At 66.3% G+C, this 54974-nt stretch carries 63 protein-coding genes and 1 riboswitch (2 of these 64 only partly in view); of the genes, 13 read left to right on the top strand and 50 right to left on the bottom strand.

Going from position 1 to position 54974, the window contains the following annotated elements:
• From TS85_RS15145 to TS85_RS15170, 6 genes are all read right to left on the bottom strand, one after another.
• Positions 1-118 carry the start of an O-antigen ligase family protein gene (locus tag TS85_RS15145; RefSeq protein ID WP_044333307.1) on the bottom strand. 1208 nt of this gene lie to the left of the window's left edge, so the window shows 118 of its 1326 coding nt (coding positions 1-118); the start codon lies at positions 116-118; its stop codon lies off the left edge, out of view.
• Complete coding sequence (locus TS85_RS25780; protein WP_162184731.1) at positions 115-1215, bottom strand: hypothetical protein; 1101 nt, start codon at positions 1213-1215, stop codon at positions 115-117. The genes TS85_RS15145 and TS85_RS25780 overlap by 4 nt, the downstream gene beginning before the upstream one ends.
• Positions 1212-3398 (bottom strand): GumC family protein, encoded by a 2187-nt coding sequence (locus TS85_RS15155; protein WP_044333310.1) that lies wholly within the window; start codon positions 3396-3398, stop codon positions 1212-1214. Before TS85_RS15155 ends, TS85_RS25780 begins: the two co-directional genes overlap by 4 nt.
• 28 nt (positions 3399-3426) lie before the next feature.
• Entirely contained in the window at positions 3427-4089 is a 663-nt protein-coding gene (locus tag TS85_RS15160) for a polysaccharide biosynthesis/export family protein (protein WP_052507952.1), read from the bottom strand.
• 119 nt (positions 4090-4208) lie between these two features.
• Complete coding sequence (locus tag TS85_RS15165) at positions 4209-5402, bottom strand: glycosyltransferase family 4 protein (protein ID WP_077228643.1); 1194 nt, start codon at positions 5400-5402, stop codon at positions 4209-4211.
• Positions 5392-6417: an EpsG family protein gene (locus TS85_RS15170; RefSeq protein WP_162184732.1), complete on the bottom strand. Its 1026-nt coding sequence runs from the start codon at positions 6415-6417 to the stop codon at positions 5392-5394. Before TS85_RS15170 ends, TS85_RS15165 begins: the two co-directional genes overlap by 11 nt.
• Positions 6418-6862: 445 nt before the next feature.
• Between TS85_RS15170 and TS85_RS15175 the strand changes: the two genes are divergently transcribed.
• Positions 6863-8155, top strand: a complete 1293-nt coding sequence (locus TS85_RS15175) for a sugar transferase (protein ID WP_044333313.1) — start codon at positions 6863-6865, stop codon at positions 8153-8155.
• On the opposite strand, the gene TS85_RS15180 is transcribed toward TS85_RS15175, so the two are convergent.
• From TS85_RS15180 to TS85_RS15195, 4 genes are read right to left on the bottom strand one after another with little or no spacing between them, the layout of a single operon-like run.
• Positions 8109-9455: a lipid II flippase MurJ gene (locus tag TS85_RS15180; RefSeq protein ID WP_077228644.1), complete on the bottom strand. Its 1347-nt coding sequence runs from the start codon at positions 9453-9455 to the stop codon at positions 8109-8111. The genes TS85_RS15175 and TS85_RS15180 overlap by 47 nt on opposite strands.
• The gene (gene asnB, locus TS85_RS15185) at positions 9445-11394 is read right to left on the bottom strand and encodes an asparagine synthase (glutamine-hydrolyzing) (protein WP_044333317.1); all 1950 of its coding nucleotides are present in this window, start codon (positions 11392-11394) and stop codon (positions 9445-9447) included. Before asnB ends, TS85_RS15180 begins: the two co-directional genes overlap by 11 nt.
• A 3-nt stretch (positions 11395-11397) precedes the next feature.
• A complete protein-coding gene (locus TS85_RS15190) occupies positions 11398-12498 on the bottom strand; it encodes a glycosyltransferase (RefSeq protein ID WP_044333319.1) in 1101 nt (366 codons plus the stop codon).
• Positions 12499-12504: 6 nt separating this feature from the next.
• A complete protein-coding gene (locus TS85_RS15195) occupies positions 12505-13374 on the bottom strand; it encodes a class I SAM-dependent methyltransferase (protein WP_227698512.1) in 870 nt (289 codons plus the stop codon).
• A 183-nt stretch (positions 13375-13557) separates the two neighbouring features.
• Between TS85_RS15195 and TS85_RS15200 the strand changes: the two genes are divergently transcribed.
• The 6 genes from TS85_RS15200 (at position 13558) to rffA (ending at position 19241) form a co-directional block, all read left to right on the top strand.
• The gene (locus TS85_RS15200; protein ID WP_044333325.1) at positions 13558-14784 is read left to right on the top strand and encodes a nucleotidyltransferase domain-containing protein; all 1227 of its coding nucleotides are present in this window, start codon (positions 13558-13560) and stop codon (positions 14782-14784) included.
• Positions 14774-15496, top strand: coding sequence for a hypothetical protein (locus TS85_RS15205; RefSeq protein ID WP_044333328.1), 723 nt, complete (start codon positions 14774-14776; stop codon positions 15494-15496). Before TS85_RS15200 ends, TS85_RS15205 begins: the two co-directional genes overlap by 11 nt.
• A 78-nt stretch (positions 15497-15574) precedes the next feature.
• Positions 15575-16045 carry a lasso peptide biosynthesis B2 protein gene (locus TS85_RS15210; RefSeq protein ID WP_162184733.1) on the top strand — a complete coding sequence of 157 codons (471 nt, stop codon included), beginning with the start codon at positions 15575-15577 and terminating at the stop codon, positions 16043-16045.
• Between the two features lie 44 nt (positions 16046-16089).
• Positions 16090-17280 (top strand): glycosyltransferase, encoded by a 1191-nt coding sequence (locus tag TS85_RS15215; protein WP_162184734.1) that lies wholly within the window; start codon positions 16090-16092, stop codon positions 17278-17280.
• A complete protein-coding gene (locus TS85_RS15220) occupies positions 17270-18004 on the top strand; it encodes a GNAT family N-acetyltransferase (protein ID WP_162184735.1) in 735 nt (244 codons plus the stop codon). The genes TS85_RS15215 and TS85_RS15220 overlap by 11 nt, the downstream gene beginning before the upstream one ends.
• Positions 18005-18107: 103 nt before the next feature.
• A complete protein-coding gene (rffA, locus tag TS85_RS15225; protein WP_044333332.1) occupies positions 18108-19241 on the top strand; it encodes a dTDP-4-amino-4,6-dideoxygalactose transaminase in 1134 nt (377 codons plus the stop codon).
• A gap of 47 nt (positions 19242-19288) precedes the next feature.
• Here rffA and TS85_RS15230 read toward each other — a convergent pair whose 3' ends face one another.
• From TS85_RS15230 to rplO, 13 genes are all read right to left on the bottom strand, one after another.
• The gene (locus tag TS85_RS15230; RefSeq protein ID WP_044333334.1) at positions 19289-21349 is read right to left on the bottom strand and encodes a TonB-dependent siderophore receptor; all 2061 of its coding nucleotides are present in this window, start codon (positions 21347-21349) and stop codon (positions 19289-19291) included.
• 217 nt (positions 21350-21566) lie between these two features.
• A complete protein-coding gene (gene guaA, locus TS85_RS15235) occupies positions 21567-23126 on the bottom strand; it encodes a glutamine-hydrolyzing GMP synthase (protein ID WP_044333335.1) in 1560 nt (519 codons plus the stop codon).
• Positions 23127-23163: 37 nt separating this feature from the next.
• Positions 23164-23772, bottom strand: a complete 609-nt coding sequence (locus TS85_RS15240; protein ID WP_155006438.1) for a hypothetical protein — start codon at positions 23770-23772, stop codon at positions 23164-23166.
• A 72-nt stretch (positions 23773-23844) separates the two neighbouring features.
• Entirely contained in the window at positions 23845-25989 is a 2145-nt protein-coding gene (locus TS85_RS15245) for a prolyl oligopeptidase family serine peptidase (RefSeq protein WP_044333337.1), read from the bottom strand.
• Between the two features lie 110 nt (positions 25990-26099).
• Positions 26100-26522, bottom strand: a complete 423-nt coding sequence (gene rplQ, locus TS85_RS15250) for a 50S ribosomal protein L17 (protein ID WP_044333338.1) — start codon at positions 26520-26522, stop codon at positions 26100-26102.
• Positions 26523-26705: 183 nt separating this feature from the next.
• Positions 26706-27776: a DNA-directed RNA polymerase subunit alpha gene (locus TS85_RS15255; RefSeq protein ID WP_044333339.1), complete on the bottom strand. Its 1071-nt coding sequence runs from the start codon at positions 27774-27776 to the stop codon at positions 26706-26708.
• A gap of 102 nt (positions 27777-27878) precedes the next feature.
• Positions 27879-28268, bottom strand: coding sequence for a 30S ribosomal protein S11 (gene rpsK, locus TS85_RS15260; RefSeq protein ID WP_025495450.1), 390 nt, complete (start codon positions 28266-28268; stop codon positions 27879-27881).
• Positions 28269-28282: 14 nt separating this feature from the next.
• Positions 28283-28651 carry a 30S ribosomal protein S13 gene (gene rpsM / locus TS85_RS15265; protein WP_044333352.1) on the bottom strand — a complete coding sequence of 123 codons (369 nt, stop codon included), beginning with the start codon at positions 28649-28651 and terminating at the stop codon, positions 28283-28285.
• A gap of 282 nt (positions 28652-28933) precedes the next feature.
• Positions 28934-30286, bottom strand: coding sequence for a sensor histidine kinase (locus TS85_RS15270; RefSeq protein ID WP_044333353.1), 1353 nt, complete (start codon positions 30284-30286; stop codon positions 28934-28936).
• Complete coding sequence (locus TS85_RS15275; RefSeq protein WP_044333355.1) at positions 30283-30975, bottom strand: response regulator transcription factor; 693 nt, start codon at positions 30973-30975, stop codon at positions 30283-30285. The genes TS85_RS15270 and TS85_RS15275 overlap by 4 nt, the downstream gene beginning before the upstream one ends.
• A gap of 362 nt (positions 30976-31337) precedes the next feature.
• Positions 31338-31991, bottom strand: coding sequence for an adenylate kinase (locus tag TS85_RS15280; protein WP_044333357.1), 654 nt, complete (start codon positions 31989-31991; stop codon positions 31338-31340).
• 27 nt (positions 31992-32018) lie between these two features.
• Entirely contained in the window at positions 32019-33380 is a 1362-nt protein-coding gene (gene secY, locus TS85_RS15285) for a preprotein translocase subunit SecY (RefSeq protein WP_044333359.1), read from the bottom strand.
• A gap of 101 nt (positions 33381-33481) precedes the next feature.
• Positions 33482-34036: a 50S ribosomal protein L15 gene (rplO, locus tag TS85_RS15290; protein ID WP_044333361.1), complete on the bottom strand. Its 555-nt coding sequence runs from the start codon at positions 34034-34036 to the stop codon at positions 33482-33484.
• A gap of 187 nt (positions 34037-34223) precedes the next feature.
• On the opposite strand from rplO, the gene TS85_RS24775 reads away from it, so the two are divergent.
• Positions 34224-35027: a DUF2971 domain-containing protein gene (locus TS85_RS24775; RefSeq protein ID WP_077228647.1), complete on the top strand. Its 804-nt coding sequence runs from the start codon at positions 34224-34226 to the stop codon at positions 35025-35027.
• A 192-nt stretch (positions 35028-35219) separates the two neighbouring features.
• Here TS85_RS24775 and rpmD read toward each other — a convergent pair whose 3' ends face one another.
• The 26 genes from rpmD to rpsL form a co-directional block, all read right to left on the bottom strand.
• Positions 35220-35399, bottom strand: a complete 180-nt coding sequence (gene rpmD / locus TS85_RS15295) for a 50S ribosomal protein L30 (protein WP_044333362.1) — start codon at positions 35397-35399, stop codon at positions 35220-35222.
• 5 nt (positions 35400-35404) lie between these two features.
• The gene (gene rpsE, locus TS85_RS15300; protein ID WP_044333363.1) at positions 35405-36133 is read right to left on the bottom strand and encodes a 30S ribosomal protein S5; all 729 of its coding nucleotides are present in this window, start codon (positions 36131-36133) and stop codon (positions 35405-35407) included.
• Positions 36134-36135: 2 nt separating this feature from the next.
• The gene (rplR, locus tag TS85_RS15305; RefSeq protein ID WP_173426279.1) at positions 36136-36495 is read right to left on the bottom strand and encodes a 50S ribosomal protein L18; all 360 of its coding nucleotides are present in this window, start codon (positions 36493-36495) and stop codon (positions 36136-36138) included.
• Positions 36495-37028 (bottom strand): 50S ribosomal protein L6, encoded by a 534-nt coding sequence (rplF, locus tag TS85_RS15310; RefSeq protein ID WP_044333366.1) that lies wholly within the window; start codon positions 37026-37028, stop codon positions 36495-36497. Before rplF ends, rplR begins: the two co-directional genes overlap by 1 nt.
• A 1-nt stretch (position 37029) precedes the next feature.
• Entirely contained in the window at positions 37030-37425 is a 396-nt protein-coding gene (gene rpsH / locus TS85_RS15315) for a 30S ribosomal protein S8 (RefSeq protein WP_044333367.1), read from the bottom strand.
• Between the two features lie 10 nt (positions 37426-37435).
• Positions 37436-37741: a 30S ribosomal protein S14 gene (gene rpsN / locus TS85_RS15320; protein WP_044333368.1), complete on the bottom strand. Its 306-nt coding sequence runs from the start codon at positions 37739-37741 to the stop codon at positions 37436-37438.
• Positions 37742-37760: 19 nt separating this feature from the next.
• On the bottom strand, positions 37761-38342 hold the full coding sequence (rplE, locus tag TS85_RS15325) for a 50S ribosomal protein L5 (protein WP_044333370.1): 582 nt from the start codon (positions 38340-38342) through the stop codon (positions 37761-37763).
• Positions 38335-38652, bottom strand: a complete 318-nt coding sequence (rplX, locus tag TS85_RS15330; protein ID WP_044333372.1) for a 50S ribosomal protein L24 — start codon at positions 38650-38652, stop codon at positions 38335-38337. The genes rplE and rplX overlap by 8 nt, the downstream gene beginning before the upstream one ends.
• Positions 38652-39020 (bottom strand): 50S ribosomal protein L14, encoded by a 369-nt coding sequence (rplN, locus tag TS85_RS15335; RefSeq protein WP_044333375.1) that lies wholly within the window; start codon positions 39018-39020, stop codon positions 38652-38654. The genes rplX and rplN overlap by 1 nt, the downstream gene beginning before the upstream one ends.
• A 75-nt stretch (positions 39021-39095) precedes the next feature.
• Positions 39096-39365 (bottom strand): 30S ribosomal protein S17, encoded by a 270-nt coding sequence (gene rpsQ, locus TS85_RS15340; RefSeq protein WP_044333377.1) that lies wholly within the window; start codon positions 39363-39365, stop codon positions 39096-39098.
• A gap of 11 nt (positions 39366-39376) precedes the next feature.
• Positions 39377-39580, bottom strand: coding sequence for a 50S ribosomal protein L29 (gene rpmC / locus TS85_RS15345; protein WP_044333379.1), 204 nt, complete (start codon positions 39578-39580; stop codon positions 39377-39379).
• Between the two features lie 4 nt (positions 39581-39584).
• Positions 39585-40016: a 50S ribosomal protein L16 gene (gene rplP, locus TS85_RS15350; protein ID WP_044333380.1), complete on the bottom strand. Its 432-nt coding sequence runs from the start codon at positions 40014-40016 to the stop codon at positions 39585-39587.
• A gap of 12 nt (positions 40017-40028) precedes the next feature.
• Positions 40029-40736 carry a 30S ribosomal protein S3 gene (gene rpsC / locus TS85_RS15355; protein ID WP_044333382.1) on the bottom strand — a complete coding sequence of 236 codons (708 nt, stop codon included), beginning with the start codon at positions 40734-40736 and terminating at the stop codon, positions 40029-40031.
• Entirely contained in the window at positions 40736-41113 is a 378-nt protein-coding gene (gene rplV / locus TS85_RS15360) for a 50S ribosomal protein L22 (protein ID WP_044333384.1), read from the bottom strand. Before rplV ends, rpsC begins: the two co-directional genes overlap by 1 nt.
• Positions 41113-41388 (bottom strand): 30S ribosomal protein S19, encoded by a 276-nt coding sequence (gene rpsS / locus TS85_RS15365; protein ID WP_029936458.1) that lies wholly within the window; start codon positions 41386-41388, stop codon positions 41113-41115. Before rpsS ends, rplV begins: the two co-directional genes overlap by 1 nt.
• A 6-nt stretch (positions 41389-41394) precedes the next feature.
• Positions 41395-42243 (bottom strand): 50S ribosomal protein L2, encoded by an 849-nt coding sequence (gene rplB, locus TS85_RS15370; protein WP_044333388.1) that lies wholly within the window; start codon positions 42241-42243, stop codon positions 41395-41397.
• A 4-nt stretch (positions 42244-42247) separates the two neighbouring features.
• Positions 42248-42559: a 50S ribosomal protein L23 gene (locus TS85_RS15375; protein ID WP_044333390.1), complete on the bottom strand. Its 312-nt coding sequence runs from the start codon at positions 42557-42559 to the stop codon at positions 42248-42250.
• Complete coding sequence (rplD, locus tag TS85_RS15380; RefSeq protein WP_044333393.1) at positions 42552-43172, bottom strand: 50S ribosomal protein L4; 621 nt, start codon at positions 43170-43172, stop codon at positions 42552-42554. The genes TS85_RS15375 and rplD overlap by 8 nt, the downstream gene beginning before the upstream one ends.
• Positions 43173-43174: 2 nt before the next feature.
• Entirely contained in the window at positions 43175-43927 is a 753-nt protein-coding gene (rplC, locus tag TS85_RS15385) for a 50S ribosomal protein L3 (RefSeq protein ID WP_044333395.1), read from the bottom strand.
• A gap of 362 nt (positions 43928-44289) precedes the next feature.
• Positions 44290-44601, bottom strand: coding sequence for a 30S ribosomal protein S10 (gene rpsJ / locus TS85_RS15390; RefSeq protein WP_029936463.1), 312 nt, complete (start codon positions 44599-44601; stop codon positions 44290-44292).
• Between the two features lie 540 nt (positions 44602-45141).
• Positions 45142-45486, bottom strand: a complete 345-nt coding sequence (locus TS85_RS15395) for an endonuclease domain-containing protein (protein WP_044333398.1) — start codon at positions 45484-45486, stop codon at positions 45142-45144.
• A 158-nt stretch (positions 45487-45644) separates the two neighbouring features.
• Positions 45645-46838, bottom strand: a complete 1194-nt coding sequence (tuf, locus tag TS85_RS15400; RefSeq protein WP_044333399.1) for an elongation factor Tu — start codon at positions 46836-46838, stop codon at positions 45645-45647.
• A gap of 90 nt (positions 46839-46928) precedes the next feature.
• The gene (fusA, locus tag TS85_RS15405; RefSeq protein ID WP_044333401.1) at positions 46929-49025 is read right to left on the bottom strand and encodes an elongation factor G; all 2097 of its coding nucleotides are present in this window, start codon (positions 49023-49025) and stop codon (positions 46929-46931) included.
• A gap of 47 nt (positions 49026-49072) precedes the next feature.
• The gene (locus TS85_RS15410) at positions 49073-49288 is read right to left on the bottom strand and encodes a hypothetical protein (protein WP_044333403.1); all 216 of its coding nucleotides are present in this window, start codon (positions 49286-49288) and stop codon (positions 49073-49075) included.
• Between the two features lie 29 nt (positions 49289-49317).
• Positions 49318-49788, bottom strand: a complete 471-nt coding sequence (rpsG, locus tag TS85_RS15415; protein WP_044333405.1) for a 30S ribosomal protein S7 — start codon at positions 49786-49788, stop codon at positions 49318-49320.
• A 133-nt stretch (positions 49789-49921) separates the two neighbouring features.
• On the bottom strand, positions 49922-50293 hold the full coding sequence (gene rpsL / locus TS85_RS15420; protein WP_019831557.1) for a 30S ribosomal protein S12: 372 nt from the start codon (positions 50291-50293) through the stop codon (positions 49922-49924).
• Between the two features lie 323 nt (positions 50294-50616).
• On the opposite strand from rpsL, the gene TS85_RS15425 reads away from it, so the two are divergent.
• Both TS85_RS15425 and TS85_RS15430 read left to right on the top strand, forming a co-directional pair.
• Positions 50617-51252: a hypothetical protein gene (locus tag TS85_RS15425; protein ID WP_044333407.1), complete on the top strand. Its 636-nt coding sequence runs from the start codon at positions 50617-50619 to the stop codon at positions 51250-51252.
• A 4-nt stretch (positions 51253-51256) separates the two neighbouring features.
• Positions 51257-51727 carry a bactofilin family protein gene (locus TS85_RS15430; RefSeq protein ID WP_044333409.1) on the top strand — a complete coding sequence of 157 codons (471 nt, stop codon included), beginning with the start codon at positions 51257-51259 and terminating at the stop codon, positions 51725-51727.
• A gap of 102 nt (positions 51728-51829) precedes the next feature.
• Here the strand turns inward: TS85_RS15430 and TS85_RS15435 are convergent, their stop codons facing one another.
• Positions 51830-52444: a DUF4142 domain-containing protein gene (locus TS85_RS15435; protein WP_044333411.1), complete on the bottom strand. Its 615-nt coding sequence runs from the start codon at positions 52442-52444 to the stop codon at positions 51830-51832.
• Positions 52445-52738: 294 nt separating this feature from the next.
• Positions 52739-52942, top strand: a riboswitch (cobalamin riboswitch).
• 114 nt (positions 52943-53056) lie between these two features.
• On the opposite strand from TS85_RS15435, the gene TS85_RS15440 reads away from it, so the two are divergent.
• The 3 genes in view from TS85_RS15440 to TS85_RS15450 are tightly spaced (each overlapping or abutting the next) and all read left to right on the top strand, a layout consistent with a single transcriptional unit that may run on beyond the window.
• On the top strand, positions 53057-53896 hold the full coding sequence (locus TS85_RS15440; RefSeq protein ID WP_044333414.1) for an ABC transporter substrate-binding protein: 840 nt from the start codon (positions 53057-53059) through the stop codon (positions 53894-53896).
• Positions 53893-54864, top strand: a complete 972-nt coding sequence (locus TS85_RS15445; RefSeq protein ID WP_044333416.1) for a FecCD family ABC transporter permease — start codon at positions 53893-53895, stop codon at positions 54862-54864. Before TS85_RS15440 ends, TS85_RS15445 begins: the two co-directional genes overlap by 4 nt.
• Positions 54855-54974 carry the beginning of an ABC transporter ATP-binding protein gene (locus tag TS85_RS15450; protein WP_044333418.1) on the top strand. Its footprint extends 660 nt past the window's final position, so 120 of the gene's 780 nt are visible here — the first part of the coding sequence; its start codon is at positions 54855-54857; the stop codon falls past the right edge of the window. The genes TS85_RS15445 and TS85_RS15450 overlap by 10 nt, the downstream gene beginning before the upstream one ends.

A 54974-nucleotide genomic window follows, 5' to 3' on the forward strand; every position in this document is an offset into this window, starting at 1 on the left:
TGGCCGCATGGCCCGCGGCACTTGCTCCGCCCAGGATCAGCACCATGCCGAGATAGAGCGCGACGGCGACCTGCCCCGCCCCCCGGCGCCGTCCGGCAGCAGCGGGCGGCGGGCTCATGCTCCCGCTCCTGCGACGGAGAGCCCGGTGATCCGCGCCGATTGCCCGCCGCCGCCGTCCAACGCCTTCGCCTCGACGGTCAGGGTTTGCGCGGCGCAACCCTGCGCGGGCACCGCCACCGCCGCGCCGTCGCGATGCGGGCCGGGGGATGCCGAAAGCGCGAAGCGGGCCAGCGCGGGGCCATCGACGCAGCGGACCGCGACCGCAAGGCCTCCCTCCGCGCCCCGCAGTGATGCGTAGCGCGCGTCGAGCCGATGCGCGCCGGGCGGCAATGTCAGCAATTGCGCCAGCAGGACGCCGTCTGACCGGCCATAGCCGATCACCGAAACCCCGCCTTCGGGCGCGCGCTCGGCCACGCCCGCGGGACTCGCCACCATTTGCCAGCCGAACGGCGGCGGCGCGGAGAGGTCGGCAAAATCGGGGCTGTACACCCCGGCGGCATCGCCCCCGCCGCCCCATAGGCGGCGCGCGCGCGCAAAGGCGCGCTGGCGCACCAGCACCGCGACTGCCCCGGCGCGCAACCCGGGCGCGCGCAGCCGCGCAGGGGACAGCGCGGCGAGCACGCGGTCGGCGGTCGCCGGGTCCATGCCCTCCTGGTCGAGCGCCTTGAGCAGCGCGGCGGCAAGCGCATCGTCGGCGGCGAAGGCGGACAGGATCGACTCGCCCTCACCGCTCTGGATCGCTGCGGCCGCGATCTGGCCGGCGAGCCGGTCTGCCGTCGCGGAATCGAGCCGGTGCAGAATCGCGAGGTGGTGCGCGAGCGTCGCGGCATCCTGCGCGCGCGCGGCCAGGGCGATCGCCGCCAGCCGCGGGGCGAGCGCACGAGGATCGCGGCGGATCGCAGCGGCGATCCGGGCCGGGTCCAGCACCTCTTCGCCGCTGGCCGAGATATAGGCGCCACTCGCCAGCAGCGGCGCCCAGCCGAGCGGCTCGATCCACAGCGCCTGCCGCAACGTCGCCTGGGGCACCGGGCGCCCCAGTTCAGCCGATTGCAGCCGCGCGGGACCCAGCAGCCGCGGCGCGACCGAGGCGAAACACGCGAGGACCACCAGCAGCACCGAGCAGGCAAGCGCACGCACCCGGTGCATCGGCATCACGTCCGCTGCACCCGCGCAACCGCCGGTGCCTTGGTCTCGGACGCATTGGGATCGAAGCGCGCGCTCTCCGATGCGGTGCTGCTTTGATATTCATAATAGCCATAGCCGCCCGAATCGGCGTTGCGCTGGGTGACCTTGGTCAGCACCACGCCGATGACCCGGCCCCCGGCCTCCCGGACGCGGCGCACGGCATTGGCGACGTTCGGGGTACGGATCTTGCCGCTTTCGATGACGATCATCGTCGCGTCGACCACGGAGGCGAGCAGCGGCGCGTCGGTGAGGCCCAATACCGGCGGACCATCCAGCACGATCAGGTCGAACCGATCGCGAACCTCGGCGACGATCGCCGGCAGCCGCGCCGAGCTGAGCAGTTCGGCGGCGGAATCGCTGACCTGCCCGGCGGGCATCAGGCTGAGATTGTCGATCTCCATCGATTCGATGAAGTCGGTCGCCGGCCGCTCGGACGCCAGCAGATTGGCGAGCCCCACGCCCCTGCCCTTGCCATGGAAGGTCGGGCGCCGCAGGTCGGCGTCGATCAGCAGCACCCGCCGCCCCAGTCGCGCGCTCAACGCCGCAATCGCAAAGGCAGTGGTCGATTTGCCCTCGCCGGGGAAGGAGGAGGTGATCGACAGCGTGCCCGGCATCCCTTCCGGCCGCGCGAACTTCAATCCGGTGAGCGTCGAATAATAGGCTTCCGCAATCGCCGACTTGCGATTGGCCAGCGCGACGTCGAGCTCCAGGCTGTTGCGGTCCAGCGGCACTGCCCCCAGCAGGCGCAGGCCCAGCTTGCGCCGCACGTCGGCGCCCACGACGATAGTGTCGAACAACAGGTTCGCGGTGAACGCCGCGACCACCCCGATCGCCAGTCCCGCGAACAACCCGAGCATCAGGTTGACCGGCCAGTTCGGGCGATAGGGCCGCTGGGGAACGCGCGGCGGATCGGCGAGCGAGATATTGCTCTGGCCGATGCCCCCGGCGACGGTCACGTCCTTGTAGCGCTGGAGCAGCGCTTCATATTGCGAGCGATTGGTGTCGGCCTCGCGCTGAAGGATGTTGTACTGGATCGACCGGCTGCGCTCACCGCGCATTTCGACCTTCGCCGCGTCGAAGCGCACGTCGAGCACCTGTTCGGCCCGCAGCGCCGCCTGATACGCCGCGCGCAGCGCGCGTCCGGTCTCGCCGGTGCCCTCCGCACGCTCCCGGGCGATCTGGTCGTCCAGCTTGGCGATCTGCGCCTGGATTTCGCGCATCGCCGGATAGTCGGGTTTGAACAGCTTGAGGTTGAGCGCATATTGCGCCTGCAATTGCGCGCGCTGCTGGATCAGCGGGGAGATCGCGGCTTCGTTGCTCGCCGGGCGCTCGCTGGCGCCCGCGCGCCATGCGGTTTCCGCCGCCACCCGCCGCACCCGCGCCTGGTTCAGCGCATCCTGCAGCGCCGCCAGGTCGACCGCGGACAGCGTCACGCCCTCGTCGCTGACCTTGCCGTCCGCCGCCTGCCCCGGACGGCGGAACAGCCGTGCCTGGATGGCATAGTCGTTGACGTTGCGCTCCGACTGTTCGAGCGCGAGCTTGGTCTTGGCGAGCTGGTCCGACAGGAATTTGCGGGCATAGGAGGACGAGCTGTAGCGCCGCTCCAGGCTGCTCGCGATGAACTCTTCGGCCAGCGCGTTGGTCAACTGGGTCGAAAGCTCGGCATTGCCGGCCGAGACGCTGACGCGCAGCAACAGGCTGCTCTTGATCGCCTCGACCTGGATCGCGCCCTTCAGCCGCGACGCGGCGCGTTGCAGCCGGTCCTCGCGCGAACCGATCGTGCCGCCATAGCCTGGCTGTCCCGCCAGGTTCAGCCGCTCGGCGACGCGCATCGCCAGCGCGTCGCTGCGCAACAGGCCGACCTGGGTCGCCACCATCTCCTGGTTCATCACCGCAGAACGGAGCATCATCGTCCGCGATTGCTCGATCGGTTCGGTCGCGCTCGGATCATATTGCAACAGCGCGCTCGACCGGTACAGCGGCGCCGACAGCAGCGACAGCGCCCCCGTGACCAGCAGCCCGCCGGCGATGCACGCCAGGATCGTGCGATACTGCTCGCGCAGGATCCGCAATATCTCCTGGATTTCCAGCGACGCCGCTTCGGTCTCGACGCCCGTTTCCTGGGGCTGGTTGCTCGTGGCGGCGTGGATCAAGCGCGTTGCCCCGTCTGGTCGGACACGATCACAGCGTCCTGAAGATGGTGAAGGCCGGAAGGCTCTGGACGAGGTCGCGATAGACTTTGCGCAGGTCGTTCGACTCGACGATCACGGTGTCGCCGGGATAGACCAGCGGGTCCGCCATCTCGCCGCGCTGGATCGCGATCAGGTCGAACGCCGCGGCGACGGTCTTGCCCTCCTGCTTGCGGAAGATCGCCGATCGCCGGGGATTGGCCGCATCCTCGTTCAAGCCCTTGGCCAGCGCGATCGCGCCGAGCAGCGTGGTGCGTCCCGGTAGCGGATAGACCCCCGATTGCGTCACGCCGCCTTCGATCGTGACGTTCATCGCATTGGTGCTGACCACGCGCACGCTGATGTCGGGATCGTTGAGATAGCGCGCGGCGTAGAGCCGTTGCAATTCACTGGCGAAGGCATCGGGCCGCATGTCGCGCACGCTGACCGGGCCGAGCAGCGGCATCGCAACGATCCCCTTTGCATCGACCTGATAGTCGCCGCTGAGATCGGGGACCCGGAACACGCGGACGTTCACCACATCCAGCGGCCCCAGCGGGATGTCATAGCCCGGCTCTTCGGGCGCGCGCAGATCGGGGGTCCCAAGCAGAGCCCCGTCATAGGGCAATGCGCCGCCGCGAGTCGAACACCCCGACACCGATGCCGACAGCGCCATCGCAGCAACGGTCGAGACAAGCCAATGATCAGAACGGCGGATTCCGGGCAGGAATAGTCCAAATCCTCTCAAGGGTCCCCGTCCTGTTCCGGCCGGCATCTCAGAATTCTGGCGCCGACTCATCTATGATCCTTCTCGAATATAGCAGTGACCGGGGAATGGGAAGCGCCGGTAACCGCCGCTGCTGCTGCCGCGACTACTGCGCGATAGGCGTCGATCACCGTCGCCACCGAAAATCGGCGCTCGGCGATCGCGCGGCTGGACCGCGCCATTGCCTGCCACTGCGCCGGATCGACTGTGCCGGCACGACGCAGCGCCGCCGTGAGCGAAGCCACGTCGCGGCATTCCGCGAGAAAGCCATTCTCCCCCTCGTCCACGACGTCGCGGCAGCCGGGGACGTTGGTCGTGACGATCGGCCGCCCCATCGCGAGCGCTTCGAGCAGCACCCGCGACATGCCCTCGCGGTAGGACGGCAGCACGATCCAGTCCGCCGCCGCCATCGCCGGGCGGACATCGGGCTCCGGCGCGCGCCATTCGATCGCGCCCTCGCCTTCCCAGCCGCGCACTTCATCGAGCGGGATCGCGGTACGGTTTTCGACGTCCGCCGCGCCCATCAGGATGAAGCGCGCATCCGGCCATTCGCTGCGCAGATCGCGCGCCGCCGCGACGAATTCGCGCACGCCCTTGTCCGCCAGCAACCGGGCGACCAGCAGGAAGCGACGCCCCGGCACGTGCACGGGCGGCGGCTGGAACCGGACCAAGTCGATGCCCGATCCCGCAAGCACCTGCGTCTGTTCCGCCCGGACGAGGCGCATCCGGACGAACAGCGCGCAATCGTCGCCATTCTGGAAGAACACGCGCGGACAGCGCAGGAAGGCGAGCCGGTAGAGCGTGCAGGCGAGCCGCGTCAGGATCGTCCGCCGGATGAACAGCGTGCCCAGCCCCGACACGTTGGGAAAGGCAGCGACTCCCGCCAGCCGCGCGGCGATCGCGCCATAGATGTTCGGCTTGATCGTCCAGCTCAGCCACGCCACCGGACGCTCGGCGCGCAGGATTCGGCGGAGCGCGAGGAAGGTCGCGAGATCGCGCAGCGGATGCGCACCCGCAGAGTCGAGAGCGACGGGGAAGAACACGCAGCCCATCGCGCGCAATGCCGCGCTCGACTCCCCGTCCTCGGGCGCCACCGCACCGACGCGATAGCCGTCAGCGAGCAGCGCCTCGACGAGCTCGCGCCGGAAATGCGCGAGATTCCACGCCGTGTTCGCCGAGACGAGCACCAGCGGCCGGGCGCGATCGTCGGGCTCAGAGCGCATCGAGCACCGAATGATAGGGGACCCAGGCAAAGGCATTGTCGGCGAGCAGCAGCCACGCCGTCTGGACGAGCGCAGCCGCGGCGATGACTGCCATGCGGATCGGATACGCCGCTGCCCTGCGCATCGGCAGGAGATCGCGGATCGTGCCGCAGGCGACGATCTGGATCGGCGCGAAATACAGCGATAGCCGGTCGACCGCGCTGGATGACGGGCTGAGCCAAAGCGCGATCAACGCCGCGATGTTGGCGAGCGCGAGCGCCAGCCACACGATGCGCGCCGGCCCCGTGATCGGGAATCGGCGCCAGCACGCCAGCAGCAGGATCGACGGCGCCACGTTCATCGCGACGCGCACCAGCGCGCCGCTCGAATCATATTCGCTCTGCAGATAGCCCGCCTGGAACTCCTCGATCCGCCACGACAGCACATAGGAGAACAACACCAGCCCCGCGCACCCCAGGATCAGCGCCACGACCCGCCTTCGCCCCGCCATCGCGAAGCCGAAGACGGGGAAGACGATTGCGCTGGTCGAGTGCAGCCCCGCCGCGAAGAGCAGCCGCACGGCGGTGGCGGCGATGCGGCGCCGGTCGAGCGACGCAATCGCCAGCATCAGGAACCCGATCGCCCCGGCCTGGCGGACATATCCCATGCCGACGACGATCAGCAGATAGGGCACGGCCATGACGATCGCCAGCCACGGATCGCGCGTCGTCAGCGCCACGCGGAGCACGCCCATGCCGATCAGCGCCGCGCAGATGCCGTTTACGGGATAGATGCCAAGCCGCAGCAGCGACGATAGCCACAGGATGAAGCCAAATATGGGGTCGGTCGTCTGGAGCGCGGAAACGAGGCTTTCGCCCCGCACTGCCTCATACATGCCCTTATACGCCTCCCAATCGCCCCCGATCTCGTTCCGGAATGTCGCCAGAAGGACATAGGCCGACAGGAACAGCAACATCGCCGCACCTTGGGTCGCGCCCAGTTTGGCATACCGCTCGACAGGGAATACCAGAGCCATTGCCGCGGCATAACAAAACAGTACCCAATATACCGCCATAGCTGCGGCCACCCCCTTTTTTCGGGCCGCGATAGCTACGATAGTCTCGGATAATGCCAGGCTGCAATGGCTATGATTGTCGACGATACGAAGAAATTTGTTATCCAGATAATCGGGAATAATAACTCTCGACTCTCGGAATTCCGACGTAATACTATCGCTTGTCGACCGACCTTAGCGGTACGACGGACGGACAAGGGATCCCGGGCGGCGCGGCGGACAAGGGCTGGCAGGATGACGGCGCGTGCGGCGCCCTCCCTGCAACCGTTGTGGCGATGACCGAACCGGGGCGGACCGGCGGAGGATTGGATGGGGCAGCGCGATATCGTGATCGCCGGGCAGCCGCTGCTGCCGAGCAGGGGCGGTGCAGTTCGGCCCCGGCGCGCGCGGTAGGGCGCCCCGGCGGATGCGAATCGCACTCGAACGGAAATCCTCCGCCGCCGGTGCGTTGTGGCGCGATCCGCTGTTTCAGCTTTGCGGGGCGGCGCTGCTCGCATGCGTCCTGCCGATCGGCCTCGCGATCGTGCTCGAGCCGTTGCTCGCGACGGACCCCGTGACCTTGATGTCGCTGCTCGGCAGCGTCGTGGCACTCTTCATCGGGACCTGGCTGTTTCGCAACATGATGGCGTTTCCCGGCATCAGAGCGGAAAACTACATCCTGCCGACCTTCATGATGACGTTCGGGCTGGTGTTCGTCGGCATGTTCCTGCTGCGGCTGCAATATAGCCGACCGCTGCTGCTTGCCGGGTTCGTGCTCGCAGTGGGCTGGTTCCAGTTCGTCTACTGGATGCTCCAGCGATACCAGCGTCCGTCGATTGCGATCGTGCCGTTCGGCGACGCGCATCGGCTGTGCCGACTCACGGATGTCGACTGGCAAAGAATGGAGCCGAACGCCCCCACGCTCCCCGAACATTGCACGACGCTCGCCGCCGATTTCGGGCACGACCTTCCCGACGAATGGCAGAAGTTCATCGTCGAATGCACGCTCTCCGGAGTCACGGTGCTCCACCATCGCCACCTGATGCAGTCGCTCACCGGGCGGATCACGATGGAGCACCTGTCCGAAAATCCTTCAGGGACGCTAAACCCCCAGCCGCCCTATCAGGCGACAAAGCGCGTTCTCGACCTTATCGCCGCGCTCATCGCGCTGCCCGCCGCGTTATGCATCATGCTGGTCCTCGCGGTGCTGATCCGGCTCGATTCGCCGGGGCCCGCGCTGCTCCGCCAGGAACGGATCGGGCTGCGCGGCAAGCCGTTCCGGATGTGGAAATTCCGCACGATGTGGGTTTCCGAACAGCCTCAGCATCCCGACACCGCGCTGGACTTCGCAATGACTCGCCCCAACGATCCGCGCGTGACGCGGCTGGGGCGCACGCTGCGCCGCACGCGGCTCGACGAACTGCCGCAGATATTCAACATCCTCGCCGGTCAGATGAGCTGGATCGGCCCGCGCCCCGAGGCTGCGCATCTGTCGCAATGGTACGAGGAGAAGATCCCCTTCTACCGCTATCGCCACGTCGTGCGCCCCGGCGTGTCGGGCTGGGCGCAGGTCAATCAGGGGCATGTGACCTCGGTCGAGGACGTGATGACCAAGCTGAGCTATGATTTCTACTACATCAACCGGTTCAACATCTGGATCGACGCGCTGATCGTCATTCGGACGATCCGGACCGTGCTGACGGGCTTCGGCTCGCAGTAGGTCCGCCGAAACGGCGCGACAGCGCGATCCAATAGACGGCTAGGATCACCACATACCATGCCGTCGACGCGAACGGGATCGCGTTGAGCGCCAGCGGGCGGAGGAGGGCGGCCATGACGCTGTATTTGACGACGAACGCCAGCGCCGCCGCCGCGAACAGCACGCGATAGCGCGACGCGGCGTTGGCAAGCTGGAGCAGCACCAGCGCGGCCAGGCACGGCGCGAACAGCCCCGCCGCGTGCCGCAGGATGTCCGCCACCGCCTGCGCATCCGCGGCGGAGAAGCTCGCGCGGAAGAAGACGAGCGCGGTGATGCGGTCGGCCAGCGTCGCGACCACGACTCCCACCGCCAGCCCCACGGCTGCGCCGAGCACCATGAACTGGCGCGCGAGCCGCCATGCCACGCGATCCTCGCCATCGGCCAGAAGCAGCGCGAAGCGGGCAAAGAGGACCCGCGCGATCACCGTCAGCGCCAGCGTGATTCCCATGTTCACGATGCGATAGCCATAAGCGAACCGCGACACCGCGCCTTCGCCGAACAGCGTGGCGATATAGGGATCGAGCACCAGTTGCAGCGACACGATCCCCTGCCCGAGCAACAGCCAGCCCAGCCCGGGCGGAAATGCGCGCAGCCGGATCGGCGCCCACGCCAGGCGCAGCCCCGCGCGCTCGCCCCGCGCGCGCAGCAGCGCGACGAGCACCGCGACCTGCCCGCAAGTGCCGAGCAGGATCGCGATGCAAAAGGCGTCGAGCCGGAACGCGGGCAGCGCGTAGAGCACGGCAATCGCCGTCGCGGCGGGCACGATCTCGGCCAGCACATAACGCGTGTCGCCCGCAAGCTGGAGCCGCGCCATGAACGCGCCGGACACGAGCAGCGCGGGGATCGTCAGGCACATCGCCGCGGCGGCGACCAGCGGCACCGTCATCGCCGCGCCGGGCGGGACCTGTCCGAACACCCGCGTCGCCGCCGCCGCCATCCAGAGCGCGACGCAGATCGCCAGCCCCCCCAGCGCCAGCGCGCCCTCCGCCCGCGCCGCGATCCGCGCGCGCGGCCCGGGCGCCAGTCCCGCGAGCAACGGCACCAGCAGCATCCCCGCCACCGACCCCAGTCCGGCATGGACAAAGGCGGTGACCGCGAACAGCAGCTGGAACAGGTCCACCGCCGGCGCCACGCCCGCAACCTGCGCCAGCGCGATGTCGCGCAGCGCCAATGCCAGCTTGGCAACGATCACCAGCATCGCAATGACCCAGGTCGTGCGCAATGTGATGCCGAGCAGCGAGGGCGGCGGTCTATCCGCCATCCGCACCTTCTCGCCACGACTGGAACATCAGTACCGCCCACAGCGCAGGGGCAAGGTTCCGGCGCCCGGACAAATGCCGGGCCCAGGCCGCCTGGACATGCCCGACGTCCCACAGCCCCTCGCGCCGCAGCCGGTCGGGCGCCAGCAAATCCTCCGCCCAGCCGCGCAACGGGCCGCGAAGCCATGCCGCCACCGGGACGCCGAACCCCATTTTGGGCCGATCGATCAACGCGCGCGGCACATAGCGGTCCAATATCTGGCGCAGCGGCCATTTCGACACGCCCTGGCGGAGCTTGAAGTCGAGCGGGAGCGACCAGGCAAAGGCGACCAGGTCCGGATCGAGCATCGGCACGCGCGCTTCCAGTCCGACCGACATGCCCGCGCGATCGACCTTCACCAATATGTCGTCGGGCAGATAGGTCTGGCCGTCGATCGCCATCATCCGCGCGATCGGATCGAGATCGCCCAGCGCGCCCGCCAGCGCGGACACGCGCGACGGCGCCTCGCGCCCGTCACGCACCCAGGCGGCGGGATCGGGATCGGCGGAGATCATCCGCCAGTAGAGATCGTCGACAGAACGCGCATCCAGCAGCGCCGCTGCCTTGTGCGCGCGGTCGCCCACGCCGTCGCGGCGCCCGACCAGCCGCCCGGCCGCGTCCAGCACGCCGGTGGGCACCGCGCCCCCAACCGCGCCCATCGCCGCGCGGACGCCGACCGGCAGCCGCGACAAATGCCGCCACACCCGATCGGTCGCGACATAGCGCCGATACCCAGCGAACACTTCGTCGCCGCCATCGCCGCTCAGCGCCACCGTCACGCTCTGGCGCGCCATCCGGTTGACCAACAATGTCGGCAATTGCGAGCTGTCGGCGAACGGCTCGCACCAGATGCGCGCCAGCTCGGGGAGCACGCCCAGCGCAGTCTCGCCGGTGACGCGCAATTCGTGATGCTCGGTCCCCAGATGCGCGGCGACCGCGCGCGCGTGCGGCGATTCGTCGAAGCCGACGTCCTCGAAACCGATGGTGAAGGTCTTGACCGGGCGGCTGCTCGACGCCTGGAGCAGCGCGACGATCGTCGAGGAATCGACGCCGCCCGACAGGAACGCGCCAAGCGGCACGTCGCTCACCGCCTGGCGCCGGACCGCCTGGTGCAGCAAGCGGTGGGTTTCCTCGACTGCCTCCGTCGCAGAGCCGGCAAAGGGCGTTGCCTGCCCGTCCGCCACGACGTCGTTGAGCTGCCAATAGGCTTGGATGCGCGGCTCGGGCTGTGCCGCCGATACGGTCAGCACATGCCCCGGCAACAGCTTGCTGATGCCGGGATGGATGCTGTTCGGCGCGGGGACATAGCCGTGGCGCACGAATTGCGTCAGCGCGCCGCGATCGACTCCGCCTTCGAAGCTGGGGTTGCACCGCAACGCCTTGAGTTCGGACCCGAACAGGAACGCCGGGCGGCCCTGCGCGCCCTGCCAGCCATAATAGAGCGGCTTCTCGCCAAAGCGGTCTCGGGCGAGGTGCAGCGACCGTTCGGCACGGTCCCACAGCGCCAGCGCGAACATCCCCCTGGCCCGCCGCAGCGCGTCGACCAGCCCCCAGCGAACGATCGCGGCGAGCAGCACTTCGGTATCGCTCCGCCCGCGCCATGCGCCTTGCCCGGCAGCCTCGAGTTCGCTGCGCATCGCGACGAAATTGTAGATCTCGCCATTATAGGCGAGCACGAACCGCCCGCATGCCGACACCATCGGCTGATGCCCCGCCGGCGACAGGTCGATGATCGCGAGCCGCCGATGCCCGACGGCATAGCCCGCCGTCGCATCGGCCCATTCGCCGCGATCGTCGGGGCCGCGATGGCGGATCGCATCGCCCATCGCCCGCGCCACTGCCACGCAGTCCTCCTGCGACCGGTCCGGTTGCCGTTCAAGGAATCCTGCCAGTCCGCACATGCCTCAACGCCCCCCGTCGCGCAGCAGCGCATCGTAGAAGCCGGCATAGCGCTCCGCCACCGCCCCGATTTCGAAATGCGCCACGATCCGCTGCCGCGCCGCAGCCGCCATCGCGGCGCGATCGCGCGCGACGTCGCGCGACAGCGCCAGCATCGCCTCGGCAAAGGTCGCCGCCCCGGCTTCGCGCACGATCCGCCCGGTGTCTCCAACGATCAGCGCCGAATCGCCCGCATCGGTCGCGACGCAGGGTACCCCCATCAGCATCGCCTCGCACAGCACGTTGGGGAACCCCTCATGCCGCGACGTCGAGCAAAAGATGTCCGCCTCCGCCAGCGGCTGCCGCACATCGTCGACCTGATCGCCCAGCGTGAACCGATCGACGAGGCCCAGCGCCGCGATCCGCCGCCGATAGTCCGGATTGTCCGCCACTCCGCGCCCCAGCAGCACGAAGCGCGCCGCCGGATCGCGCGCCGCCACGATACCCGCCGCCTCAACGAACAGCGCAAAATTCTTGAGCGGATCGTCGCGACCGATCGCGACGAAGCGGTGCCCGCCCGAATGCCGTCCGCTGACCGGCTGGAAATGGCCGACTTCGAAGCCGTTGGGCAACACCGTCATGCGGCGCGGATCATAGCCGAGCGCGACATGCGCCCGCCGCGCCTCCTCGCCGCAGCACAGGATCGCGTCGGGCAGCGCGCGGCTCAGCACGGCGTTGACGCGCACCAGCGCGCGCGTCCGGGGGTTCGCCCCCGGATCGGAGCAGCGCAGGTTCCACACGAGCTTCCCCCTGCCCGACAGCCGCGCGGCGATCCCGCCGATCAGGTCGGCGTGGTAGAGCCAGGTCTGGACGATGTCGGGCCGCAGCCGCCGGAGCAGCGGCACCAGCCGCGCCAGCGCGACCAGCGCTGCCGCCGGGCCCTCCGCGCCCAGTGCATGCGTCTCGATCCCCTGCGCCCGCAACCGTACGCCGATCGGCCCCGCATCGGTTAGCGACACGACGCACGGGTCGCTCCGTCCGTCCTGGCGATGCCGCACGCACAGCCGCTCGAGCATCCGCTCCGCCCCGCCCACGCCCAGGCTGCCGATGACATGGACGACGCGCACCGTTCGTCAGCCCTCCCGGCGCCGGCCGAGCGCGACCCAATAGGGCACGGCATCGGAAAAGACGATGTCCTCCAGCCCGGCATCGGCCATCATCCGCCCGATCTGCGCGCGGGTGAAGCGCTGTTCGAGCCGCGTGCCGAACCGGTCGAGCGCGTCGGTGCGCATCGTGTAGAAGCTGAGGTGGCGATAGGAGGCCAGCGGAAGCTGGTCGACGCGCAGCCCTGCGCGTTCCAGCGCCGCGCACCCGCGCGCAAGCGGCCAGTAGATCGCCACCGCCAGCCCGTCGGTCACGCCTTTGCGCAGGCGGAACGGCAATCGGCTGACTCCGCGCCGCACGGCGTCGGTCCCGCGCCACAACAGCCGATACCAGGCCGGGCGATTGTCGAACGCATAATAGAGATAGAGCAGGAACGGCGCGCCCGGCTTGAGCTTCGCGACGCAATCGCGCAGCGCGGCGCGGGTGTCGGGGACATGGTGGAGCACGCCCAGCGAATAGCCGAAATCCTGGCTGGCATCGGCGAGCGGAATGGCGTCGACGCTCGCCGCATGGAAGCGGACATTGTCGCGCCCGCGCAGCCGCCGCCGCGCGACGTCCAGCGCGGCATCGGCAGGATCGATGCAATGGAGCAGCCCCACGCGCGCCACCGCCCCCGCCGCCCAGCGCCCCGATCCGCACCCCAGGTCGAAACCCTCGGCATCCGGCGGCAATCCGTCCCAGGGAAAGATCGCGAAATAGCGGTCGAACATCGCGCGCCATTCGTCGGGGGCGAGCGACGCCTGGTCGAACGCCGCCCATTCGTCCCCGAACCCCGCGACCGTGTTTGCGTCGGCATTTGCGGACGCCATGGCGCCGGAGGGTGCGGGAGATTCATGCATAGCCGGCGCTCCCCCAAAACAATCTCCGAGTCGTCGATAATAGCCCGCCCGACGCGCGTAAAGGACGCGCCGAAATCGGCGACGATCTCCCCTAGCAAATCCGATCGCTTTGCGCGCTCTTCAAGAAACCGCTCGCTTCCGGTATCGTATCGACGCGGCATCTGGTCGCCGGAGATCGCGGGCATGTCGACAGCGCTGAAGCTCGCCTTGCTCGGTCTGCTTTGGCCGCACACTTCGGCTTCGGGCGACCGGCCCTCGGATTTCTCGGATGACGACTGGGCCATATTGGACGCGATGGCGCGCCAGCACCGGCTGCAGCCGCTGCTGCACGCGGCGGAGGCCGCGGCCGGCGGCGCATGGCGCGCGCCGGGGGCGCTGCGGGCGCGGTGGCAGGCGGTGCACCGCAACGCCGCGATGGCAAGCCTGCGCCAGGCCGCGACGCTGGTGGAGATCGAGGGCGTGCTCGCTCGGCACGCGATTCGCGCCACGCTGTTGAAAGGGGGCGCCTTTTTGTGGCGCGGTTGGGACGGCCCGGCGCTGCGCCCGATGCGCGACATCGACCTGTTGGTGGACGAGGCCGACGCGCACCGCGTGCAGGCGATGCTGCGCGAAGCGGGGCTGGTCCCGGCGGTGCTGCCCGTGGCGGACCATGGCAAGCACCTTCCCCCGCTCGTCAGCCGCTCGGGGACCTGTATCGAATTGCATCTGCACGTGCTCGACATGGGCGATGCCGACCAGCGTGGTCGCGAACAACGGTTTCGCGCGGCGCTGGTCGCCGGGGCGGAACCGGCGGGCCTTCCTTTCCTTAAGGCGGACGCGATCGACGCGACGGCGCCCACCGACACGCTGCTGCACATCGTGGCGCACAGCGTGCTCGACCATCAGTTCAACAACGGCCCGCTGCTCCTCTACGACATTGCGCTGCTCGTTCGAAACGGAGCGATCGACTGGGCACGCTTCTGGCACGTCGCCGGGGCGTGCGACATGCTGCGCGCCGCGCAACTGGGGCTGGCATTGGCGCAATATTGGAGTCCCGACCTGGACATTGAATGGGACGCCGCAGCGCCGGAGTCGCTTGCCGATCCGCTGCTTCGGGGCGCATCGCTGATGATGCTGGTCGATAGCGAACGGCGCTCCGAACTGGGCTGGCTGGGGCGCGCGATCCGCCCATCGCTGGCCAAGACGCTGGTGCAGGTCCGCAGGGCATTTGCGCGGGGGCAGGCGCACGATCCTGCGGCCCCGCCCCGAACGGGGGCGCCCACCGCGGCGTGGAGCAAGGTCCTCCGCCATCTGGCGGTAGCGACGCGCGCCGAGGACCGCGCCCATGTCGCCCATTGCGTCCGCGTCGGCGCATGGCTGCAAACCCCGATGCACCGCAACGCCCCCGGAAAGGACCGAGATGCCGAGTGACTCGCTGACCCTGTTCGCCACCGACCTGTTCGTCCCGCGCTATCGCCCGATGCGCTCGGGCGACTGGGAATTGCGGTGCGGCGCCAATGTGCTGTGTCCCGGCTATTGGGGCGACGTCAGCCTCGTCCTCGACATTGCGGCGCTGACCCGCGGGCACGAGACCTGGATGTCGATGACGCCGATGGAGATCGAAAGCCAGGAGATCGGCTGCCGGCTGGCGCGGGGCTATACGGTCGTGATGGGGATGGGCATGGGGTGGGCGGCGGCGAACGCCGCGCTGATGCCCGAGGTCAGCCGCGTCACCGTGGTCGAATATGATCCCGACGTTCTCGCGTTTCACGCCGAATGCGATGTCTTCGCGCAATTGCCGCCTGAGGCCGCGGCAAAGGTCGAGATTATGCAGGGCGACGCGCTGCACTGGCTGCCCGACGCGCCCGTCGATACGCTGCTCGCGGACATCTGGCTTCCGCTGAACGGCGATGACCGCGTCGACGAGGTGCGGCGGATGCAGGCCAATACGGGCGCCGACCACGTCTATTTCTGGGGCCAGGAGATGGTCATCGCCCGCCGTGCGCGTGCGCTGGGCGGGGCGCTGGATGCGGATACCGTCGCGGCGATCGTGCGCGAGCTGGAGTTACCGCTGCTCGGCCCGTCGCTGCCCGACTATCCGAACCGCATCGCCCGCGCCGCCGCCGCCCATCTGCGCGACTGACGGCCCGGTCGCGGGGTGTGCCGTTGCCTTGCGCATCCGCCACCCGTCGCATAGCAAATGGCGGGGAGCCTGCATCCGGTGAAGCGCGCGCAGTCGATCATTGGCCGCAAGATGCGGACGCTGCGCCGCATCCCGCCGCGCACTCTGGCGCTATTGCCCTGCGCGTGGGTCCTGCTCGGCCTCGCCCGGATCGCGATATTGACGGTGCAGTTTCGGCGGATCGCCCCGCTGCTCGGCACGCGCGCGGACCTCGACTATCGTCCCCCCCGCCTCGCCGACGCGCTCGACCAACGCGCGCTGCGCATCGGACAGGTCGTCCGGCTGGCGGCGCGCTATAGTGTGTGGAACGCGAACTGCTTCCCACAGGCTTTGTGCGCCGCGCTGCTCCTTCGATGCGCGCGCGTTCCGCACATCGTCTATTTCGGAGTGCGCAAGGGGAGCGAGGGGCAGATCGAAGCGCATGCCTGGGTCGTCGCAGGGCTGCGCGCGGTCACCGGCGGCGGCGGCCATGCGCGCTTCGCCGTGGTCGGGGCCTTTGCGCGGCCATGACCGAGGCGGCATCCACGGAGACCGGCACAGGCGCTCGATTGCGCGTGTTGTTCGTCATCGGGCAGGGCCAGTTGGGCGGGATCGAAACCTATTGCCTGCGCATGTGCCGCGAACTGCACCGGCGCGGGCACATGCTCGAAATCTGGTTCGTCAAATCGCACGCCGACGCAGCGATAGTGCGCGAGTTTCGCAGCGTCGCGCGGGTCCGCTTCCTGTCGCGCCTCGCCGCGGTGCCGCTGCTGCCGATCGCGCCGCGCGTGCCGCCGGGGTGCGATCTGGTGTTCACCACCGGGCGGCTCTCGCTGATCTTCGGCGCCTTCGCGCTGCGTCGGGGCGCCTGTCCGCCGCTGGTGGCGGGGGTGTTCTCGCAGTGGGAATATGCGCGCCGCCCGTCGGACTATAAATCGCGGATCAGCCACGCGGTGCTCGACAAGATCGGCTGGCGCAACCTCGTCTTCTGCACCGAAGGGTGCCGCACCGCGCATCTGGAGGCGCGGGGCGAGGAAATCGGCGCGGCATATATTTCGCCGCTATTGGTGCGGCTGCCCGAACGCGCCGGGGCACGCGAGCAAGCACCCGGCGCTCCGCTAAAGATCGTGTCGGTCGGCAGTTTCACGCCGTTCAAAACCTATAATTTCACGCTGCCTGCGGTGATCGCCGCGCTGCGGGCGTCCGGGCTCGCCGTGGAGTGGACGATCTTCGGCGACGGAAGCGAACGCCCCAGGGTCGAGGAGGCGATCGAAAGCGCCGGAGTCGGCGACATCGTGCGGCTCGCGGGCAGGCTCGACTATGCCGACTTCCCAAACATCGTGGGCGCCGCGGACCTTTATATCGGCGCCGGGACGACGCTCATCGAAGCATCGGCGCTCGGCGTGCCGGCGCTTGTCGCGCTGGACGACAATCCGGACGCGACCACCCCAGGCTACTTCTGCGATCGCGCGGGCACCTATACCTCGGACGTTTCCGACGGCGAGGCTTTGACCGATTTCGCGCAGACCATCGCCGCCTTCGCCGCATTGTCCGCCGCCGAGCGCGCGGCATTGCGCGCGCGTTCCATCGCCCGCGCGCAGGATTATTCGATCGCCCGCGCCGAGTCTGAAATCCACGCGATCCTGTCGCAGGCGCGCCCGGTGCTGCCCCGGCTCGGGCTGCCGGCGCGGCTGGCCTATATGATCGGGGTGGTGCAGGAGGCGGTGCGCGTGGCGCTGGGCAAGGGCGCCTATCGTGTCCGCTGATCCTGCGTTGCGCATCGCGCCGCTGGACTGGGACACGCGCTTCTTCGGCTTCGCGATCGGCGCGCTCACGCTGGAGGGCGTGCCCCCTGCCCCCGCAATCCGCGCCGCAGCGGACGCGGCACGCGCGCGCGCGTTCCGCCTGCTCGTCGTCAGCGACGCCGCCGATGGATCAGGCGCGGTGCTGGCGTCGCTGGGCGCGCGGCGCGTCGATACCAAGGTCGATTTCGCCGCCGCGGTGCGCCCCGCGACGCTTCCCCGGGGAATCAAGGCGATACCCGCAGCCCCTGCGCCGGCGGATCGCGAAGCTCTGGATGCACTGGCGCTGGCGAGCGGGGCGCATTCGCGGTTCCGCACCGATCCTCGCTTCGGCGAGGCGGCATGGACGCGGCTCTACCGCGCGTGGATGGACAACAGCGTGTCTGGCACAGTCGCGGACGCGGTTCTGGTCCATCGCGACGCGGGCCGGATCACCGGGCTCGCGACGATCCGGGCGTGCGGGAATCGCGAGGCGCGGATCGGCCTTCTCGCGGTTGCGGCGGACCGGCGCGGTCGGGGAATCGGCGCTGCGTTGATCGACGCGGTCCATCGCTGGGCGTCCGACCGCGACCTGCGCACGATCCTGGTCGCCACCCAGCAGGATAATGCAGGCGCCTGCCGCTTTTATCAGGGCACAGGTTTCGAAGTCTCCGCAAGACTCGCGATCCACCACCTCTGGCTTGATTGAAGCAGGCGCCCGATCCCCCGGCACTGATGGCCAAAAGGATAGTTGCGCGATTGGCTGCGCAAGCCTAGCCTCCAACGATATTCGCGGCGTTCGCAGGAGCACAATGCTACCCTTTAATCGTCCTTACGCTACGGGTAACGAAATTACCTATATCGGCCAGGCGATTGCCGAGCGAAAACTATCAGGCGACGGGCGCTTTACCATGGCGTGCCACGGTCTGCTGGAGCAATTGCTCGGCTCTGGGCGCGCCTTGCTGACCACGTCTTGCACCGATGCGCTGGAGGCGGCAGCGATATTGTGCGATATCCAGCCGGGCGACGAAGTCATCGTCCCCAGCTTTACCTTCGTATCGTCGGCGAACGCCTTCGCGCTGCGCGGTGCGCAACTCCGCTTCGCCGACAGCCTGGCAAGCCATCCCAACCTCGACCATCATTCGGTGGAGGCGCTGGTCACGCCGCGGACGCGGGCGATCGTCGCGGTCCATTATGCCGGAGTCGCGTGCGAGATGGACCCGCTGCGCGACATTGCAACGCGCCACGGGCTGATGATCGTCGAGGATGCGGCGCAGGCGATCGGCGCCAGCTATCGCGGGCGCCCCCTCGGCACGCTCGGCGACCTTGCCGCTTTCTCGTTCCACGAGACCAAGAATGTGATTTCGGGCGAGGGCGGATCGCTCCACGTCAACCGCCCCGATCTGTTCGCGCGCGCGGAGGTCATCCGCGAGAAAGGCACCAACCGATCGGCCTTTTTCCGCGGCGAGATCGACAAATATGGCTGGATCGACATCGGCTCGTCGTTCCTGCCCTCCGAACTGGTCGCGGCGTATCTGCTCGCGCAGCTCGAGGCGATCGAGGACATCCAGGCGCGGCGCGTGGCGGTGTCGCGCCGCTATGATGCGCGGCTAGGCGCGTTGGGGGCCGGGTGCGGCGTGCAGATGCCGTTCCTGCCCGATTACGCGAGCGAAAACGGCCATATGTATTACATGGTCCTGCCCGATGCCGACGCCCGCGCACGCCTGCTCGCGCACATGACCCGCAACGATATCCTCGCGACGTTCCATTATCAGGCGCTCCACCGCAGCCGGTATTTCCACGCGCAGCATGACGGCCGCGCGCTGCCGCAGGCGGATCGCTACACCGAATGCCTGGTGCGGCTGCCGCTCTATGCCGACATGACCGCGGACGAGACCGACTGGGTCGCCGATCGCGTCGAGACCTTCCTGCACACGATGCTGTGACGGGGCAGAGCCAACGCCCTGCCCCGCCCCGCAATCAGAACCGCGATTCAGAACCGATAGCGCAAGGTGCCGAAGACGTTGCGCTCCGCACCCATGAAGCAGTCGCCCCGCGCCAGGCACGACGCATAATATTCCTTGCCCAACAGGTTGGTGGCATTGACCGCAAAGCTCCACCGCCCCCAGCGCACTTCGGCAAAACCGTCGACTAAAGTATAATCGGGCGTCACGATCGTCCCCGACTGGTTCTCACCCGAATAGCGGACGCCCGCGCCCACCCTGAGACTCACCGCGTCGGTCAGCGTGAACCGCCGTGCGGCCCATAGCGAGGCATTGTGCTTGGGGACGTTTTCGAGCTGCTCGTTGCTGCCGTCGATCTCCGCCTCGTTATAGCTGTAGTTCGCGATCACCTGGAGCTGGCCCGGCAACACCGTCCGCGCCTCGACTTCGACGCCCTTCGACGTCAGCGAGCCCGCCTGGATCTGGTCGAACGGATCAACCGTGCTGTTGTCGGAAATCGGGCGATTGGTCTCCTTGATGCGATAGCCGGTCAGCGTGATCATGCTCGCCGCGTTCGGCTGGTACTTGATACCCGCCTCATATTGGTTGCCCTGCTTGGGCACATAGGGCTTGCCGTTGCTGGCCGATCCCGCGATCGGCTCGAAGCTCTCGGTATAGCTGAAAAAGGGCGACACGCCCGACACAATCTCGCCGATCACCCCGGCGCGGAACGTCGTCGCGGTCTGCGCCACGCGGTCGGCGCCGAAACTGTTGCTCGTCACCCGATCGCGCCGCGCGCCGAGCACGACCGACACCCGGTCCCACAGCCTGATCTGGTCCTGCACATAAACGCCGAGCTGCGTCTGCTCGACATCGGTCGTGGGCGCCGCCCCCGCCGGGAGCCCGCCGCCATGATCCGAAATCGCTGAGTAATCGATATTGTAGATATCGATGACCTCATAGCCATAGGCTTCGGTCTTGCGGACTCGGTTCCAGCTATAATCGACGCCCGCGAGCAGGACATGTTCGATCGATGCGCCGGTATCGAAGCTGAGCTGGACAGTGTTGTCGGTCGAGAAAATCTCCATCTGCGCAACGCTGCCCGACGAATACAGCCCTATCGTACGCTGTTCGGCATCCAGATAGGGATTGGACGGGTTCGAATAGCTGTTCGGATAGTGCGTGAAATAGGTCAGGTCGCTGTCGATATAGCGCGCCTTCACGCTGATTTTCGCGGCATCGCTGAAACGGTGGGTGAGCAATGCAGTGCCCTGGAGCAGGCGGCCGTCATACCGGTCCCAGCCGGGCTTGCCGATAAAGGTATCGCTGGCGAGCTTGCCGTTCGGATTGGGCAGGATCGTGCCGACCAGCGGCAGGAACTGCGACGTCGAGCCGCCATCGTCCTCCTGATACAGCCCCAGCAGGGTCAGCGACGTATCCGCGCTGAGCGACCAGGTGAGCGAGGGCGAGATCATCACGCGATCGTCGGGGACATAGTCGGTCTGCGTGCCCGAATCGCGGACGCGCGCAACGATCCGCGCCGCCAGCCCGTCGGTGATCGGCCCGGTGAGATCGGCCATCACTTCCTTGCGCTCGAACGAGCCATAGCGCACCGCCACTTCGCCGCCCGCCACGCTCGACGGCAGCTTCGAGTTCATGTTGACCAGTCCGCCCAGCGACCCCTGGCCGAACAGCATCGACGACGGACCGCGCAACACCTGGACGCTGTCGAAATTATACGGATCGGCGCGGATGCTGGCATAATAGCTGAAGATGTCGCGCATTCCGTCGCGGAACTGGAGCGCATCGAGCCCGCGGATCGTCGCGCTGTCGACGCGGCTGTCGGGGCCATAGGGATTGGACTGGACGCCGGCGACATAGTTGAGCGTGTCCGAGATGGAGAGAGCGCCCTGCGCCTCGTACAGCGCGGCGGGGATGATGGTGACCGGCTGCGGCACTTCCACTGCGGGCGTATCGGTCTTGGTCGTCGCGCCGCCGCTGCGGATCTGGCCGCTCACGACGATTTCCGAGTCTTGGTCCGCCGTCTGGGCGAAGGCAGGCGCGCCCGCGAGCGCGGTTACCGACAATAGCAGTGCTTTAAGTAGTTTCATTCTCGACCCCTTTCGTCGCGGCGGCTGATAATGCGAGTGCATCGCAATAGCAAGCCTGAGCCGATGACGGAGATCCTTGCACCCAGCGCAGCGGAGCGCGCCAAAGCCGAAGCCAAGGTCGCTCGCGGGATATGACAGTCAGTGAGAATAAACTATTTTTTATCAGTCATTTACGCCGCATAATGGCGTAGTTCTGGCGTCCGCTGAGGGGCCCGAATCATTCCCACTCGATCGTGCCGGGCGGCTTGCTCGTATAGTCATAGGTCACGCGGTTGATCCCGCGGACTTCGTTGACCAGGCGGGTCGCCACGCGCGGCAGGAAGTCGCCGGGGAACTGGAACGCCACTGCGGTCATCCCATCCGTCGAGGTCACGGCGCGGAGCGCGAGGACCGAATCATAGGTGCGGCCATCGCCCATCACGCCGACGCTGCGCACCGGCAGCAACACCGCGAATGCCTGCCAAATCGTGTCGTACAGGCCGGCCGCGCGGATTTCCTCGAGGTAGATCGCGTCGGCCTTGCGCAATATGTCGCAGCGTTCCTTGGTCACTTCGCCGGGGATGCGGATCGCGAGGCCGGGTCCGGGGAACGGATGGCGGCCGACGAACGCCTCGGGCAGCCCCAGCTCGCGGCCCAGCACGCGGACCTCGTCCTTGAACAGCTCGCGCAGCGGTTCGACGAGCTTCATGTTCATCCGCTCGGGCAGGCCGCCGACATTGTGGTGGCTCTTGATCGTCACCGAGGGGCCGCCGGTGAAGCTGACGCTCTCGATCACGTCGGGGTAGAGCGTGCCCTGCGCCAGGAACTCGGCGCCGCCGATCTTCTTCGCCTCGGCCTCGAACAGGTCGATGAACGCGCCGCCGATGAACTTGCGCTTCTTCTCCGGGTCGGTGACGCCCGCCAGCCCTTCGAGGAACATCGCCTCGGCGTTCACATGGACGAGCGGGATGTTGTAGCTGTTGCGGAACAGGCTGACGACCTGATCGGCCTCGCCGCTGCGCATCAGGCCGTGATCGACGAACACGCAGGTCAGCTGGTCGCCGATCGCCTCATGGATCAGCACCGCCGCCACCGCGCTGTCGACACCGCCCGACAGGCCGCAGATCACGCGGCCCGTGCCGACCTGCCTGCGGATCTCGGCGACCTTGGCGGCGCGGAATTCGGCCATCGTCCAGTCGCCGTGGAGCCCGCAGACATGGCGGACGAAATTGGCGAGCAGCTTCGCACCGTCAGGGGTGTGAACCACCTCCATGTGGAACTGGGTGGCGTAATAGCGGCGCGCGTCGTCCGCGACGACCGCGAAGGGCGAGCCGGGGCTGACCGCGACGGGGCGGAAGCCGGGGGCAAGCTCCGTCACCTTGTCGCCATGGCTCATCCACACCTGGTGGCTGTCGCCCGGCTGCCAGAGGCCGTCGAACAGCACGCAACGGTCCTGGATATCGATAAAGGCGAGCCCGAACTCGCCCGAGTCGCCAAGCTGCACGGTGCCGCCCAGCTGGTGCATCATCACCTGCTGGCCATAGCAGATGCCGAGAATCGGAAGCCCCGAGTCGAAAATCGCCTGGGGCACGCGCGGCGACCCTTCTTCCAGCACCGAGGCGGGTGAGCCCGACAGGATGATGCCCTTGGGCTTCATCCGCTCAAAGGCCTCTGCGGCAGTGGTGAAGGGGGCGATCTCGCTATAAACGCCCGCTTCGCGGACGCGGCGCGCGATGAGCTGGGTCACCTGGCTGCCAAAGTCGATGATCAGGATGGATTCGTTGTGCTCAGCCGTCATGGGCGGGCGATAGTTAGCCCGCCCATCGCTGTAAAGATCATGCGTCGGGGCCAAGGCCCGCAATCGTCACGACCGGCTCGCTCCCAGCCTTCAGCGCGCAGCGGAAGGCGTAGGTCGGGCGGGCGGTGTCGGCATAGCTGTCGGCCAGCTCGACCTTGCCCTTCACGACCCAGCTCTTGCCGTTCCAGCGATGCTCGCTGATCCCCGTCACCCGCGCCAGCCGGGCATAGTTCTGCGCCTGGCTCTCGGCGGCGACGGCGCAGCGGTCCTGCGCGGCTTCCTCGTCGTACAGACCGTCATATTCGGCGGCGTTGGGCGCGGGGATGTCGGCGACGGGCGAGCCGGGCGGATAGGCGGGCGCGGCGTCGCGGCCATCGACCGGGGCGACATAATCGGCGTGATACATCGCCTGGCGCTCGCGGCGCTTCTTCTCGCCCGACACAAGTGCGACGAGCCCGCCGACCACCAGCGCCCCCAGGATCAGCCCGCCGGTATCGGCGTCCTTGTCCCGATGGTGGCGACCGCCATGATGGCCGCGATCGGGGCCATGACCGCCACGGCCATGATCCTGCGCCTGTGCCGGCATTGCGAGTGCCAGCGACGCGAGCATCGCCGCGCCACCGCCGATCCTGTTTAGAAAGTGCATTCGAGTTCCTCCCATTACCCTAGCGAAACGAGTTTTAGGAGGCGCAGCCTGTCGCGCGGCTGAACCTGATCGTCAGCGTTGCTTCACCTCCAGCCCGGTCCACTTCGCGGCAAAGGCCCAGAGGTCGGCGGCTTCTTCGATGATCTTGTCGGTCGGCTTGCCCGAACCATGGCCGGCGCGGGTCTCAATCCGCACCAGATGCGGCTTGTCGCCAATCTCCGCCGCCTGGATCGCGGCGGTGTATTTGAAGGTGTGGCCGGGAACGACGCGATCGTCGGTGTCCGCGGTGCTCGCCAGGATCGCCGGATAGGCCACGCCGGAGCGGACATTGTGATAGGGCGAATAGGCATAGAGCCGCCGGAAATCAGCCTCTTCCGATGGCTTGCCATAGTCATCGACCCAATAGCGCCCCGCGGTCCAGCGATCGAAGCGCAGCATGTCCATCACGCCCACCGCAGGCAGCGCCGCCGCGAACAGCTCCGGGCGCTGGTTGACCACCGCGCCGATCAGCAGCCCGCCATTCGATCCGCCCTGGATCGCGAGCTGGCCCTTGCCGGTGATCCCGTCAGCGATCAGATACTCGCCCGCCGCGATGAAATCGTCGAAGCTGTTCTGCTTGTTCGCCAGGCGCCCGCCGTCGTGCCACGCCTTGCCATATTCGCCACCGCCGCGGATGTTCGCCACCGCGAGCACCCCGCCCTGTTCGATCCACGCAAGCCGCGACGCCGAAAAGCCTGGGGTGAGCGAAATGCCGAACCCGCCATAGGCATAGAGCAAGGTCGGCGCAGGGCCGCTCGTCCCCTTCTTGCGGACGACGAACATCGGCACGCGCGTCCCGTCCTTCGAGGCATAGAAACGCTGCTCGACGGCGAACCCCGCCGGATCGAACAACAGCTTGGGGCGCGCCCAGGGCGTCGTCTCGCCGGTCGCGACATTGTAGCGATAGATCGTCGTCGGTTCGTTGAAGCTGGTATAAGCGAAGAAGGTCTCGGGATCGTCGGGATCGCCGCCAAAGCCCGATGCGGTGCCGATCCCCGGCAAGGGCAGCGCGCCCAGCGGCGTGCCGTCGAGCGCGAAGCGGCGGATTTCGGTGCGGGCATCGACCAGATAGCTGGCGATCAGCGCACCGCCGATGATCCCGGCGCCCTCCAGCGTGGCGGCATCCTCGGCGATCAGCTCGTGCGGCTGGGGGTTCGGCGCGGCGACGTCCATCGTCACGACCTTCACCCGGGGCGCGCCCTTGTTGGTCGTCCAGTAGAATTTGGTGCCCTGATTGCCCGCCAGGCTCCAGCTATTCTCCAGCCCGGCGATCAGCGTGCGCGGCGTCCATTTGGGGTCGTGGAGGTCGATCAGCGTGATCTGGTAGCGATCGTCGGTGCCCTCGCTGGTGGTGATGACCAGCCAGCGGCCATCATCGGTGACCTGCGGATAATGGCTGCGCTTGGGCTCGGCGGGGGTTTCGTAGACGAGGCGGTCAGCGCTCTCCGCCGTGCCGATCCGGTGGAAATAGATTTTGTGGTTCTCGTTGAGCGCCTGATATTTCGCGTCCGCGGCGACATCGGGATAGCGCGCGTAGAAGAAGCCGCTGCCGTCCTTCGCCCAAGCGGCGCTCAGCGCGAATTTCATGCCGTGGACGGTGTCGCCGGTGTCCTTGCCGGTCGCGACGTCGAGCAGCTTCGCGGTGCGCCAGTCGGTGCCGCCGTCCTGGATGGCGTAGAGCAGGTAGCGGCCATCCTCCGACGGCGCCCATTCGGACAGCGCGGTCGCGCCGTCCGCCGACCAGCCATTGGGATCGATCAGCACGCGGCCCTGCCCCTCGGCGCTGTCGCGGACGAACAGTACCGCCTGGTTCTGGAGCCCCGAATTGTGCATGTAGAAATAGGCGCCGCCCTTTTTCTGCGGCACGCCGAAACGCTCATAATCGAAGAGCTGCTTGATCCGGGCGCGGAACGCCGCGCGGCCCGGCAGCGTCGCGAGATAGGCGTCGGTGACCCTATTCTCCGCCGCCACCCACGCCGCGACTTCGGAGTCGTTGCGGACGTCGTTTTCCAGCCAGCGATACGGATCGGCGACCTTCACGCCGAATTGCTCCTCGACCACATCGACGCGGCGCGTTTCGGGATAGGCGGGCTTGGTCATCGGTGAAGGGGTGTCCGTCTGGGTCTGGGAATGGGCGGAGGTGGCGAGCAGGACCGCCAGGATCAAGGCACGGCGCATGGAAAAGCGAACTCCGGTTGGCCGCCGAGCTTAGGGAGCGGCGGGCCAAACGAAAAGGGCGGCCGCACCGTGGTGCGACCGCCCTTTTCCTGTCCCGAGGGACCGATCGATCAGGCCGCGTCGGCGAAATCGTCGTCGTTATAGACCGGACCCGAATCCTGGCCCTTGGCCGAGACGTCGCGGTCGACGAACTCGATGATCGCCATCGGCGAGGCGTCCGACTTGCGGATGCCGGCCTTGATGATGCGGGTATAGCCGCCGTTGCGATCGGCATAGCGCGCCGCCAGAACGTCGAACAGCTTCACCAGCTGGGCGTCGTCGAGCAGGCGGGCGTGCGCCAGGCGGCGGTTGGACAGGCCACCCTTCTTCGCCAGCGTGATGAGCTTCTCCACATAGGGACGCAGCTCCTTCGCCTTGGCGACGGTCGTGGTGATCTGCTCGTGCTTGATGAGCGCGGCGCTCATGTTGCGGAACAGGGCAAGGCGGTGGGCCGAGGTCCGCTGAAGCTTACGGCCGCCTACGCGATGGCGCATGATAACATCCTTCGTTCGTTAAGGGGCCGTTTGACGGAACCCCAGACCAGGCGGTGCGAAACGGGCCACCGCCCAAAACCCGGTACTAAGTTTACGAAGTTTAGGGTTTTGAGGCCCTGCTTCGCCATGGTTCGACCCTTGCCGCCTGAGGCCCCGGCTTTCGCCGGGGTGACGGCAGTCCGATCAGCCCATGATTTCCTGTTCGAGCTTCTTCGCCATCTCTTCGATGTTCTCGGGCGGCCAGCCCGGGATTTCCATGCCGAGGCGCAGACCCATCGACGAGAGGACTTCCTTGATCTCGTTGAGCGACTTGCGGCCGAAGTTCGGCGTGCGCAGCATCTCGGCTTCGGTCTTCTGGACCAGGTCGCCGATATAGATGATGTTGTCGTTCTTGAGGCAATTGGCCGAACGCACCGACAGCTCCAGCTCGTCGACCTTCTTGAGAAGGTAACGGTTGATCTGCGCGGTATCGCCCACGGCGCCGCCGTCCGACGGAGCCGCCGGAGCAGCCATGCCGACCGGAGCCGCACGGGTCATCGCGCTGTCGTCGAAGTGGACGAACAGGGCCAGCTGGTCCTGCAGGATGCGCGCGGCATAAGCGAGCGCGTCCTCGGGCGTGATCGTGCCGTCGGTCTCGAGGCTCAGCGTGAGCTTGTCGTAATCCAGTTCCTGGCCGACGCGGGTATTCTCGACCTTGTACGACACCTGGCGGACCGGGCTGTACAGCGCATCGACCGGGATCAGGCCGATCGGGGCATCCGCCGGACGGTTCGACGCGGCGGGGACATAGCCCTTACCGGTGTCGGCGGTCAGCTCCATGTTGAGCGTCGCGCCATCGTCGAGGTGGCAGAGGACCAGTTCGGGGTTCATCACTTCGATGTCGCCCGAGACGGCGATGTCGCCGGCCTTGACTTCCGTCGGGCCGGTTGCCGAAAGCTGGAGCCGCTTCGGGCCTTCGCCCTGCATGCGGATCGCGATCTGCTTCACGTTGAGGACGATATCGGTCACGTCCTCGCGCACGCCGGCGAGCGACGAGAATTCGTGCAGCACATTCTCGATCTTGATCGAGGTCACGGCGGCACCCTGGAGCGACGACAACAGCACGCGGCGCAGCGCGTTGCCGAGCGTCAGGCCGAAACCGCGCTCCAGCGGCTCTGCAACGAAGGTCGACTTGCGCTTGGGATCGCCGCCGGGCTTCTTCTCGAGGCCGTTGGGCTTCTTGAGTTCCTGCCAATTCTTAGCGTTGACGGACACGGGCTTCCCCTGAGTTGGGCAGGAGGGGGGCTATCCTGCCGATATAGCCAGTCCGGCCGCACCCCTGCTTCCACAGGGGCGCAACCGGACCGATAGGTAAAATCAGACGCGGCGACGCTTGGACGGGCGAACGCCGTTATGGGGGATCGAGGTCACGTCGCGGATCGACGTGATCTGGAACCCGACCGCCTGCAGCGCGCGAAGCGCCGATTCGCGGCCCGAACCGGGACCCTTGACTTCGACTTCGAGGGTGCGGACGCCGTGCTCGGCAGCCTTGCGGCCCGCATCCTCGGCAGCGACCTGCGCTGCATAGGGCGTCGACTTGCGCGAGCCCTTGAAGCCCATCATGCCGGCCGACGACCACGAAATCGCGTTGCCCTGGGCATCGGTGATCGTGATCATGGTGTTGTTGAAGCTGGCGTTCACATGGGCGACGCCTGCGGTGATGTTCTTGCGTTCGCGACGGCGAATGCGCTGCGGTTCACGTGCCATTGGTCAGCGCCCCCTTACTTCTTCTTGCCGGCGATAGGCTTGGCCTTGCCCTTGCGGGTGCGCGCATTGGTATGCGTGCGCTGGCCACGGACGGGCAGGCCCTTACGGTGGCGCAGGCCACGATAGCAGGCGAGATCCATCAGACGCTTGATGTTCATCGAGGTCTGGCGGCGAAGATCGCCCTCGACCGTGTACGACGCATCGATCGCTTCGCGAATCTGCAGCACTTCCTGATCGCTCAGGTCCTGGACGCGGCGCTCGGGCGCGATTTCCAGCTTGGCGGTGATTTCCTTGGCCTTGGCCGCGCCAATGCCGTGGATATACTGAAGCGCGATGACGACGCGCTTGTTAGTCGGGATGTTTACACCCGCGATACGTGCCATGTAATTGTTTCTCCCAGCTCCACGAGGCACCGCATGGCAGCGCGCCCCATCTCTTCGCGTTGATTCCGAAATGCGGCGACCCGACGTGCGCATGAGCGCCGCCGTTACGACCGTTGGTTCGGAAGAAGCGCGACATATGCAGCCCCGCGCGCAGAGTCAAGCGCCGCGGGGGCAATTTCGCCGGGAACGGATACATACACCATCCTGGAGGCCGCGCCAAGCTGGCGCATGTCGGCATGGGGCGGAGCGGCGCTGCCGCACGCCGGATCGGCGCAGCCCCGCTCACGCCGACGGCAGGACGATCGTCGCGACCAGCCCCGGCGCATTGTCCGACAGCAACAGCCGCCCGCCGTGCAGCCGCGCCACCGCCTCGACCAGCGCGAGCCCCAGCCCTGCGCCGGGCAGGCTGCGCGCCCGGTCGAGCCGCCCGAACCGGCTGAGCGCCTGGGCATGATCGGCGGGGGCAATGCCCGGCCCGCGATCGGCCAGCGCTATACGCACCTCGCCCGGCGCGGTGACGAGCGACAGCGCAATCTCGCCCCCGCTACCGGCATGGCGCAGCGCATTGTCGATCAGGTTCGCCAGCGCCTGCGACAACAGCTCGCGGTGCATCGGCAAGGGCGGCGGGGGGAGCGGCGGGAGCGTGAGGACGAAAGCGAGGCCCGCCTCCTCCACCACCGGCGCGTACAGCTCGGCGATCTCGTCGATCAGCTCGGCGGGGGAAAAGGGCTGGAGCGTGTCGCGGGTCATCGCCTGCGACCGGCTGATCTCGAGCAGCACCGCGAGCATCCGCATCACCAGATCGGTCTCGACGATCAGCCCGGCCAGCGCCGAGTCGCGCTGGGCCGGCTCGGCGGCGGTCAGCGCGGCATCGGCGCGGGCGCGCAGCCGCGCGATCGGCGAGCGCAAATCATGCGCGATCGAATCGGTGACGATGCGCAGCTCGGCCATCAGCGAATCGATCCGGTCGAGCATCTGGTCGATACGCCCCGCGAGGCGATCGAACGCATCGCCGCCGCCCGCCACCGCGCCGACCCGCCGGGTCAGGTCGCCCGCCGCGACGGCATCGACGGCACCCGCAATCCGGTTCAGCCGGCGACTGACATAGCGCGTCAGCACCAGCCCGCCCGCCGCACCGAGCACCAGCGACAACAGCACCGCGAGCAGCAGCGCGTGCTCGAGCGTGCGCTGGGCACGCTCCCAATCGTCGAGCAGCCGCCCGTTGACCAGCCAATCACGCCCCAGCGGGCGCACCGCGAACCCGGCCTCCTGCCCATCCCACCCCGCCCCACGGGCCAGCGCGCCGATCCGGAAGCGTTCGGCGGCGGGGGCGAAGGCGAGCTGGTCCGGCGCCGTACCGAACAGACGGCGGCCGCGCGCATCGACCACCGTCATCACCAGCGACTCGTCGCCGGGCTGCTGCGCGTTGGCGATGGCCTGTTCCAGCGCGCGCGACCCGCCCGAGCGCCAGAGCGCGGCGAGCGTATCCGATTGCTCGATCGTATCCCGGCGCAGCACGCCGATCGCGTCGTCATGCGTCTGGTGCCAGACGAACCCCGCCAGCGTCAGGCTCGACACCAGCGACAGCCCCACCGCGAGCAGCGCGAGCCGCGCGGTAATCGAAAGCCGCGTCACGTATCGAGCGCGAGCCGATAGCCGGCGCCGCGCACGGTGTGGAGGATCGGCGACGCGAACCCCTCCTCCAGCTTGCGGCGCAGGCGGCCGATATGGACGTCGACGACGTTCGAACCCGGATCGAAATGATAGTTCCAGATCTTTTCGAGCATCATCGTGCGCGTGACGACCTGCCCCGCATGCCGCGCGAGGAATTCGAGCAGGTTGAATTCGCGCGCGCCGAGCAGGATCGCGCGGCCCTGGCGCGTGACGCTGCGCGCGAGCAAGTCGATCTCGAGGTCGCCGACGGTGAGGCGCGTCGTCTGGACTTCGGCGGCATTGCCCTCCGCGCGGCGCAACAGCGCCTCGACTCGGGCGAGCAGCTCGGCGAAGGAAAAGGGCTTGGTGAGATAATCATCGGCGCCGGCGCGCAGCCCCTTGACGCGATCATCGACGGTGCCGAGCGCCGAGAGGATCAGCGCCGGCGTGCGGATATTGGCGGCGCGCAACGCGCCCAGCATCGCGAGCCCGTCGAGCCCGGGGAGCATCCGATCGACGATCAGCGCGTCGAATATCCCCTCTGACGCGAGGAACAGCCCGTCGCGCCCGTCGGCGCTCTCCTGCACCGAGAAGCCCGCCTCCCCCAGCCCCTTGGCCAGATAGGCGGCGGTCGCCGCGTCGTCTTCGACGATGAGGATCTTGCGAGTCATTCCGGGGTGAAGCCTAGGACGCAGGGGGGCCGGCGGGAAGGGGGGACTTCCCGCCGGCCCTGGGCCGACACCGATGCAGGAAAGCCTCGGCCCAACGGGGGTTATGCCCTGGCCCCCGCCGCGCAGGGCGTCGCGGCGGTGGGGACCGGGGGTCGGATCTGGGGAAGCGTCATCGGCCGGGCCTTCAGCGAAGAAACGGGCCGGCGACGCCGCCAGTCCTGATGCGCTTCTAGGCCCCGCCGCTGCGCGATGTGGTGACGCGAAGATGAAGAGTTTTTCATGCGGGGGGCGCCGGCCCCGAAACGCAGACGCCCTCCCGGCACGGGCCGGGAGGGCGTCAAATGCGCGCCAAGGCGGCGGTGTCAGTCGGTGCCGTCGAGGATCGCGGCGATCTCTGCGCCGACCACGTCCATATCGGCCATGCCGTCCACGCGCCGGACGAGCCCGCGGACTTCGTACAGCGGCAGAATCGGCGCGGTCTTGGCGCGATATTCGGCCATCCGCGTCCGCACCGTCTCCGCATTATCGTCGGGGCGGCGCTTGAACTCCTGGCTGCCGCACACATCGCAGGTGCCGGCGACCTGCGGCAGCTTGTAGCGATCATGATAGCCCGCACCGCATTTGGCGCAGGTGAAGCGCCCGGTGATCCGGTCGACCAGCGCGTCCTCGTCGACGACCAGCTCGATCACATAATCGAGCTTGCGCCCGCGCTCGGCCAGCAGCGAGTCGAGCGACTCGGCCTGCGGCGCGGTGCGCGGATAGCCGTCGAAGATCGCGCCCTTCTCGGTATCCGGCATGTCGAGCCGTTCGCCGATGATGCCCGACACGATCTCGTCCGAAACCAGCGCCCCCGCTTCCATCACGGCCTTGGCCTTGACGCCGGTGGGCGTCCCCGCCTTCACCGCCGCGCGCAGCATGTCGCCCGTCGAGAGCTGGACCATGCCCCGCTCCGCCTCGAGCCGGCTCGCCTGGGTGCCCTTACCAGCGCCCGGTGGGCCCAACAGGATGATGTTCACTCGCACTCCCCATTCAGCGCTGCGCCGTTAGCGCATGCGCCCCTTCAGCTTGGCCTTCTTGATCAGGTCGCCATACTGGTGTGCCAGCAAATGCGACTGAATCTGCGTCACCGTGTCCATCGTTACGTTCACCACGATCAGAAGGCTAGTGCCGCCCATCAGGAACGGAACGCCCATCGACAATATCAGATATTCGGGCACCAGGCAGATGATCGTGAGATACGCGGCGCCCACCACGGTGATGCGGGTCAGCACATAATCGAAATAATTCTCGGTGTTCTTGCCCGGGCGGATGCCGGGGATGAACCCGCCATAGCGCTTCAGATTGTCCGCGGTCTCCTCGGGATTGAAGACGATCGCGGTGTAGAAGAACGAGAAGAAAATGATCCCGAGCCCGTACAGCGCCATGTAGAGCGGCGAGCCGTGGCGCAGCCAGGTGTTGAGGTTGATCACGAGATCGCCCCACCAGCTCTCGCCCGAGGTCGCGGCGCCCGCGAACTGGGTGATCGTCAGCGGCAGCAGCAGCAGCGACGACGCGAAGATCGGCGGGATCACGCCGGCGGTGTTGAGCTTGAGCGGCAGATGGCTGCGCTCGGCCTGCACCCCGCGCGCGGTCTGGCGCTTGGGATATTGGATCAGGATGCGGCGCTGGGCGCGCTCCATGAAGCAGATGAACAGCACTAGCGCGGCGATGCCGACCAGGATGAGCACGAGGCGCAGCGGGTCGATCGTGCCGGTACGGCCGCTCTCGAACAGCTGGACGAGCGTGGTGGGCAGGCGCGCGACGATGCCGGCCATGATGATCAGCGAAATGCCGTTGCCGATGCCGCGGCTGGTGATCTGCTCGCCGATCCACATCAGGAACAGCGTGCCGCCGACCAGGCTGATCACCGCGCCGACGCGGAACAACAGCCCCGGCTCGATCACCGCCTGAAGCCCCTCCGAGGCGCCGAACGCCTCGAGCCCGACCGCGATGAAATAGCCCTGGATCGCCGTGAGGCCGACGGTGCCGTAGCGGGTATATTGGTTCAGCCGCTTGCGACCGCTCTCGCCTTCCTTCTTGATGGCGTTGAGCGTCGGGCTGAGCGAGGTCGCGAGCTGCACCACGATCGATGCGGTGATGTAGGGCATCACACCCAGCGCGACGATCGACATGCGCTGGAGCGCGCCGCCGGTGAAATTGTTGAAGAAATCGAGCACCCCGCCCTGCGTCTGCTGCGCGAGCAGGTTCAGCTGGGTCGGATCGACACCGGGAAGCGGAACGTAGCTGAGCAGACGGAACACGATCAGCGCCCCGAGCGTAAACCACAGGCGCTTCTTGAGTTCGGTGGCCTTGGAAAATTTCGCAAGGCTGATGCTGGAGGCGAGTTGGTCGGCTGCGCTAGCCATCGATTACCCTGTCCCGAAATTGAAAAGGCGGCGGGACCTATCCCTAGCCCCCGCCGCCCATATAGGTACATCCGCGGGCTTGTCTAAGCCCCAACGGAAATTCAGCCCTTTGCGGCTGCAACCTTCTCGGCCTTGTCGGCCTTGCGCGCATTCTGGGCGACACGATGCTTCGCCTTGTGCTTGTCGCGCGCGGCGACCAGTTCGGGGATGGTCACGGTGCCGCCAGCCTTTTCGACGGCTTCCTTGGCGGTCTTCGACGCACCGGCGACGGTGATCGTGATCGCCGAGGTGATCGCACCCTTGGCGAGGAGGCGGACGCCGTCCTTGCCGCCACGGGTCAGGCCCGCCGCGTTGAGCGCCGCCTGGTCGAGCGCTGCCGAGGCATCGAGCGTGCCCGCGTCGATCGCCTTCTGGATCGCGCCGAGGTTCACTTCGGCATAATCCTTGGCGAAGATGTTGTTGAAGCCGCGCTTCGGGATACGCATGTGGAGCGGCATCTGACCGCCCTCGAAGCCGTTGATCGACACACCCTCGCGGCTGTTCTGACCCTTGACGCCGCGGCCTGCGGTCTTGCCCTTGCCCGAGCCGATGCCGCGTCCGACGCGCATGCGGCGGTGGCGGGCGCCCTGGTTGTCGTTGAGTTCGTTCAGCTTCATGATGTGCACTCGCTTTCGCTATGTTCGCGCGTTGATAGGAAGCGGCGGGCCATAGCGGCGAGCGGGGGGATTGTCGACTCTTGTTTGGCGTCCCAAATCGGCTTCTGCGGACCGACAGGCTTCAGGTACACCGTGCTCACCCCCTATAGACTTGCGCGCATGTGGCGTAGATATTAGCGATGCCCTAATGAAAGGGTACTCAGAGACAGTTCGCGAACTCCCTCCGGCGAGCCTCTATAAATACAGGACACCTTTTCGCCCCCAACTTGAGCGCGATCGCGACATCATCGTTGGTTCCCGACTCTGGGCGGCGTCGCCTCTCGCCTTTAACGATCCTTTCGATTGCTTTCCGTTCGTTGATCTCTCCGGAAGCGAACGTGAGAAACGCCAATGGGTGAAGCGCTACGGCATGCGGCACTTCGCACCCGCTCCAAGGCACAAGCGGCGCCGAATGGTCCAGCAAATTGAACAGGGGTTACGTGTCAGCTTCAGGCAAGGAGTCCCAAATGCAGATGCTGGAGCGCAGGATGCCTGGCGTGACGTCCTCGCAAGAACGGGTGTGGTGAGCCTCGCTGAGCGAGCGGATGACATGTTGATGTGGGGCTACTATGCGGACAGCCATCAAGGTTACTGCCTGGAGTTTACCACCAATAAAGAGCCATTCATGCTTGCAAATCGAGTAAAATACGCGGATGAGCGCCCCGTTTTTCGCCTATTTGATCCCGACCGATCAGATCTAATGGAACGATTATTGCTTCAAAAGGCGAGTTTTTGGCGACACGAACGTGAATGGCGGATCGCTCGCATGCAAGGAATTGGAGCGATCGAGTTCCCTCCGGAGTGTCTCACAGCGATAATTCTCGGCGCCAACATATCGCGTGACGATGAAGCGGCATTACGGCAAATGGCCTCAGATGGACAACACGCTATCGCGATCAGGCGAGCCAGACTTGATGCAAAATCATTCAAGTTAACAATCGTCGACGCCTGAACCAGTTTCGAGCCGGGGACGGGCGTCCTCAAGCGGAAAGCAGGTCGGACGTAGCCCCGACTACTGACCCCGCCACTACGTGACAGCCCGCCCAAACTTACCTCCCGCCGACGAAACTAGCTCAAAAACGAAAAAAGGCGGTGGTCACCCACCGCCCTCTTCCAATTTCGCCCGTTCAAGCGTCCAAAGGCCTCAGCCCTCGAGCACCTTCACCATGTGCGGCAGCTTGCGGATCATGCCGCGGACTTCGGGGCTGTCTTCCAGCTCCGAGACCTTGTGCATCTTGTTCAGGCCGAGCCCGATCAGCGTTGCGCGCTGATCCTTGGTGCGGCGGATCGGCGAGCCGATCTGCTGGATCTTGATCTTCGCCATGTCGATTACTCCACAACCGCGGCTGCATCCGCCTCGGCGGTCTGCGAACCACCGCGGCCGAGCAGGTCGGCGATCTTCTTGCCACGACGCTGTGCGACCGACTTCGGCGAAGTCTGTTCGTTCAGCGCTTCGAAGGTGGCGCGGATCATGTTGTAGGGGTTGGACGTGCCGACCGACTTGGTCACGACGTCCGCCACACCCAGCGATTCGAAGATGGCGCGCATCGGGCCACCCGCGATGATCCCGGTGCCCTGCGGCGCCGAGCGGAGCGTGACGCGACCGGCACCGAAATGCCCGTTGCCGTCATGATGCAGCGTGCGGCCTTCCTTGAGCGGAACGCGGACCATTGCCTTCTTGGCAGCAGCCGTCGCCTTCGAAATGGCTTCCGGCACTTCGCGTGCCTTGCCATGGCCGAAGCCGACACGGCCCTTGCCGTCGCCCACGACGACCAGCGCCGCGAAGCCGAAGCGCTTGCCGCCCTTAACCGTCTTCGAAACGCGGTTGATGTGGACCAGCTTCTCGATCAGCTCTTCGCCGCCATCGTCGCTGCCCGGGCCACCCCGGCCACGATTGTCGCGACCGCCGCCGCGATTGTCGCGACCGCCACGGTTCTGACCGCCGCCGGGGCCGCCACGACCACGGCCGCCACGCGGACCGCGGTTCTGCTGCTCGGTCGCCTGGCCGGCGTCCTGCGCCTCGACCGGAGCGTCGGTCGTGTTGATTTCATCGGCCATTCTTAGAACTCCAATCCGCTCTCACGCGCGGCATCCGCCAGCGCCTTGACGCGACCGTGATAGAGGAAGCCACCGCGATCGAAGACGACCTGCGTCACGCCGGCTGCCTTGGCAGCTTCGGCCACGCGCTTGCCGACTTCCTGTGCCGCCGCGATGTTCGCGCCGGTCACGCCGCGCACGTCCTTTTCGAGCGTCGAGGCCGAAGCGATCGTCTTGCCCTGGGCATCGTCGATCACCTGGGCATAGATATGCTTGCCCGAGCGATGGATCGAAAGCCGCGGACGGGCGCCAGCCCGCGCACGAAGCGCAGTGCGGTTGCGACGGCGACGCTTTGCAAAAAGCGAAAGACCCTTGGTGCTGATCACTTCTTCTTCCCTTCCTTACGGAAGATGAATTCGCCGTCGTACTTGATGCCCTTGCCCTTGTACGGCTCGGGCTTGCGCCAGCGACGAATCTCTGCGGCCACCTGGCCGACCTTCTGCTTGTCGATGCCCGAAATCTCGACCGTGGTCTGATCGGGCGTCTTGATCTCGATACCCTCGGGGATGTCGAAATTGACGTCGTGCGAATAGCCGAGCTGGAGCTTGAGCACCTTGCCCTGCGATGCCGCGCGATAGCCGACGCCGGTGATCAGCAGCTTCTTCGAAAAGCCGTCGGTCACGCCGGTGATCAGGTTCTGCACCATCGTGCGCTGCATGCCCCAAAAGGCACGCGCCGCCTTGGTCCCGTTGGCCGGCTGCACCGAAATGCTGCCGTCTTCCAGCGTGTAGCTGATCTCTTCGCGCATGGTGAGCGAAAGGACGCCCTTGGGGCCCTTCACGTTCAGCACGCCGCCGTCGATCGTCGCGGTGACACCGCTCGGAATCGCAACGGGCTTTTTGCCAATGCGGCTCATATCAGAAGACCTCCGCGAGCACTTCGCCGCCGACATTCTGTTCGCGCGCTTCGGCGTCGGACAGAACGCCGCGAGGCGTCGAGACGATCGTGATACCAAGGCCGTTGCGGACGCGCGGCAGTTCCTGCGAACCGCTGTACACCCGGCGACCCGGCTTCGAGATGCGCGCGACGTGCTTGATCGCCGGCTGGCCCTCGAAATATTTCAGCTCGATGCGGATGCCGGCGGCAGGGCCCATCTGCTCCTCGCTATAGCCACGGATGTAGCCTTCGCGCTGGAGGACATCGAGAACGCGTGCACGCAACTTCGAAGCGGGCGTGAGGACGGAGTCCTTGCGCGCGCGCTGGCCGTTGCGGATGCGGGTGAGCATATCACCCAGGGGATCGGTCAAAGCCATCTCGTAGTCCTTACCAGCTCGACTTCGTGACGCCGGGGATCAGGCCCTTGTTGGCCAGATCGCGCAGCATGACGCGTGCGAGACGGAACTTGCGGTAATAGCCGCGCGGGCGGCCGGTCAGCTCGCAACGATTGCGAATCCGGGTCGGATTGCCGTTGCGGGGGATCTCAGCCATCTTGAGCCGCGCGATCAGGCGCTCGGTTTCATCCAAGCTCTCATCGTTCGCGATCGTCTTGAGCTTCGCGTACTTGCCGGCGTACTTCTTCACCAGCAGCTTGCGACGCTCGTTCTTGTTGACCGAACTCAGTTTCGCCATGACTTAAGTTCTCTCTCTTTTACGCGGCCTGCTTCTGCTCGCCGTCCGCCTTCGGGAACGGGAAGCCGAAGAGACGGAGGAGCTCGCGAGCCTCTTCGTCGGTCTTAGCGGTGGTGGTAACGATCACGTCCATGCCGCGCACCTTGTCGATGCGGTCATAGTTGATCTCGGGGAACACGATCTGCTCCTTGATGCCGCAGGCATAATTGCCGCGACCATCGAAGGACTTCGGGTTCAGCCCACGGAAATCGCGAACGCGGGGAAGCGCGATCGTGATGAAACGGTCGAGGAACTCGTACATCCGCTCCCGGCGCAGGGTGACCTTGCAGCCGATCGGCATGCCTTCGCGCAGCTTGAACTGTGCGATCGACTTCTTCGCCTTGGTGACGACGGGCTTCTGGCCCGCGATCAGTTCCATTTCCTGAGCGGCCTGTTCGACGCGCTTCTTGTCCTGGGTGGCTTCGCCAACGCCCATGTTCAGCACGATCTTCTCGAGCCGCGGGATTTCCATGACGTTCTTGTAGCCGAACTTCTCGGTCATCGCCTTGACGATGGTCTCGTCGTACATCTGCCGCATGCGCGGCGTATAGGAATCAGCCATTGATGACCTCCCCGGTCTTGACGGCGACGCGAACCTTCTTGCCGTCACGCTCTTCGAAGCGGACGCGCGTCGGCTTGCCATCGGCGGTCACGTGCGCGACCTTCGAGACGTGCATCGGCGCTTCCGAACGCTCGAGACCGCCCTGCGGGCTGCCCTGAGTCGGCTTCTTGTGGCGCACCGCGACGTTCAGGCCCGAGACGACGACCTTGCCGTCCTTGGGCAGCGACTTGACGACTTCGCCGGTCCGTCCCTTGTCCTTGCCGGACAGGACGATGACCTGGTCGCCCTTCTTGATCTTGGCAGTTGCCATCACAGCACCTCAGGCGCGAGCGAGATGATCTTCATATAGCCCTTCGAGCGCAGCTCGCGGACAACCGGCCCGAAGATACGGGTGCCGATCGGCTCCTCGTTCTTGTTGACCAGCACGGCGGCATTGCCGTCGAAGCGAATCACCGAGCCATCGGCGCGGCGGATGTCCTTGGCGGTGCGAACGATGACCGCGCGATGCACGTCACCCTTCTTCACCTTGCCGCGGGGCTGTGCTTCCTTGACGCTGACGACGATCACGTCGCCAACGCCGGCCACGCGACGCTTAGAGCCGCCCAGCACCTTGATGCACTGCACCCGCTTCGCGCCGCTATTGTCAGCGACGTCGAGATTGGACTGCATCTGGATCATCGATCCGGTTCCTTCTCGTTCGGCCTTCCGGGACCTGCCCGGTGGTTCCAGTTAAAATCCGGTCCTGGCGGACCTTTAGGCGGCGTCGACCGTGGTCGGGGTCGCATGGGTGTTAACCCGGTCGATCACCTTCCACGTCTTGAGCTTGGAGATCGGTGCGGTCTCTTCGATCCGCACGGTCTCGCCCGCCTTATACTCGTTGCCCTCGTCATGGGCATGATACTTCTTCGAGCGACGGATGATCTTGCCGTAGAGCGGGTGCTTAACCTTCCGCTCCACGAGCACGACGACCGTCTTGTCGCCCTTGTCCGAGACAATGTTCCCGGTCAGCACGCGCTTCGGCATGGTCTCGTTCCTTACTTCGCAGCCGAGCGCGAGCGCTCGTTCTGCAGCGTCTTGATGCGGGCGATGTCGCGACGGACTTCCTTGACCCGCGACGGCTTCTCAAGCTGGCTGGTCGCCGCCTGGAAACGCAGGTTGAAAGCTTCGCGCTTGAGGTTGCCCAGGTCTTCGCTGAGCTGGTCCTCGGTCTTCGCCCGAAAATCGGTAGCCTTGGTCATTCTATCAACCCTCCAGGTGCGAGGTGTCGCCGAGGCGGGCCACGACCTTGACCTTGATCGGCAGCTTCATGGCAGCGCGGCTGAACGCCTCTGCCGCGAGCGGGCCGGGAACGCCGTCCAGTTCGAACAGGATGCGGCCGGGCTTGACCCGGGCTGCCCAATATTCCGGCGCACCCTTGCCCGAGCCCATGCGGACTTCGGCGGGCTTGCCGGTGACGGGCAGATCCGGGAAGATGCGGATCCACAAACGCCCCTGGCGCTTGATGTGGCGCGTGATCGCGCGGCGAGCCGCCTCGATCTGGCGTGCGGTGAGCCGCTCGGGCTCCATCGCCTTCAGGCCATAGGACCCGAAGTTCAGCGTCGTGCCGCCCTTGGCATCGCCATGGATGCGGCCCTTGAACTGCTTGCGATGCGCAAATTTCTTTGGTTGCAGCATGGTGTCTGGTCCTTAGCGGCGGTCGTCGCGCGACGGGCGCACGCCGGAGGTCTGAGCCTCCATGTTGAGACGGTCCTGCGACATCGGATCATGGCCGAGAATCTCGCCCTTGAAGATCCAGACCTTCACGCCGCAAACGCCATAGGCGGTGTGCGCTTCAGCCGTCGCATGATCGATGTTCGCGCGCAGCGTGTGCAGCGGAACGCGACCTTCGCGATACCATTCGGACCGGGCGATCTCGGCGCCGCCAAGACGGCCACCGCAGTTGATCCGGATACCCTCTGCGCCAAGGCGCATCGCCGACTGCACCGCGCGCTTCATGGCGCGGCGGAACGCGATGCGGCGCTCGAGCTGGTCGGCAATGCCCTGGGCGACGAGCTTGGCATCGACTTCCGGCTTGCGGATTTCGACGATGTTCAGGCTCACGTCCGACGAGGTCATCGCGCCGAGCGTCTTGCGCAGCTTCTCGATGTCCGTGCCCTTCTTGCCGATGATGACACCGGGGCGGGCAGCGTAGATCGAGATGCGGCACAGCTTGGCCGGACGCTCGATCACCACCTTCGAGATCGCGGCCTGGGGCAGCGTCTTGATGATGAACTGGCGGATCTTGAGGTCTTCCAGCAGGAGCCGGCCATAGTCGGCGCCTTCGGCGAACCAGCGGCTGTCCCAGGTGCGGTTGATCTGCAGCCGAAGCCCGATCGCGTTGCTCTTGTGACCCATTATGCTTCTTCCTGCTCGCGGACGACGATGCGAAGACGGCTGAACGGCTTCAGGATGCGGGTGGACTTGCCACGGCCGCGAGTCGCGAAACGCTTCATCGTGATCGACTTGCCGACCGACGCCTCGGCGACGACGAGTGCGTCGACGTCGAGGTTATGGTTGTTCTCGGCGTTCGCAATCGCAGAGGCCAGGACCTTGCGTGCTTCCTCCGCCATGCCCTTCTTCGAGAAGGCGAGGATGTTGAGCGCGTCGCCGGCCTTCTTGCCGCGGATCAGGCCCGCAACCAGATTGAGCTTCTGCGCCGAACCGCGAATCTGCGTGCCGACCGAGAGAGCCTCGTTATCGGCGACGCGACGGGGTGCCTTGGGCTTCGACATCAGCGCTTACCCTTCTTGTCGGCTGCGTGGCCGGGGAAGAAGCGCGTCGGCGCGAACTCGCCGAGCTTCATGCCGACCATGTCTTCGTTGACCGACACCGGCACGAACTTGCGGCCGTTGTAGACGCTGAAGGTCAGGCCCACGAAATCGGGCAGGATCGTCGAGCGGCGCGACCAGGTCTTGATCGGCGCGCGCGCGTTGGTTTCCTGCGCGGTCTGCGCCTTCTTCAGCAAATGGAGGTCCACGAACGGACCCTTCCAGACGGAACGAGCCATGAGCGGTTAGCCCTTCTTCTTGGCGTGACGCGAACGGATGATCATCTTGTCCGTCGCCTTGTTGTGGCGGGTGCGCGCACCCTTGGTCGGCTTGCCCCAGGGGGTGACCGGATGGCGGCCGCCCGAGGTACGGCCTTCGCCGCCGCCGTGCGGATGGTCGACCGGGTTCTTGGCGACGCCGCGGGTCAGCGGGCGGATGCCCAGCCAACGGTTGCGACCGGCCTTGCCCAGGTTGGTGTTCTGGTTGTCCGGGTTGGACACCGCACCGACCGTCGCCATGCAGTTCGCATGGATGTAGCGCTGCTCGCCCGAATTGAGGCGGACGATGACCATGCCCTTGTCACGACCCACGACCTGCACATAGGTGCCGGCCGAACGCGAGATCTGGCCGCCCTTGCCGGGCTTCATCTCGACATTGTGGACGATCGTGCCGACCGGGACCGAACCCAGTTCCATGGCATTGCCCGGCTTCACGTCGGTCTTCTTGCCCGCGATCACCTTGTCGCCAACGGCCAGACGCTGCGGCGCGATGATATAGGCGACGTGCGCCTTGCCCTCGATCTCGCCATAGTTGACCAGCGCGATGAACGCAGTGCGATTGGGATCATATTCGATCCGCTCGACCGTGCCCTCGACGTCCCACAGGCGGCGCTTGAAATCGACGATGCGATAGCGCTGCTTGTGGCCGCCGGCGATGCCGCGCGACGTGACGTGACCCTTGTTGTTGCGGCCACCCGTCTTGGTCTTGCCCTCGGTGAGAGACTTGACCGGACGCCCCTTGTACAGCCCCGAGCGGTCGATAAGGACCAGCCCGCGCTGCGACGGCGTCGTCGGATTATAATTCTTGAGTGCCATCGCCTCAGATCCCCGTCGTCACGTCGATCTGGTCGCCGTCGGCGAGCGTCACGATCGCTTTCTTCATGTCGGAGCGCTTGTAGGGGGCGCCCTTCCACTTCTTGGTCTTGCCCTTCTGGACGATCGTGTTCACGCCGGTCACCTTGACGTTGAACAGCGCCTCGACGGCGGCCTTGATCTCGGGCTTGGTCGCATCGCCGGCCACCTTGAACACAACCGCGTTGTGCTCGGAGACGAGCGTCGACTTTTCGGTGATGTGCGGCGCGACGATCACGTCATAATGACGGTTGTCGACCACGTTCTGCTTCTTAGCCATTGAAGCGCGCCTCCAGCTTTTCGACGGCAGCGCGGGTCAGGACCAGCGTGTCGCTCTTCAGGATGTCATAGACGTTGGCGCCGATCGCGGGGAGCACGTTGATCTGGTGCAGATTGCCTGCCGCCAGCGCGAAGCTCGTCTCGACGGTGTCGCCGTCGATCACCAGCGTGCGGCCAAAGCCCAGCTTCTCGAAGCTGCCCTTGAGCGCGCTCGTCTTGGCGTCGATCGTCAGATTGTCCATGACAACCAGCGAACCCGCCTTGGCGTGCGTGCTGAGCGCCATCTTCAGGCCCAGTGCGCGGATCTTCTTGTTCAGCGACGGATTGAAGTCGCGGACGCGGGCGCCGTGTGCCTTACCGCCGCCGATGAACACCGGAGCGCGGCGATCGCCGTGACGGGCGGTACCGCCGCCCTTCTGGCGACCGAACTTCTTGCCGGTGCGGGCGACGTCGGAACGCTCGCGGGTGCCACGCGCAGTCGCGCGGCGCTTTTCGAGCTGCCAGGTGACGACGCGATGCAGCACGTCGGCGCGCGGCTCAACCGCGAAGACCGCGTCGTTGAGCTCGATGTCGCCGTTGCCGGTCGCGTCGAGGGTTTGAACCTTGATCTTCACGCTCAGCCCTCCTGGCCTTCGGTCGCCTCGGGAGCCTCGGTCACAGCCGGGGTTTCCGCGGGGGCGTCGTTGTTGTTCGCGACCTGCTTCAGGCCTGCGGGGAACGGAGCGTCGGCATGGCGTGCAACCTTGACCGAGTCCTTGACGAGCAGCCAGCCACCCTTCGAGCCGGGCACGGAGCCCTTCACGAAGATCAGGCCGCGCTCGACATCGGTACCGACGATTTCCAGATTCTGCTGGGTGCGGTTCTTGTCGCCCATGTGCCCGGCCATCTTCTTGTTCTTGAAGACCTTGCCCGGATCCTGGCGCTGACCGGTCGAACCGAGCGAACGGTGCGAGACCGAGACGCCGTGGGTGGCGCGCAGACCGCCGAAGCCCCAGCGCTTCATGCCGCCCTGGAAGCCCTTGCCCTGGGTCTTGCCCTGGATGTCGACGAACTGGCCCGCGACATAATGGTCGGCCGAGATTTCGGCGCCCACGTCGAGGAGGCCGTCCGCATCGACGCGGAATTCGGCGAGAACCGCCTTGGGCTCGACTTCGGCCTTGCCGAAATGGCCACGCTGCGGCTTGGCGACATTCTTGCTCTTCGCCGTGCCGGCGCCGAGCTGGACGGCGGTGTAGCCGTCACGACCTTCTTCGCGAACCGAGACGACCTGAACACCTTCGAGGGCCAGAACGGTGACCGGCACGTGGCGGCCGTCGTCCTGGAAAAGGCGGGTCATCCCCAGTTTCTTCGCGATCACGCCAGTGCGCATGATCCAATGCTCCTATACAGAGGCACCCTCAGGACCATTCCCTCGGGTGCGTGCCTCAGCCCAAAAATTTATGCGAGCCCCCGTCCGGGCTGAACCCCGCCCGAAGGCGGAGACGACGGGGGACGCAGACCCGATGCCAACCCAAAGGCCGGCACCGGCGGTATCCCTATATGGTTTCCGAGTGCGCGATGGGCGCCCTCTTGGTCCTTGCGTTGGATCGGGGAACGATCCGGTCGAGGAACCTGCGACTCTCAATCGAGGGTCGCGAATCTCTTGAAGGCGGGCCTTTACGTCAGCACCGCTTCCTTGTCCACCCCTCCCCACCCGGCTTGCGACGGATGGGGCGAATGGACCCGCGGGCGTTACGCCAGCTTGATCTCGACGTCGACGCCGGCAGCCAGGTCCAGCTTCATCAGCGCATCGACGGTCTGCGGAGTCGGCTGCACGATGTCCAGCATACGCTTGTAGGTGCGGACTTCGAACTGCTCGCGCGACTTCTTGTCGATATGGGGACCACGGTTGACCGTGAACTTCTCGATCTTGGTCGGAAGGGGGATCGGGCCACGGATGAGAGCGCCGGTGCGTCGGGCGGTGTCGGCGATGTCGCCGGTCGCCTGATCGAGCACGCGGTGATCGAACGCCTTCAGGCGAATGCGGATATTCTGCGTTTCCATGGTCATTCCTACCGATGCGAAAGAGCGGACCCCGTAACCGGGGTTCTTGCTGGTTCAAACTCAAACTGGAGGCGGGCCATTACCGGCGGAGGGGGTGCGGGTCAAGGGGGTGTGGAGGAGTCCCTTTGCGAAGATCGTAATCACCCGGTGGCGTTGTCCATCTCTGCGGATCTGAGTCAGGGCGTGGAGCGTCGCCTTCTCCTTCCCACCGCAACCGAATTTCTGCGGGCTCCTCTTCAGGATACTGGCTTAGAAACGTCCAGCCGAGACGAACAAGTTCCGCGGCGTGCCGGGACGATCCCGTCCTCAGCATTCCGCGTACTTCGTCGTAAGGATCGCGCTTGGGCATCAATTTACGAATAGCATGAAAGCGGTCGGCAGCGACTCGGGCATTTAGCGGACAACCCGACACTCTCGTCAGCCCGGGCTTGACCCGGGGTCCCGCTTCTCGCGTCCTTCAGACCAGCGTATCGGACAGACCCCGCCACTCTTCTAGCCCCTCCCGCCTTCGCGGGAGGGGTTGGGGAGGGTCTTCTTCTTCTACCCGTCTCTCAGCGCCCCGCGCACGACCGCAACTACCCCATCCAGATTGCTCAGGACATCATTGTTCCAGAAGCGCAAAACACAGAAGCCGCGCCCTTCCAAGAACGCCGTCCGCCGCGCGTCGCCAGTCTCTGTGTGCTGACCGCCGTCAATCTCGACGATCAGCATCGCCTCCAGGCAGGCAAAATCCGCAACATATGGTCCCAGCGAATGCTGGAAGCGAAACTTGAAGCCATCGATCTGACGGTTGCGCGCCGCCTGCCAGAAGCGATCCTCAGCCTCTGTCCGCTCGCGGCGAAGCCTTGCGGCGTGCGGGCTGATCTGGCGGCGGACAGGGTGCATCGCGGTGAGACTATAAGAAAGAAGACCCTCACCCAACCCTCTCCCGCGAAGGCGGGAGAGGGCTAGAAGAAAATCAGAGCCGCCCCATCCCACAACGAAAAAGCCCGGCTCCCTCGCGGGAACCGGGCCTTCTATCACTCAGCCCTTGCGGGAAAAGCTTACTTGTCGATCGCGCTGACGACGCCTGCACCGACGGTGCGGCCGCCTTCACGGATCGTGAAGCGCTGGCCCACGTCCATGGCGATCGGTGCGATCAGCTTGATGCCGAGGGCAACTTCGTCGCCCGGCATCACCATTTCGGTGCCCTCGGGCAGGTCGATCGTGCCGGTGACGTCGGTGGTGCGGAAGTAGAACTGCGGGCGATAGTTGCCGAAGAACGGCGTGTGACGACCGCCTTCGTCCTTCGACAGCACGTACACGCTCGACTGGAAGTCGGTGTGCGGCTTGATCGAGCCGGGCTTGGCCAGAACCTGGCCGCGCTCGACTTCCTCACGGCCCACGCCGCGGATCAGCGCGCCGATGTTGTCGCCGGCCTGGCCCTGGTCGAGCAGCTTGCGGAACATTTCGACGCCGGTCACGACGGTCTTGCGGACCGACTCGTGGATGCCGACGATTTCGACTTCTTCACCAACCTTGATGATGCCGGTCTCGACGCGGCCCGTGACGACCGTACCGCGACCCGAGATCGAGAACACGTCTTCGATCGGCATCATGAACGGCTTGTCGAGCGGACGCTCCGGCTGCGGGATCGACTCGTCGACCGCCTTCATCAGGTCGAGAATCGCCTGCTTGCCGAGCTTTTCGTCCGAACCCGAGAGCGCGCACGTTGCCGAACCACGGATGATCGGAATGTTGTCGCCGTCGAATTCGCGCTTGCTCAGCTCTTCGCGGATTTCCATTTCGACGAGCTCGAGGATTTCCTCGTCGTCGACCAGATCGACCTTGTTCAGGAAGACGACCATGGTGGGAACGCCGACCTGACGTGCGAGCAGGATGTGCTCCTTGGTCTGCGGCATCGGGCCGTCGGTGGCCGCCACGACCAGGATCGCGCCGTCCATCTGCGCCGCGCCGGTGATCATGTTCTTCACATAGTCGGCGTGGCCCGGGCAATCGACGTGCGCATAGTGGCGCGCTTCGGTCTCATACTCGACGTGCGCAGTCGAGATGGTGATGCCGCGCTCGCGCTCTTCCGGCGCCTTGTCGATGTTGGCGAAGTCGACGGCGGTGCCGCCGGTCGTCTCGGCCAGAACCTTCGTGATGGCTGCCGTCAGCGACGTCTTGCCATGGTCGACGTGGCCGATGGTGCCGATGTTGAGATGCGGCTTGTTCCGCTCAAACTTTGCCTTCGCCATTGTTTTCCTACCTTCTGATTCTCAATTCCGCGCCGCTATGGGAATCGCCGGACGCGGCCCCATAGCGGCTGATTTTCGTTTGCGCCAGCGTTACGCCAGCTTCGCCTTCACTTCGTCAGCCACGTTTGCAGGCACTTCGTCGTAATGCGAGAACTGCATGCTGTACTGCGCGCGACCCTGGGTGAACGAACGGAGTGCGTTCACATAGCCAAACATGTTGGCCAGCGGCACCATCGCATCGACCGTCTGCGCGTTGCCGCGCGTATCGGTACCCTGGATCTGGCCACGACGGCTGTTCATGTCGCCGATGACGTCGCCCAGATAATCCTCCGGGGTCACGACTTCGACCTTCATGATCGGCTCGAGCAGCTTGATGCCCGACTTCTGCGCGGCTTCGCGCATTGCACCGCGCGCGCAGATTTCGAACGCCAGCGCCGACGAGTCGACGTCATGGTACGCACCGTCATACAGCAGGATCTCGAAATCGATGATCGGGAAGCCGACCAGCGAGCCCGTGGCAGCCGTTTCGCGGAAGCCCTTCTCGATCGCGGGGATATATTCCTTGGGAATATTACCGCCCTTGATCTCATCCTTGAAGATGATGCCCGACCCGCGCTCGCCCGGCGTCAGCTTCACCTTCACGCGACCGAACTGGCCGGTACCGCCCGACTGCTTCTTGTGCGTGTAGTCGATGTCGACCGGCTTGCCGAGATATTCGCGATACGCAACCTGCGGCGCGCCGACATTGGCCTCGACCTTGAACTCGCGCTTCATGCGATCGACCAGGATCTCGAGATGGAGCTCGCCCATGCCCTTGATGATGGTCTGGCCCGACTCGGGGTCCGACGAGACGCGGAACGACGGATCTTCGCGCGCCAGGCGATTGAGCGCGACGCCCATCTTTTCCTGGTCGGCCTTGGTCTTGGGCTCGACCGACAGCTCGATCACGGGCTCGGGGAATTCCATCCGCTCGAGGATGATCGGGGCGTTCTGCGCGCAGAGCGTGTCACCGGTCGTCGTGTCCTTCAGCCCCGCCAGCGCGACGATGTCGCCTGCGAACGCTTCCTGGATGTCCTCGCGGCTGTTGGCATGCATCAGCAGCATGCGGCCAACCTTTTCCTTCTTGTCCTTGACCGAGTTGATCACGACCGAGGCCGCTTCGAGCTTGCCCGAATAGATGCGGGCGAAGGTCAGCGTGCCGACGAACGGATCGTTCATGATCTTGAACGCCAGCGCCGAGAAGGGCGCTTCGTCCGACGAAGGACGCTCGTCCGGGGTCACGCCGTCGAGCTTGAGGCCCTGGATGGCGGGGACGTCGAGCGGCGACGGCAGATAGTCGACCACGGCGTCGAGCAGGGGCTGCACGCCCTTGTTCTTGAACGCCGAGCCGCACACCACGGGGACGAACGCCATGCTCAGCGTGCCCTTGCGGATCAGCTTCTTGAGGTCGGCGGTGCTCGGCTCGTTGCCCTCGAGATACGCTTCCATCAGCGCATCGTCGAGTTCGACGGCCATTTCGATCAGCTCGCTGCGATACTTCGCGGCCTTCTCGACCAGATCGTCGGGAATTTCGGCATATTCGAACTTCGCGCCCAGGCTCTCCTCGAGCCAGATGATCGCGCGGTTCTCGACCAGGTCGACCAGGCCCTTGAAGCCGCCTTCGATGCCGATCGGGAGATACAGCACCGCCGGACGCGCGCCAAGGCGATCAATGATCGAATTGACGCAGAAATAGAAATCGGCGCCGGTGCGGTCGAGCTTGTTGATGAAGCACATGCGCGGCACGCCGTACTTGTCGGCCTGGCGCCACACGGTTTCGGACTGCGGCTCGACACCGGCAACGCCGTCGAAGCACGCGACCGCGCCGTCGAGCACGCGCAGCGAACGCTCGACTTCGATCGTGAAGTCGACGTGGCCGGGCGTATCGATGATGTTGATCAGATGCTCTTCGCCCTTGCCCTCGGCGGCGCGCCACTTGCACGTCGTCGCAGCGGACGTGATCGTGATCCCGCGCTCCTGCTCCTGCTCCATCCAGTCCATCGTCGCGGTGCCTTCATGCACTTCGCCGATCTTGTAGGACTTGCCGGTGTAATAGAGGATGCGCTCGGTCGTCGTCGTCTTGCCGGCGTCGATATGCGCCATGATGCCGATATTGCGATAACGTTCGAGCGGATGGCTGCGGGCCATGATCGTAAGTCCTTACGGTTTAGAAGTGTGACTGAACGCCGAAACGCTCAGGGAAAGAACAGTTTGGCGATCGCCGCCCCCGCGCCCAACAGCGCAGCGACGGCGATAAACCCTTGGAAGACGGTTGCGAACGATACGATCTTGGTATCGATCCGCGTCTTCTGCATCTCGGCGATGGCCTTGTCGGTGTTGACGCCCATCTGACGAATCCGCGCAAGCTGCTCCTGTAGGTCCAGCTCGTTTCGATCCATCTGCGTCGCCATCGCCGTGCCTCCGCTGCCTATATAATGCCTTACCAGCGATAATGCGAGAAGGCGCGGTTGGCTTCCGCCATCCGGTGCGTGTCTTCACGCTTCTTGACCGCGTTGCCGCGGTTGTTGGCGGCATCCATCAGCTCGCCCGAGAGGCGCGCCGACATAGTGTGCTCGCTGCGGTTGCGCGCCGAGGTGATCAGCCAGCGGATCGCGAGTGCCTGTGCACGTTCCGGGCGGACTTCGACCGGGACCTGGTACGTGGCACCACCAACGCGGCGGCTGCGGACTTCGATGCCCGGCTTGATGTTGTTCAGCGCATCGTGGAACACGCCGATCGGCTCGCGCTTGGCGCGCTGCTCGACGGTTTCGAGTGCCGTGTACACGATGCCCTCGGCCACGGACTTCTTGCCGTCCAGCATGACCGAATTCATGAACTTGGTGAGAACCTCATCCCCATAAACGGGATCAGGCAGGATTTCCCGCTTTTCGGGGCGACGACGACGAGCCATTTCAAATTCCTTTGGTACTTCAGCTTATCCGGAACCTGTCCGGGGCTTACTGTGCCTTGCTTAGTCGGGGACCTGGATCCCCGATAAGATCGCCTGAAGCGATCTTTCGAGGATGATCATGCCCCCGGCATGATCACTTCGGACGCTTGGCGCCGTACTTCGAACGCGACTGCTTGCGATCCTTGACGCCCTGCGTATCGAGCACGCCGCGCAGGACGTGGTAGCGAACGCCGGGAAGATCGCGCACACGGCCACCGCGGATCAGGACCACCGAGTGCTCCTGGAGGTTGTGGCCTTCGCCCGGAATGTAGCTGATGACTTCGCGCTGGTTGGTCAGGCGGACCTTGGCCACCTTGCGCAGCGCCGAGTTCGGCTTCTTCGGGGTCGTCGTGTAGACGCGCGTGCAAACGCCGCGCTTCTGCGGGTTCTGTTCCATCGCAGGGACCTTCGACTTGGCCTTCTGCGGTTCGCGGCCCTTGCGGACCAGCTGGTTAATCGTTGGCATGAAGCCCTTCACCTTATGTTACCGGAACGATCCGGCGGTTACTTTGCTGGAGCCCAGACTCTTTGAAATCCAATCTCTACAGAATACGAAAAGGCCCCGGGTGTCCTTGACCCCCCGGGCCATTGCGTCTCCAGCAACGTTCAGCTCTTTGTTCCGCGAGGGCAAACGGTCATACGACCCCCTTGTGGAACGGAGGCGCCTATAGCGTCGGCGACCATGGCGGTCAATGGGCGCCACGCCGCCGCGCGGCGGGGCGATCCGGGGGCGGGCCAGGGGCGGGCGACGTAACCGCGTGCTAACGCCTGCGCGCTACACCCATACCGATGTTGCTACACCTGAAATACGGATCGATCACGCTGATTCTCGCAGCCCGGCGCTGGCCCGCGCTCCCCGCAAGCTGCGCCGCGGTCGCCGCCGTGCTCGCCGCGGGAGGATTCGGGGCGTCGTTTCCAGGGTGGTGGGAAATGCTGTCGCCGGGTTCGGCGGTGGGGCTGGTCGGGCTGGTGCTGGCGGGGGGCGCGGGGCTGCTCGCCTTCCACCTTGCCGGAGTCGCGGGCAATAGCAGCCGCGCGACCGCACGCGGATGGCGCGCGCCGCTGGTGGCGGCGCTGGTGCCGGTTGCGACGATCCCCGCGATCGGAGTCGCCGCGCTGGTCGTGCCGCTGGTCGCCGCGATCGGGCTGCGCCCCGAGACGCGCGGCGAGCGCACCGCCGCGATCGCCGCAGTGCTGGCCTGCGCCGCAGCGTTCGTCGCCGCCAATCTCTCCAGCCCGGAGACTGGGTGCCTCGCGTCGCTCACGATGCTCGCCGCCGCCTGGTTCCTCAGCACGCGCCCGGCGATTCAGGCGGCGAACGACAATCCCTCGTTGGAACGCATGCGTTACGATTGGATGCTGCCCGACCCGCGCGCTTATGCTAGGCAGCGCGCCGGGACTCGCGATACCGGGAATGGGGAATAAGCCTATGTTCAACAGCAACAATCGCAACAATCGCGACGAGCGGCAGTCGATTCCGCCCGCACCGCCGGCGCAGAGCGGGGGCCGCGGGCGCGGAATGTTCTCCGTGATCGGGCCGGACATCATCGTCACCGGCAACCTGACCGCCACCGCCGACCTGCACATCGATGGCCGAGTCGAGGGCGACGTCCATTGCGGCACGCTGGCGCAGGGCGCCGAAAGCCAGATCTTCGGGAGCGTCTCCGCCGAAGTCGCACGGCTCGCCGGATCGGTCGAGGGCAGCGTCCGCGTCAAGACGCTCACCGTCGAACGCTCGGCGAAGATCACCGGCGACGTCGAATATGAGACGATCACGATCGAGAATGGCGGCCATATCGACGGCCGCCTGAAGCATATGAGCAGCATCGACACGAGCGCGATCCCCGCGCCGCGAATCGTGTCCTCGCCCTTCGCCGTGGCGAACGAGGAAGCCGCCTGAGCCAGGCTCGGCAGGCACCGGAAAGAGGCGCGACCTGGGGGGGGGCGCGCCTCTTTTTGAAACCGGGAAAGGGAACGGGCGGCGCGGCGCCGCCCGTGCGGATCACATCTTCGAGATGCGATCCAGATGCGTCTGGACCACCGACTCGGTCTGAGTCGCGAACGCCGTCAGCGGGCGGACATCGCCGTTCGCGGCATAATCCTTCAGCGTCGCAAGCGCCTTTTCGTGCGCGGCGACCTGCTGAGTCTTGTACAGCGTGTCGAACGCCACACCCTCGGCATTGCGCAGCGCCTCGAGATTGGCCTCCTGCTCGGCGTTCAGCTCCGGATTGGGGACGATCGCCGGAGTAGCGGTTGCGGCGGCGGCCTTCAGCTTCTCGGTCGACGCGGTGTGTTGCTCGACCATCATCGCGCCGAAATCCTTCAGCCCCTGCGAGGTCGCCTTGGACTGGGCGAGCTTGCCCGCCTCGACTTCGTAATAATCGCTCGCGCCCACGGTGTTGACGAAGCGCTGGTCCGGCGACGCGTTGGCGTCGGCCATCATCGCATTGTCGCCCATCATGGCGTTGTCGGCCATCGCGCCGCCCATCATGCTGCCATCGGTCATCGTGTCGTTGGTCGCCATCACGCCATTGTCGACTCCGGTGTCGGCGGTCCCGCCACAGGCGCCGAGCGCGAGCATGGGGGCCAGGCCCAGGATCAGAAACTTCTTCGTCATATTGGCATCTCCTCTGCCGCCCCCAACGCCCTCTGGACGGTGGCGTTCCACCGTTCGCCGCAATTATGCCGTAATTACACAGGCTTGCCCTGTATTACCGTGCCAGTTGCGGCGCGCGGCGGCAGTGCCTAAAGCCTGTCGGGTGACGGGTGTCCCCCGCACGGCAGGGCCATCGCATATGGAAGGACTTGCGCTTTTACGTGCCGTCACCCTGAACTCGTTTCAGGGTCCAACGCGCCACAGGCGAATGCAGTGCTTGTGGCACCGTGGATGCTGAAACAAGTTCAGCATGACGACGCAAAATTTAGCGCTGGCGTCCATATGCGCCAATCCAGCCGGTCAAGGGGGATGAAAAGGGAACTCGGTTTGAACCCGAGGCTGCTCCCGCAACTGTAACCGGCGAGCCAAGGCGCCACACTGCCACTGGGAACACCCGGGAAGGCGGCGCCAAGGCAGCGACCCGGGAGCCAGGAGACCTGCCCGCCACAGTCGATTCCTTCGCGCGGGCGGGATGCACCGGGCGGACGGGGGGACTCCCCTGCGCGAGCGACAGGTTGCTGCGTCGTCGCGCCCGGTTTCGGGACGGCGATCCGGCCATGGGTGTCGTGTCCGATGAAATTTGCGTGGCTGTTCCTGCTCTTCGCCCTCCCCGCGCTGGCGGGGTGCGCGGCGGCGTCCGCGCCTGAGCCGCCCGTGCCGAACGGCATCGTGTCGACCAACCCCTGTGCCGACGCGATGCTGGTCGAGCTGGTGCCGGCCGGGCGGATCACGGCGATCAGCCATTATTCGCACGACCCGATGGCGACTTCGATCCCGCTGGAACAGGCGCGCCAATTTCGCGCGACTCGCGGCACCGCCGAGGAGATGATCGCGCTGCGCCCCGCGCTGGTGATCGCGAGCAGCTTCACGCCCCCCGCGACGCGCGAAGCCTATGCCCGCGCCGGGCTGCGCACGCTGTATCTCGATTCGCCGACCACGATCGAGGCGAGCAAGGACCAGGTGCGTGCGCTGGCCGAGGCCGTGGGCGCACAGGCCGAGGGCGCGAAGATGATCGCGCGGATCGACGCCGCCGTCATGCGCGCGTCACGCCGCGATGCTCCGGTCCCCGCTTTGCTGTGGATCGGCGGCAATCTGGTTTCCGGGGGTGGGACGTTGCTCGATGAAATGATGGTGCGTGCCGGGTTCGTCGACCAGGCGGCGCATTACGGGCTCCAGCATACCGGCACGCTGCCCGCCGAGCATGTCGTCGCCGATCCGCCCCGGCTGATGCTGGTCCCGGATGAGGCCGGGCGCGATTCGGCATCGCGCGCGGCGCAGACCCGGCGCTGGGCACTGGCGCACAGCGGCGTGCGGCAGGCGCGGTTCCCGCGCAACCTGATGAATTGCGGCGGCCCGGTGATTGCGAAGGCGATGGACCGGCTGGCCGAAGTGCGGCAGGCGATCGCGCGATGAACCGCCCGCTGCTCCTGACCGGCCTCGCATTGCTCGTCGCGCTCCTGTTCGCGGGATCGCTGATCGCGGGCAAAGTGTGGGTGCCGCCGGGCGCCTGGTTCTCGGGCGATCCGCGCTGGTGGATCGTTATCGGGCTGCGGCTGCCGCGCGCGATACTGGGGCTGGGGGTCGGCGCGACGCTGGGGCTGACCGGGGCAGTGCTCCAGGGCTATCTGCGCAATCCGCTCGCCGACCCAGCAGTGGTCGGGGTTTCGTCGAGCGCGGCGTTGGGCGCGGTCGCGGCGATCGTGCTGCTGGGGGCGAGCGCGCCCTTGATGCTGTTCGGCTGCGCGATGGCGGCGGCGTGCGGATCGATGCTGCTGCTCGCCGGGCTGGCGTGGCGCGCGGACAGCGCAGTGGCGTTCATCCTGGCGGGGACGGTGCTCGCGAGCCTGGGCGGCGCGCTGATGGCGTTCCTGATCTCGATCGCGCCCAATCCCTATGCGACGGCGGAGATCATCGACTGGATCATGGGGTCGCTCACCGATCGCAGCTTTGCCGAGGTGCAGCTTGCCCTGCCCTTCATGGCCGCGGGGTGCGCGGTGTTGTTGTTCACCGGGCGCGCGCTCGATGCGCTGACGCTGGGCGAGAGCGCGGCACGGTCGCTGGGGGTGCGGCTGGCGCGAGTGCAGTTGCTGGTGGTGCTCGGCACCGGGCTCGGCGTCGGCGCCAGCGTCGCGGCGACGGGGGTGGTCGGGTTCGTCGGGCTGATCGTGCCGCATCTGCTGCGCCCGCTGGTCGGCGCGCGCCCCTCCGCGCTGCTGCTGCCGAGTGCGCTGGGCGGCGCGGCGTTGGTGCTGGCGGCGGACAGCCTGGTGCGGCTTGCGCCGGGCGCCGCCGAGATCCGGCTGGGGGTGGCGATGGCGCTGCTCGGCACGCCCTTCTTCCTGCTCCTTCTCCTCAAGCTGCGGGGGCGGGCATGGAACTGAGCTTCGAGAACCTCTCGGTCAGCCTGGGCGAGCGCACCGTGCTGCACGGCGTCGGCGCGGTGTTCCGCCCGGGGCGCGTCACCGCGATCCTGGGGCCGAACGGATCGGGC

The sequence above is a fragment of the Sphingomonas hengshuiensis genome, from assembly GCF_000935025.1.
Lineage (GTDB): Bacteria > Pseudomonadota > Alphaproteobacteria > Sphingomonadales > Sphingomonadaceae > Sphingomonas > Sphingomonas hengshuiensis.

What these genes read in the sequence shown, in the direction of transcription:
- TS85_RS15245 (WP_044333337.1), bottom strand. Translation starts at nt 25,989, where the DNA reads ATGCGCCGTGCCTTGATCCTGGCGGTCCTGCTCGCCACCTCCGCCCAT.
- TS85_RS15395 (WP_044333398.1), bottom strand. Translation starts at nt 45,486, where the DNA reads ATGCACCCTGTCCGCCGCCAGATCAGCCCGCACGCCGCAAGGCTTCGC.
- rpmC (WP_044333379.1), bottom strand. Translation starts at nt 39,580, where the DNA reads ATGACCAAGGCTACCGATTTTCGGGCGAAGACCGAGGACCAGCTCAGC.
- TS85_RS15275 (WP_044333355.1), bottom strand. Translation starts at nt 30,975, where the DNA reads ATGACTCGCAAGATCCTCATCGTCGAAGACGACGCGGCGACCGCCGCC.
- rplE (WP_044333370.1), bottom strand. Translation starts at nt 38,342, where the DNA reads ATGGCTGATTCCTATACGCCGCGCATGCGGCAGATGTACGACGAGACC.
- rpsC (WP_044333382.1), bottom strand. Translation starts at nt 40,736, where the DNA reads ATGGGTCACAAGAGCAACGCGATCGGGCTTCGGCTGCAGATCAACCGC.
- secY (WP_044333359.1), bottom strand. Translation starts at nt 33,380, where the DNA reads ATGGCTAGCGCAGCCGACCAACTCGCCTCCAGCATCAGCCTTGCGAAA.
- rpsM (WP_044333352.1), bottom strand. Translation starts at nt 28,651, where the DNA reads ATGGCACGTATCGCGGGTGTAAACATCCCGACTAACAAGCGCGTCGTC.
- guaA (WP_044333335.1), bottom strand. Translation starts at nt 23,126, where the DNA reads ATGACGGCTGAGCACAACGAATCCATCCTGATCATCGACTTTGGCAGC.
- asnB (WP_044333317.1), bottom strand. Translation starts at nt 11,394, where the DNA reads ATGTGCGGACTGGCAGGATTCCTTGAACGGCAACCGGACCGGTCGCAG.
- TS85_RS15175 (WP_044333313.1), top strand. Translation starts at nt 6,863, where the DNA reads ATGCGAATCGCACTCGAACGGAAATCCTCCGCCGCCGGTGCGTTGTGG.
- rplO (WP_044333361.1), bottom strand. Translation starts at nt 34,036, where the DNA reads ATGAAGCTGAACGAACTCAACGACAACCAGGGCGCCCGCCACCGCCGC.
- TS85_RS15410 (WP_044333403.1), bottom strand. Translation starts at nt 49,288, where the DNA reads ATGGCGACGCAGATGGATCGAAACGAGCTGGACCTACAGGAGCAGCTT.
- rpsG (WP_044333405.1), bottom strand. Translation starts at nt 49,788, where the DNA reads ATGGCTCGTCGTCGTCGCCCCGAAAAGCGGGAAATCCTGCCTGATCCC.
- TS85_RS24775 (WP_077228647.1), top strand. Translation starts at nt 34,224, where the DNA reads ATGAAAGGGTACTCAGAGACAGTTCGCGAACTCCCTCCGGCGAGCCTC.
- TS85_RS15205 (WP_044333328.1), top strand. Translation starts at nt 14,774, where the DNA reads ATGCCGAGTGACTCGCTGACCCTGTTCGCCACCGACCTGTTCGTCCCG.
- TS85_RS15170 (WP_162184732.1), bottom strand. Translation starts at nt 6,417, where the DNA reads ATGGCTCTGGTATTCCCTGTCGAGCGGTATGCCAAACTGGGCGCGACC.
- rplB (WP_044333388.1), bottom strand. Translation starts at nt 42,243, where the DNA reads ATGGCACTCAAGAATTATAATCCGACGACGCCGTCGCAGCGCGGGCTG.
- tuf (WP_044333399.1), bottom strand. Translation starts at nt 46,838, where the DNA reads ATGGCGAAGGCAAAGTTTGAGCGGAACAAGCCGCATCTCAACATCGGC.
- rpsE (WP_044333363.1), bottom strand. Translation starts at nt 36,133, where the DNA reads ATGGCCGATGAAATCAACACGACCGACGCTCCGGTCGAGGCGCAGGAC.
- rplN (WP_044333375.1), bottom strand. Translation starts at nt 39,020, where the DNA reads ATGATCCAGATGCAGTCCAATCTCGACGTCGCTGACAATAGCGGCGCG.
- TS85_RS15425 (WP_044333407.1), top strand. Translation starts at nt 50,617, where the DNA reads ATGTTGCTACACCTGAAATACGGATCGATCACGCTGATTCTCGCAGCC.
- rpsK (WP_025495450.1), bottom strand. Translation starts at nt 28,268, where the DNA reads ATGGCACGTGAACCGCAGCGCATTCGCCGTCGCGAACGCAAGAACATC.
- rplX (WP_044333372.1), bottom strand. Translation starts at nt 38,652, where the DNA reads ATGGCAACTGCCAAGATCAAGAAGGGCGACCAGGTCATCGTCCTGTCC.
- rpsN (WP_044333368.1), bottom strand. Translation starts at nt 37,741, where the DNA reads ATGGCGAAACTGAGTTCGGTCAACAAGAACGAGCGTCGCAAGCTGCTG.
- rplQ (WP_044333338.1), bottom strand. Translation starts at nt 26,522, where the DNA reads ATGCGCCATCGCGTAGGCGGCCGTAAGCTTCAGCGGACCTCGGCCCAC.
- TS85_RS15445 (WP_044333416.1), top strand. Translation starts at nt 53,893, where the DNA reads ATGAACCGCCCGCTGCTCCTGACCGGCCTCGCATTGCTCGTCGCGCTC.
- rpsS (WP_029936458.1), bottom strand. Translation starts at nt 41,388, where the DNA reads ATGGCTCGTTCCGTCTGGAAGGGTCCGTTCGTGGACCTCCATTTGCTG.
- rffA (WP_044333332.1), top strand. Translation starts at nt 18,108, where the DNA reads ATGCTACCCTTTAATCGTCCTTACGCTACGGGTAACGAAATTACCTAT.
- TS85_RS15200 (WP_044333325.1), top strand. Translation starts at nt 13,558, where the DNA reads ATGTCGACAGCGCTGAAGCTCGCCTTGCTCGGTCTGCTTTGGCCGCAC.
- TS85_RS15375 (WP_044333390.1), bottom strand. Translation starts at nt 42,559, where the DNA reads ATGGCTAAGAAGCAGAACGTGGTCGACAACCGTCATTATGACGTGATC.
- TS85_RS15180 (WP_077228644.1), bottom strand. Translation starts at nt 9,455, where the DNA reads ATGGCGGATAGACCGCCGCCCTCGCTGCTCGGCATCACATTGCGCACG.
- TS85_RS15430 (WP_044333409.1), top strand. Translation starts at nt 51,257, where the DNA reads ATGTTCAACAGCAACAATCGCAACAATCGCGACGAGCGGCAGTCGATT.
- TS85_RS15435 (WP_044333411.1), bottom strand. Translation starts at nt 52,444, where the DNA reads ATGACGAAGAAGTTTCTGATCCTGGGCCTGGCCCCCATGCTCGCGCTC.
- rplF (WP_044333366.1), bottom strand. Translation starts at nt 37,028, where the DNA reads ATGAGCCGCATTGGCAAAAAGCCCGTTGCGATTCCGAGCGGTGTCACC.
- rplC (WP_044333395.1), bottom strand. Translation starts at nt 43,927, where the DNA reads ATGCGCACTGGCGTGATCGCGAAGAAACTGGGGATGACCCGCCTTTTC.
- TS85_RS15165 (WP_077228643.1), bottom strand. Translation starts at nt 5,402, where the DNA reads ATGCGCTCTGAGCCCGACGATCGCGCCCGGCCGCTGGTGCTCGTCTCG.
- rpsL (WP_019831557.1), bottom strand. Translation starts at nt 50,293, where the DNA reads ATGCCAACGATTAACCAGCTGGTCCGCAAGGGCCGCGAACCGCAGAAG.
- rpsJ (WP_029936463.1), bottom strand. Translation starts at nt 44,601, where the DNA reads ATGGAAACGCAGAATATCCGCATTCGCCTGAAGGCGTTCGATCACCGC.
- rplP (WP_044333380.1), bottom strand. Translation starts at nt 40,016, where the DNA reads ATGCTGCAACCAAAGAAATTTGCGCATCGCAAGCAGTTCAAGGGCCGC.
- TS85_RS15230 (WP_044333334.1), bottom strand. Translation starts at nt 21,349, where the DNA reads ATGAAACTACTTAAAGCACTGCTATTGTCGGTAACCGCGCTCGCGGGC.
- rpsQ (WP_044333377.1), bottom strand. Translation starts at nt 39,365, where the DNA reads ATGCCGAAGCGCGTGCTGACCGGGAACATTGTCTCGGACAAGGGCGAC.
- rplV (WP_044333384.1), bottom strand. Translation starts at nt 41,113, where the DNA reads ATGTCGAAGCCCAAGGCACCCCGTCGCGTCGCCGATAACGAGGCTCTC.
- TS85_RS15240 (WP_155006438.1), bottom strand. Translation starts at nt 23,772, where the DNA reads ATGCACTTTCTAAACAGGATCGGCGGTGGCGCGGCGATGCTCGCGTCG.
- TS85_RS15440 (WP_044333414.1), top strand. Translation starts at nt 53,057, where the DNA reads ATGAAATTTGCGTGGCTGTTCCTGCTCTTCGCCCTCCCCGCGCTGGCG.
- TS85_RS15160 (WP_052507952.1), bottom strand. Translation starts at nt 4,089, where the DNA reads ATGGCGCTGTCGGCATCGGTGTCGGGGTGTTCGACTCGCGGCGGCGCA.
- rpmD (WP_044333362.1), bottom strand. Translation starts at nt 35,399, where the DNA reads ATGGCGAAGATCAAGATCCAGCAGATCGGCTCGCCGATCCGCCGCACC.
- rpsH (WP_044333367.1), bottom strand. Translation starts at nt 37,425, where the DNA reads ATGGCTTTGACCGATCCCCTGGGTGATATGCTCACCCGCATCCGCAAC.
- TS85_RS15195 (WP_227698512.1), bottom strand. Translation starts at nt 13,374, where the DNA reads ATGCATGAATCTCCCGCACCCTCCGGCGCCATGGCGTCCGCAAATGCC.
- fusA (WP_044333401.1), bottom strand. Translation starts at nt 49,025, where the DNA reads ATGGCCCGCAGCCATCCGCTCGAACGTTATCGCAATATCGGCATCATG.